The sequence below is a fragment of the Arcobacter sp. CECT 8989 genome (assembly GCF_004116715.1).
Classification (GTDB): Bacteria; Campylobacterota; Campylobacteria; order Campylobacterales; family Arcobacteraceae; genus Halarcobacter.
This window is the reverse complement of the sequence record NZ_PDKE01000003.1, coordinates 1-57,671: the sequence shown is the minus strand read 5'-3', so window position 1 is coordinate 57,671 and position 57,671 is coordinate 1. Positions and strand designations below refer to the sequence as shown.

At 28.6% G+C, this 57,671-nt stretch carries 63 protein-coding genes (1 of these 63 running past the window's edge); 24 read left to right on the top strand and 39 right to left on the bottom strand.

Annotated elements, in window-relative coordinates; all coding sequences use genetic code 11:
- The 18 genes from CRV02_RS03820 to CRV02_RS03735 all read right to left on the bottom strand — a co-directional run.
- On the bottom strand, positions 1-438 hold the 5' portion of the coding sequence (locus CRV02_RS03820) for a hypothetical protein (protein WP_129089236.1). Its footprint begins 561 nt before the window's first position; 438 of the gene's 999 nt are visible here — the first part of the coding sequence; its start codon is at positions 436-438; its stop codon lies off the left edge, out of view.
- A gap of 81 nt (positions 439-519) precedes the next feature.
- The gene (locus CRV02_RS03815) at positions 520-2,643 is read right to left on the bottom strand and encodes an ATP-binding protein (RefSeq protein WP_129089235.1); all 2,124 of its coding nucleotides are present in this window, start codon (positions 2,641-2,643) and stop codon (positions 520-522) included.
- Positions 2,640-3,101, bottom strand: coding sequence for an N-acetyltransferase (locus tag CRV02_RS03810; RefSeq protein WP_129083360.1), 462 nt, complete (start codon positions 3,099-3,101; stop codon positions 2,640-2,642). Before CRV02_RS03810 ends, CRV02_RS03815 begins: the two co-directional genes overlap by 4 nt.
- Positions 3,091-3,693 (bottom strand): ribosome biogenesis GTP-binding protein YihA/YsxC, encoded by a 603-nt coding sequence (gene yihA / locus CRV02_RS03805; RefSeq protein WP_129089234.1) that lies wholly within the window; start codon positions 3,691-3,693, stop codon positions 3,091-3,093. Before yihA ends, CRV02_RS03810 begins: the two co-directional genes overlap by 11 nt.
- Positions 3,693-4,184, bottom strand: a complete 492-nt coding sequence (locus tag CRV02_RS03800; RefSeq protein ID WP_129089233.1) for an LptA/OstA family protein — start codon at positions 4,182-4,184, stop codon at positions 3,693-3,695. The genes yihA and CRV02_RS03800 overlap by 1 nt, the downstream gene beginning before the upstream one ends.
- Positions 4,185-4,198: 14 nt before the next feature.
- Complete coding sequence (locus CRV02_RS03795; protein ID WP_129089232.1) at positions 4,199-4,729, bottom strand: hypothetical protein; 531 nt, start codon at positions 4,727-4,729, stop codon at positions 4,199-4,201.
- A complete protein-coding gene (locus CRV02_RS03790) occupies positions 4,720-5,217 on the bottom strand; it encodes an HAD family hydrolase (RefSeq protein WP_129083356.1) in 498 nt (165 codons plus the stop codon). The genes CRV02_RS03795 and CRV02_RS03790 overlap by 10 nt, the downstream gene beginning before the upstream one ends.
- Entirely contained in the window at positions 5,214-5,786 is a 573-nt protein-coding gene (gene hisB / locus CRV02_RS03785; protein WP_129089231.1) for an imidazoleglycerol-phosphate dehydratase HisB, read from the bottom strand. Before hisB ends, CRV02_RS03790 begins: the two co-directional genes overlap by 4 nt.
- Before the next feature lie 9 nt (positions 5,787-5,795).
- Positions 5,796-6,602, bottom strand: a complete 807-nt coding sequence (locus CRV02_RS03780; protein ID WP_309109246.1) for a septal ring lytic transglycosylase RlpA family protein — start codon at positions 6,600-6,602, stop codon at positions 5,796-5,798.
- Complete coding sequence (locus tag CRV02_RS03775) at positions 6,589-7,989, bottom strand: lytic transglycosylase domain-containing protein (RefSeq protein WP_129089230.1); 1,401 nt, start codon at positions 7,987-7,989, stop codon at positions 6,589-6,591. Before CRV02_RS03775 ends, CRV02_RS03780 begins: the two co-directional genes overlap by 14 nt.
- 37 nt (positions 7,990-8,026) lie before the next feature.
- On the bottom strand, positions 8,027-8,809 hold the full coding sequence (locus CRV02_RS03770; RefSeq protein WP_309109248.1) for a TatD family hydrolase: 783 nt from the start codon (positions 8,807-8,809) through the stop codon (positions 8,027-8,029).
- A gap of 2 nt (positions 8,810-8,811) precedes the next feature.
- Positions 8,812-9,117, bottom strand: coding sequence for a hypothetical protein (locus CRV02_RS03765; RefSeq protein WP_129083352.1), 306 nt, complete (start codon positions 9,115-9,117; stop codon positions 8,812-8,814).
- Between the two features lie 75 nt (positions 9,118-9,192).
- Positions 9,193-10,521 (bottom strand): HslU--HslV peptidase ATPase subunit, encoded by a 1,329-nt coding sequence (gene hslU / locus CRV02_RS03760; RefSeq protein ID WP_129089228.1) that lies wholly within the window; start codon positions 10,519-10,521, stop codon positions 9,193-9,195.
- Positions 10,522-10,527: 6 nt separating this feature from the next.
- Positions 10,528-11,064, bottom strand: a complete 537-nt coding sequence (gene hslV / locus CRV02_RS03755) for an ATP-dependent protease subunit HslV (protein WP_129083350.1) — start codon at positions 11,062-11,064, stop codon at positions 10,528-10,530.
- Positions 11,064-11,513, bottom strand: a complete 450-nt coding sequence (gene rplI, locus CRV02_RS03750) for a 50S ribosomal protein L9 (protein WP_129083349.1) — start codon at positions 11,511-11,513, stop codon at positions 11,064-11,066. The genes hslV and rplI overlap by 1 nt, the downstream gene beginning before the upstream one ends.
- Positions 11,514-11,596: 83 nt before the next feature.
- Entirely contained in the window at positions 11,597-12,196 is a 600-nt protein-coding gene (locus CRV02_RS03745) for a hypothetical protein (protein WP_129089227.1), read from the bottom strand.
- Between the two features lie 73 nt (positions 12,197-12,269).
- Positions 12,270-12,932 carry an HPP family protein gene (locus tag CRV02_RS03740; RefSeq protein WP_129089226.1) on the bottom strand — a complete coding sequence of 221 codons (663 nt, stop codon included), beginning with the start codon at positions 12,930-12,932 and terminating at the stop codon, positions 12,270-12,272.
- Positions 12,933-12,956: 24 nt separating this feature from the next.
- Entirely contained in the window at positions 12,957-13,598 is a 642-nt protein-coding gene (locus CRV02_RS03735) for a recombinase family protein (RefSeq protein WP_129089225.1), read from the bottom strand.
- Positions 13,599-13,823: 225 nt separating this feature from the next.
- Here CRV02_RS03735 and CRV02_RS03730 point away from each other — a divergent pair, with 225 nt between their 5' ends.
- From CRV02_RS03730 to CRV02_RS03700, 7 genes are all read left to right on the top strand, one after another.
- Positions 13,824-14,378 (top strand): UbiX family flavin prenyltransferase, encoded by a 555-nt coding sequence (locus tag CRV02_RS03730; RefSeq protein WP_129083345.1) that lies wholly within the window; start codon positions 13,824-13,826, stop codon positions 14,376-14,378.
- 2 nt (positions 14,379-14,380) lie between these two features.
- Entirely contained in the window at positions 14,381-14,875 is a 495-nt protein-coding gene (gene coaD, locus CRV02_RS03725; protein ID WP_129089224.1) for a pantetheine-phosphate adenylyltransferase, read from the top strand.
- Positions 14,866-15,432, top strand: a complete 567-nt coding sequence (gene tmk / locus CRV02_RS03720) for a dTMP kinase (protein ID WP_129089223.1) — start codon at positions 14,866-14,868, stop codon at positions 15,430-15,432. Before coaD ends, tmk begins: the two co-directional genes overlap by 10 nt.
- Positions 15,425-16,642, top strand: a complete 1,218-nt coding sequence (gene hisS, locus CRV02_RS03715) for a histidine--tRNA ligase (RefSeq protein ID WP_129089222.1) — start codon at positions 15,425-15,427, stop codon at positions 16,640-16,642. Before tmk ends, hisS begins: the two co-directional genes overlap by 8 nt.
- A 2-nt stretch (positions 16,643-16,644) precedes the next feature.
- On the top strand, positions 16,645-18,450 hold the full coding sequence (speA, locus tag CRV02_RS03710; protein ID WP_164968957.1) for a biosynthetic arginine decarboxylase: 1,806 nt from the start codon (positions 16,645-16,647) through the stop codon (positions 18,448-18,450).
- Between the two features lie 61 nt (positions 18,451-18,511).
- The gene (gene cysE / locus CRV02_RS03705) at positions 18,512-19,225 is read left to right on the top strand and encodes a serine O-acetyltransferase (protein ID WP_375137083.1); all 714 of its coding nucleotides are present in this window, start codon (positions 18,512-18,514) and stop codon (positions 19,223-19,225) included.
- 3 nt (positions 19,226-19,228) lie between these two features.
- The gene (locus tag CRV02_RS03700; RefSeq protein WP_129089220.1) at positions 19,229-19,963 is read left to right on the top strand and encodes a sulfite exporter TauE/SafE family protein; all 735 of its coding nucleotides are present in this window, start codon (positions 19,229-19,231) and stop codon (positions 19,961-19,963) included.
- Here the strand turns inward: CRV02_RS03700 and acnA are convergent.
- On the bottom strand, positions 19,956-22,496 hold the full coding sequence (gene acnA, locus CRV02_RS03695; RefSeq protein WP_164968956.1) for an aconitate hydratase AcnA: 2,541 nt from the start codon (positions 22,494-22,496) through the stop codon (positions 19,956-19,958). The genes CRV02_RS03700 and acnA overlap by 8 nt on opposite strands.
- 63 nt (positions 22,497-22,559) lie before the next feature.
- Positions 22,560-23,273, bottom strand: coding sequence for a metallophosphoesterase (locus tag CRV02_RS03690; RefSeq protein WP_129089218.1), 714 nt, complete (start codon positions 23,271-23,273; stop codon positions 22,560-22,562).
- Between the two features lie 149 nt (positions 23,274-23,422).
- On the opposite strand from CRV02_RS03690, the gene uvrA reads away from it, so the two are divergent.
- The gene (gene uvrA, locus CRV02_RS03685; protein WP_129089217.1) at positions 23,423-26,236 is read left to right on the top strand and encodes an excinuclease ABC subunit UvrA; all 2,814 of its coding nucleotides are present in this window, start codon (positions 23,423-23,425) and stop codon (positions 26,234-26,236) included.
- 32 nt (positions 26,237-26,268) lie between these two features.
- Here the strand turns inward: uvrA and CRV02_RS03680 are convergent, their stop codons facing one another.
- A complete protein-coding gene (locus tag CRV02_RS03680; RefSeq protein ID WP_129083335.1) occupies positions 26,269-26,631 on the bottom strand; it encodes a hypothetical protein in 363 nt (120 codons plus the stop codon).
- Positions 26,632-26,806: 175 nt separating this feature from the next.
- Here CRV02_RS03680 and CRV02_RS03675 point away from each other — a divergent pair, with 175 nt between their 5' ends.
- Complete coding sequence (locus tag CRV02_RS03675; RefSeq protein ID WP_129089216.1) at positions 26,807-27,856, top strand: hemolysin family protein; 1,050 nt, start codon at positions 26,807-26,809, stop codon at positions 27,854-27,856.
- A complete protein-coding gene (locus tag CRV02_RS03670; protein ID WP_129089215.1) occupies positions 27,805-28,326 on the top strand; it encodes a HugZ family protein in 522 nt (173 codons plus the stop codon). Before CRV02_RS03675 ends, CRV02_RS03670 begins: the two co-directional genes overlap by 52 nt.
- A gap of 3 nt (positions 28,327-28,329) precedes the next feature.
- On the opposite strand, the gene CRV02_RS03665 is transcribed toward CRV02_RS03670, so the two are convergent.
- From CRV02_RS03665 to proV, 4 genes are all read right to left on the bottom strand, one after another.
- Positions 28,330-28,668: a MerR family transcriptional regulator gene (locus CRV02_RS03665; protein ID WP_129089214.1), complete on the bottom strand. Its 339-nt coding sequence runs from the start codon at positions 28,666-28,668 to the stop codon at positions 28,330-28,332.
- 79 nt (positions 28,669-28,747) lie between these two features.
- On the bottom strand, positions 28,748-29,725 hold the full coding sequence (gene proX / locus CRV02_RS03660; RefSeq protein ID WP_129089213.1) for a glycine betaine/L-proline ABC transporter substrate-binding protein ProX: 978 nt from the start codon (positions 29,723-29,725) through the stop codon (positions 28,748-28,750).
- A 10-nt stretch (positions 29,726-29,735) separates the two neighbouring features.
- Positions 29,736-30,749: a glycine betaine/L-proline ABC transporter permease ProW gene (proW, locus tag CRV02_RS03655; RefSeq protein ID WP_129089212.1), complete on the bottom strand. Its 1,014-nt coding sequence runs from the start codon at positions 30,747-30,749 to the stop codon at positions 29,736-29,738.
- Positions 30,742-31,959: a glycine betaine/L-proline ABC transporter ATP-binding protein ProV gene (proV, locus tag CRV02_RS03650; RefSeq protein ID WP_129089211.1), complete on the bottom strand. Its 1,218-nt coding sequence runs from the start codon at positions 31,957-31,959 to the stop codon at positions 30,742-30,744. The genes proW and proV overlap by 8 nt, the downstream gene beginning before the upstream one ends.
- A gap of 109 nt (positions 31,960-32,068) precedes the next feature.
- Between proV and CRV02_RS03645 the strand changes: the two genes are divergently transcribed.
- Entirely contained in the window at positions 32,069-32,722 is a 654-nt protein-coding gene (locus tag CRV02_RS03645; RefSeq protein ID WP_129089210.1) for a tRNA-uridine aminocarboxypropyltransferase, read from the top strand.
- Here CRV02_RS03645 and CRV02_RS03640 read toward each other — a convergent pair.
- The gene (locus CRV02_RS03640; RefSeq protein WP_129089209.1) at positions 32,719-33,375 is read right to left on the bottom strand and encodes a hypothetical protein; all 657 of its coding nucleotides are present in this window, start codon (positions 33,373-33,375) and stop codon (positions 32,719-32,721) included. The two genes, CRV02_RS03645 and CRV02_RS03640, sit on opposite strands and share 4 nt — an antisense overlap.
- A 166-nt stretch (positions 33,376-33,541) precedes the next feature.
- On the opposite strand from CRV02_RS03640, the gene CRV02_RS03635 reads away from it, so the two are divergent.
- The gene (locus CRV02_RS03635; RefSeq protein WP_129089208.1) at positions 33,542-35,173 is read left to right on the top strand and encodes a murein L,D-transpeptidase; all 1,632 of its coding nucleotides are present in this window, start codon (positions 33,542-33,544) and stop codon (positions 35,171-35,173) included.
- On the opposite strand, the gene CRV02_RS03630 is transcribed toward CRV02_RS03635, so the two are convergent.
- Positions 35,150-36,307 (bottom strand): hypothetical protein, encoded by a 1,158-nt coding sequence (locus tag CRV02_RS03630; RefSeq protein ID WP_129083325.1) that lies wholly within the window; start codon positions 36,305-36,307, stop codon positions 35,150-35,152. The two genes, CRV02_RS03635 and CRV02_RS03630, sit on opposite strands and share 24 nt — an antisense overlap.
- A gap of 82 nt (positions 36,308-36,389) precedes the next feature.
- On the opposite strand from CRV02_RS03630, the gene CRV02_RS03625 reads away from it, so the two are divergent.
- From CRV02_RS03625 to CRV02_RS03615, 3 genes are all read left to right on the top strand, one after another.
- Entirely contained in the window at positions 36,390-36,899 is a 510-nt protein-coding gene (locus CRV02_RS03625; RefSeq protein ID WP_129089207.1) for a hypothetical protein, read from the top strand.
- Entirely contained in the window at positions 36,899-37,588 is a 690-nt protein-coding gene (locus CRV02_RS03620) for an SDR family NAD(P)-dependent oxidoreductase (RefSeq protein WP_164968955.1), read from the top strand. Before CRV02_RS03625 ends, CRV02_RS03620 begins: the two co-directional genes overlap by 1 nt.
- A 109-nt stretch (positions 37,589-37,697) precedes the next feature.
- Positions 37,698-40,259, top strand: a complete 2,562-nt coding sequence (locus CRV02_RS03615) for a bifunctional diguanylate cyclase/phosphodiesterase (RefSeq protein ID WP_129089205.1) — start codon at positions 37,698-37,700, stop codon at positions 40,257-40,259.
- A 14-nt stretch (positions 40,260-40,273) separates the two neighbouring features.
- Here CRV02_RS03615 and CRV02_RS03610 read toward each other — a convergent pair whose 3' ends face one another.
- The 5 genes from CRV02_RS03610 to CRV02_RS03590 form a co-directional block, all read right to left on the bottom strand.
- Positions 40,274-40,981: a ZIP family metal transporter gene (locus tag CRV02_RS03610; RefSeq protein WP_129089204.1), complete on the bottom strand. Its 708-nt coding sequence runs from the start codon at positions 40,979-40,981 to the stop codon at positions 40,274-40,276.
- A 64-nt stretch (positions 40,982-41,045) separates the two neighbouring features.
- Complete coding sequence (locus CRV02_RS03605; protein WP_129089203.1) at positions 41,046-42,287, bottom strand: OFA family MFS transporter; 1,242 nt, start codon at positions 42,285-42,287, stop codon at positions 41,046-41,048.
- A 46-nt stretch (positions 42,288-42,333) separates the two neighbouring features.
- A complete protein-coding gene (locus tag CRV02_RS03600; protein WP_129089202.1) occupies positions 42,334-43,245 on the bottom strand; it encodes a class I SAM-dependent methyltransferase in 912 nt (303 codons plus the stop codon).
- Positions 43,232-43,711, bottom strand: a complete 480-nt coding sequence (greA, locus tag CRV02_RS03595) for a transcription elongation factor GreA (RefSeq protein ID WP_129089201.1) — start codon at positions 43,709-43,711, stop codon at positions 43,232-43,234. The genes CRV02_RS03600 and greA overlap by 14 nt, the downstream gene beginning before the upstream one ends.
- Complete coding sequence (locus CRV02_RS03590) at positions 43,708-44,193, bottom strand: RNase H family protein (protein ID WP_129089200.1); 486 nt, start codon at positions 44,191-44,193, stop codon at positions 43,708-43,710. The genes greA and CRV02_RS03590 overlap by 4 nt, the downstream gene beginning before the upstream one ends.
- A gap of 88 nt (positions 44,194-44,281) precedes the next feature.
- Between CRV02_RS03590 and sfsA the strand changes: the two genes are divergently transcribed.
- A complete protein-coding gene (gene sfsA, locus CRV02_RS03585; protein ID WP_129089199.1) occupies positions 44,282-44,986 on the top strand; it encodes a DNA/RNA nuclease SfsA in 705 nt (234 codons plus the stop codon).
- A 21-nt stretch (positions 44,987-45,007) separates the two neighbouring features.
- Here sfsA and CRV02_RS03580 read toward each other — a convergent pair whose 3' ends face one another.
- Positions 45,008-45,295, bottom strand: coding sequence for a hypothetical protein (locus CRV02_RS03580; RefSeq protein ID WP_129089198.1), 288 nt, complete (start codon positions 45,293-45,295; stop codon positions 45,008-45,010).
- Between the two features lie 148 nt (positions 45,296-45,443).
- On the opposite strand from CRV02_RS03580, the gene CRV02_RS03575 reads away from it, so the two are divergent.
- The 3 genes from CRV02_RS03575 to CRV02_RS03565 all read left to right on the top strand — a co-directional run bounded on the left by CRV02_RS03575 (position 45,444) and on the right by CRV02_RS03565 (position 47,577).
- On the top strand, positions 45,444-45,644 hold the full coding sequence (locus CRV02_RS03575) for a DUF2892 domain-containing protein (RefSeq protein ID WP_129083315.1): 201 nt from the start codon (positions 45,444-45,446) through the stop codon (positions 45,642-45,644).
- A gap of 116 nt (positions 45,645-45,760) precedes the next feature.
- Positions 45,761-46,639, top strand: a complete 879-nt coding sequence (locus CRV02_RS03570) for a hypothetical protein (RefSeq protein WP_129089197.1) — start codon at positions 45,761-45,763, stop codon at positions 46,637-46,639.
- An 86-nt stretch (positions 46,640-46,725) separates the two neighbouring features.
- Positions 46,726-47,577 (top strand): YitT family protein, encoded by an 852-nt coding sequence (locus CRV02_RS03565; RefSeq protein ID WP_129089196.1) that lies wholly within the window; start codon positions 46,726-46,728, stop codon positions 47,575-47,577.
- A gap of 6 nt (positions 47,578-47,583) precedes the next feature.
- Here the strand turns inward: CRV02_RS03565 and CRV02_RS03560 are convergent, their stop codons facing one another.
- From CRV02_RS03560 to CRV02_RS03545, 4 genes are all read right to left on the bottom strand, one after another.
- Positions 47,584-48,318, bottom strand: coding sequence for an IclR family transcriptional regulator (locus CRV02_RS03560; RefSeq protein WP_129089195.1), 735 nt, complete (start codon positions 48,316-48,318; stop codon positions 47,584-47,586).
- 43 nt (positions 48,319-48,361) lie between these two features.
- Positions 48,362-48,922, bottom strand: a complete 561-nt coding sequence (locus CRV02_RS03555) for a DJ-1/PfpI family protein (protein ID WP_258238967.1) — start codon at positions 48,920-48,922, stop codon at positions 48,362-48,364.
- Positions 48,923-49,020: 98 nt separating this feature from the next.
- Positions 49,021-50,112: a PQQ-dependent sugar dehydrogenase gene (locus tag CRV02_RS03550; RefSeq protein ID WP_129089194.1), complete on the bottom strand. Its 1,092-nt coding sequence runs from the start codon at positions 50,110-50,112 to the stop codon at positions 49,021-49,023.
- Between the two features lie 33 nt (positions 50,113-50,145).
- Positions 50,146-50,559, bottom strand: a complete 414-nt coding sequence (locus CRV02_RS03545; RefSeq protein WP_129089193.1) for an Rrf2 family transcriptional regulator — start codon at positions 50,557-50,559, stop codon at positions 50,146-50,148.
- Positions 50,560-50,703: 144 nt separating this feature from the next.
- On the opposite strand from CRV02_RS03545, the gene CRV02_RS03540 reads away from it, so the two are divergent.
- The 5 genes from CRV02_RS03540 to CRV02_RS03520 are packed head-to-tail and all read left to right on the top strand — an operon-like array spanning position 50,704 to position 55,454.
- Entirely contained in the window at positions 50,704-51,150 is a 447-nt protein-coding gene (locus CRV02_RS03540; protein WP_129089192.1) for a cytochrome c, read from the top strand.
- Between the two features lie 5 nt (positions 51,151-51,155).
- Positions 51,156-52,541, top strand: coding sequence for a cbb3-type cytochrome c oxidase subunit I (locus tag CRV02_RS03535; protein WP_129083307.1), 1,386 nt, complete (start codon positions 51,156-51,158; stop codon positions 52,539-52,541).
- 9 nt (positions 52,542-52,550) lie between these two features.
- Positions 52,551-54,329, top strand: coding sequence for a nitric oxide reductase activation protein NorD (locus CRV02_RS03530; RefSeq protein ID WP_129089191.1), 1,779 nt, complete (start codon positions 52,551-52,553; stop codon positions 54,327-54,329).
- A gap of 1 nt (position 54,330) precedes the next feature.
- Positions 54,331-55,119 (top strand): CbbQ/NirQ/NorQ/GpvN family protein, encoded by a 789-nt coding sequence (locus CRV02_RS03525; RefSeq protein ID WP_129089190.1) that lies wholly within the window; start codon positions 54,331-54,333, stop codon positions 55,117-55,119.
- A 47-nt stretch (positions 55,120-55,166) separates the two neighbouring features.
- Positions 55,167-55,454 carry a peptidylprolyl isomerase gene (locus tag CRV02_RS03520; RefSeq protein WP_129083304.1) on the top strand — a complete coding sequence of 96 codons (288 nt, stop codon included), beginning with the start codon at positions 55,167-55,169 and terminating at the stop codon, positions 55,452-55,454.
- Positions 55,455-55,463: 9 nt separating this feature from the next.
- On the opposite strand, the gene CRV02_RS03515 is transcribed toward CRV02_RS03520, so the two are convergent.
- Both CRV02_RS03515 and CRV02_RS03510 read right to left on the bottom strand, forming a co-directional pair.
- The gene (locus tag CRV02_RS03515; RefSeq protein WP_129089189.1) at positions 55,464-56,702 is read right to left on the bottom strand and encodes a DEAD/DEAH box helicase; all 1,239 of its coding nucleotides are present in this window, start codon (positions 56,700-56,702) and stop codon (positions 55,464-55,466) included.
- Between the two features lie 13 nt (positions 56,703-56,715).
- Complete coding sequence (locus CRV02_RS03510) at positions 56,716-57,408, bottom strand: alpha/beta fold hydrolase (RefSeq protein WP_129089188.1); 693 nt, start codon at positions 57,406-57,408, stop codon at positions 56,716-56,718.
- Positions 57,409-57,671: the final 263 nt, after the last annotated feature.

The following is a 57,671-nucleotide window of genomic DNA, read 5'->3' as shown; positions in this document are numbered from 1 at the left end:
TTCAAAGTAGTTTTTAATAGAACCCAAAGAAGCAAACTCTTCTTTTACATTTTTAGGATGATTTCCAGGAACTATTTTTCCATTTTCATCTTCTACTAATCCACTAGAAAAAGAAGACCAAAGATTAACGTTTAACATCATAAATTCACGGTCATCCATTCCTGATAAATACTCTATAAAATCATTTCTTAGATTTTCATCTCTTTGCAAAACTGTACCATCAAAATAGTGTTCTTCACCATTTTTAAACCAAGTATTGTATCGTTGGATTCCAAGTGCATTTTTCTCTTCAAACTGTTTTTGTTCTTCTTCTGACATATTAGAAGAGATTTCTTGAGTAGTTTTTAAATATGAAGAAAAAGAGTCTTCAGAAGTAGTTTTCTCTTTCTTTGAATAAGTTGTTTGAGAAAACATTTGTGTATCAAGTGAGATTTCCACAGCTTAACCTTTATAATCAATTATATTTTTAATAATATTTTTTTTGATTATATATTCTTTTATATTAAAAGAAAATCACTTTTAAGACAATGGAATTTTAACTGTAAAAACAGCTCCTTCAGAATTGTTTTTTATAGATAGTTGACCTTTACAATGGTCATTGATGATTATCTTACTCATATAAAGACCTAAACCTGTTCCCTCTTTAGACTTTTTAGTAGAAAAGTATGGGTCAAATACTTTTTCCATAATATTAGCTGGAATTCCTCCACCATTATCACTAATCTCTATATAACAAAACTCATCTTCGCAAGAAGTTGATATCTTAATCTCTCCATTTGATATTTTGTTTTCTAAAATAGCATCTTCAGCATTTTTAATTAGGTTTAAAATAACTTGATTTACTTCAGAAGCAAAAACATTAATAGACTCATAACAATCAAAATCAACTGTAAGTTTAATATTATTTCCTTCTAAAGAGTTTCTAACTATATTAATAGAGTTTGAAACAATATTCTCTAAAGTTGTATTCGTCTTTTGTTTATCACTTTTAAAGAAGTTTCTAAAATCATCAATAGTATTTGATAAGTGTTGAGAATAATCAGAGATTAAAGAGATTTCTCTTTTTAGCTCATCATCATTTGGTCTATCTTTTATCATCATTCTAAGTAATAAGTTGTTTGTAGTTGCAGAAATAGCTGTTAAAGGCTGTCTCCATTGGTGGGCTATCATAGAAATCATTTCACCCATTTGAGCAAGTCTGCTTTGTTGTAATAGCTGCTTTGTTTTCTCTTCGTTTTTCTTAACTTCTTGTTTTACCTTATCTTCTAGATTATGAGTTAAAATATTTAACTCTTCTTCCATCTCTTTTCTTTTATCAATATCTCTTAAAACAACATGTATTAAGTTCTTATCATCAATTGTAATTGTTGTTAAAACAACTTCAAGCCAAATATTTTTATTTCTTTTATTTTTAAATACAAACTCAAAAGAGTTTGAACCCTTTTCAATAGCAGTATCAAGCATTTTATAGATATTAAAAACAGAAGATAAACCACTTGGCTGTTTTGTAGGAAATAAGTCTGCAATTCCTAAACCTAGAAACTCTTGTTTATTTTTATACTTTAAAACTTTTAATGTGGCATCATTACAATCAATAATCTCTTTTGTATCTAAAAGCATTAGAAAAATACCATCTGTAGACTCATGATATATCTTTTCAAAAAGCTCTTTTTGTTTTGCTAATTGATTTGTTTTAGATTCTAACTCTTTTGTTTTCTTTTCAATCTCTTCATTTGCCTCTTGAAGCTTTTTATTATGTCTATTTAAAATATATTGTCTATAAAATAAAATAACAAGAACTAAAAGACCAATAAAGCCTATTTCCCAGAATCTCGAAAAATCAACTACACTTTCAAGTCTAACAGAAAGCCATCTATTTTTAATCTCACTTGATTCTTTTTGAGTAATTGATTCTATTCCTTTATTTATGATAGGAATTAGCTTTTCATAATCACTTCTAACCATAAATCTAACATCAAAGTTAAACTCAGTTGTTCCACTTATCTTGATATTTTTAAACCCATAATCTGCAATAATAAGAGACAATACAGGTAAAATATCAACTACAGCATAAACTTCACCCCTTGATAAAAGTTTTAAGGCTTCGATATTATCATCTACTTCAACAAACTCTATCTTTGGATATTTACTTTTTAAGATTTGATAAGTACTATAAAATTTACCTACTGCTACTTTTTTGTTGTTTAAAGATTCAGTATTTGAAATATATTGTTTATCTAAAGTTGTAGCAATTGCAATTGGGTAAGAGACATAAGGCTTAGAAAACCTTCCATAATAGAGTTTATTTTCCGTTACAGCTGAAGACAAAGCTACATCTGCACTTTTGTCTTTTATAAGCTCCATAGCCTCTTGAAAGCTATTTACAGGCTTACATTTAGAGTCAATAAGTGTTTTATTCTTTATTAGTTGCCAAAAATCGTGTGAGATACCAATAAGCTGTCCATTTTCTTCAAAATTAAAAGGTGGCCAATTTTTAGTTGCAACACATCTAATCTCTTTTTCGATTAAGAAAAGTTTTTCTTCTTTTGTAAGCTTTACTAAATCAGTTTTATTTAGAACAGAAGTGTCTGCTTTTAATAAAATAACACTAAGGCCAAATATTAAAAACAGTATTTTTTTCATAGGTCATAAACCATTGCTATTTCATTACATACAGGGAAGTGTTTACATCTAATACAATCTGCCCAGATTTTATGTTCAGGAATATCTTCTTTTTCAATAGTTACAAAACCTAGACTTTTGAAAAAACCTTCTTCATAAGTTAAAGAAAGTATTTGTTGTAGCTTATATTTTCTACCCTCTTCTATACAGGCTTGAACAAGTTTTTGCCCTAGTTTTAAGCCTCTAAAATTTTTAGATACAACTAAACTTCTAACTTCTGCTAATCTTGCAGAGTGAATATGTAAAGCTGTAAATCCTGCCATTACTCCGTCTACTTCTACAACAGTATATGCTCTAATAGTATTAGCCATTTCATCTTCTGTTCGTAAAAGAATATTTCCATTTTCAACCTCTTCTTTTACAAGAGCTTGCATTGTGGCAATATGAGTAACATCAGGTTTAAAAAATTTAATTTCCAAATAGATATCCTGTAATTTTATTTTGAAGTTGCTCTAAACCTCTTTTTTTCAAGTTTGAAACAAAGATTCCATCAGGGTAAGCTCTTTTTAGCTTTTGTAAATCATTTTGCTTTAACTTATCAATTTTAGTAAAAGCATGAATAATAATTTGATCCCCTCTTTTAATTGTTCCTAAAAACTCATCAACATTTTTATCAATAGCTAAATCAGTATGTCTAGCATCAACTAAATGAACAAAAATTTGCAAACATGGTCTTTCTTCTAAGTATCCAGTTAAGTTTTTATTCCAGTCTCTTTTTAAACTTTTTGATACCTTTGCATAACCAAAACCTGGTAAGTCTACAAATCTTGCATAAAGATATGGCAACTCTTCATTACCTGTTTTAAATTTAATCTCAAAATAGTTAATAAGTTGAGTTTTTCCTGGTGTTGAAGAAGATTTTGCTAAACCTTTTCTGTTTGTTAAAGTATTTAATAATGAAGATTTACCAACATTAGATCTACCTAAAAAGGCAACCTCTGCTCTATCAGGAGCTGGAGAGTCTGTTATACTTTGTGCTGAAGTTAAAAATTGTGCATCTACTATTTTCATTATTTTTTACCACTATTATCTATATTTAAAATAAACCTAACTGGTTTATTATCTGTTCCGCTAACTTTAGCATTTCCTGTTTCTTGATTAATGAAAATTTTCTCACCATAAAGTTTTCTATCTTCTGTTACTTCATTTAAATAACCTTTTCCAAGAACTGTATACTCTAGTTTCTTTGGGTCATAGATAACTTTATTTCCTTTTCCTTTATAGTGCTTACCATTTGAAAAAATTGTAAAACTTACATTTCCTGTTGCAATATATTTTAAAGGCTCTAAATTTTGTCCTTGAGACTTTGGTTTCATATAAACTTCTAATTTATTTGCGTTTAGCCTATCTTTTGCCATCTTTAGTTTTACATTACCTGTAAAAATAGAGATACCCTTTTTATCATCTGTTTCAAAATTTTTAGCATCTATAATAAGTTTTTCTGTATTTGCATTTGCAAAAACTAAAGTTGAAGCAAGTGCTAGTTTTAATAATAGTTTCATTAAATCATATTCCTTTATTTATTCTTCATATCTATTTCAAAATGTGTATTATTTGATTTCATAAAATAACTCTTCATATCTAAATATAAATTGTCACCTTTAATAGTATTATTATAATAATTACCATCAAAAGGAAGAGTATTCGTTACAATCTCTTCTTTTGCATTATAAAAAAGTTCATCTGTATTTAAAGAGATAAAGTCTTCTCTTTTAAATCTCACATTTTTAAAGAACTTATAGATATCTCCTCTTTTCACAATAATATCAGAGTATAAAACATCTGTCACATAGTTGTTTTTACTATCGAAGTTTTTTAAAGTTAATGCACCTTCATGCATTACATCTCTTTTTTCAAATCTATAAACTTCTTTTGCATAAACAATTCTATTCATACTATCAGTTGTTAGTGTATACATTGTAGAATCATTAAATACTAATAAAGGAGTTTCTACTTCATTGTCTTTTTTAATTATATTTTCAACTGGTATAAAGTAGCTAGTTACTGATAAAACTAGAAGAATTAAAACAAATGCTCTTATAACCATGAGTTTACATATTCCTCTTCAATTCCATCTTCTTTAATGATATATTCAATCATCTCTTTTACAGCACCACTTCCACCATACGCTTCACATCTTATATTCACTACATCTTCAATATATTTTGAACCATTTGCAGGAGTAAATGAAAGACCAGCTTTTTTAAGCATTTTATAGTCATTTAAATCATCACCAATAGCTGCAACTTGATTCCAAGAAAGGTTTTCTTCTTTTAAAATATTTTCTAAAACTTCATCTTTATTGTGAATACCTTGATGAAGATGAGTAATATTTAAATCTTTTGCTCTAGTTTCAACTATTTTAGAGTTTCTTCCAGTAATAATTGCTGCTTTTTTACCAAGTTTTTTTGTCCACGTAGCAATTGCTAAACCATCTGCAACATCAAATGATTTAAGTTCATCACCACTATTAGTGTATGTTATTTGTCCATTTGTTAATGTTCCATCAACATCAAGAACAATTAACTCAATCATAAAACACCTTTTGTACTAGGAACTCCTAGTTTTTCATTTCTTGCCATTGCTCTTCTTAATGCAACTGCAAAGGCTTTGAAACTAGCTTCTAAAATGTGGTGTTTATTTCTTCCTCTTTCATTTATAATATGACATGTAAGACCTGAGTTCATAACTAAGGCATGGAAAAACTCTTCTGCAAGTTCTACATCAAACTCACCTACTTTTCCACTTAAATTAACTTCATAAACTAAAAAAGGTCTATTTGATAAATCTAAAGCACATGTAGTTGCAGCTTCATCCATAACTACAGTTGCATTTCCATATCTTTCTACATTTTCAATAGGGAAAATTTCTTCTTTAAGTGCTTTACCTAAAACAATACCACAATCCTCTACCGTATGGTGAGCATCAATATGTAAATCTCCATCACAAGATAAATCAATATCAATTCCACTGTGTTTGGATAAGGCTTCTAACATATGGTCAAAAAAACCTACGCCAGTATTTATATTTGATTTTCCATTACCTTTTGTATCTACTTTACATTTAATATCTGTTTCTTTTGTTTTTCTATTTATCTCTGTCATACTATATTCCTATTTTGCAATAATTGGTGCACCACTTAGACCATTTGCTTCTTTAAAGTCTTGTGCTTCTTGCTCTGATCTAAACCCACTAATCCAAACTCTATTTAAATCACTTTTTTTAATTATAACATTATATCCATCTTCAAGGATTAGCTCAAACTTTCTTTTTGTAATTTTTGCACCCTCTAATCTGCTGAAAGCTCCAACTTGAACATAATATCTTCCAACAGTTGCTGTTTCTTGTTTCTCTTCTTTAGTAGTTGCAATCTTTGCATTAAAACCTAATACTTCAATTTTAACACTTGCAGTACCTTTTCCTACCATATCAATTGCATGGGCCGCTTTATTTGAAAGGTCAATAATTCTTCCAGTAATAAAAGGTCCTCTATCATTGATTCTTACAACTACTGACTTTCCATTTTCTAAGTTGTCTACTTTTACCATAGAGTTCATTGGTAAAGTTTTATGTGCTGCTGTCATTGCATACATATCATACATCTCACCATTTGAAGTAAGTTTTGCATGGAAGTTTGGTCCATACCAAGATGCAATACCTCTTTGAGTATCTCCAACCTTTGCTAAAGTTGGGTAATACCATTTTCCATGAACTTTATAAGGTCTCATTGTTGCACGGTGCATTGCCTTAGAGTTTTTAATCTCTTGATCACCTAAAGGCTTAAATGTCTTCTTCTTTTCAGTCTTTCCATAATAAGGTATGTATGAACCTGATGTAGTTTTTGTTGAACACCCTGTTAAAAAAATAGATGCACAAGCTCCTAAAAATAGTGTTGTTTTTATTGACTTACCTGATAACAATTTTATCTCCAATTCTTAAAAGTGATGTTTTTAGATTATTATCTCTTTTTAATTTTTCTACTTTAATTTTATATCTTTTTGCAATAGAATATAAAGAGTCTCCACTCTTTACAGTATACTTTTTACCAGTTCTATATCTATCATTTGAAAATTTAATTTTTCCTAACATATCTTTAGGAATTGGCAAAATAATCTTTTGCTTTAAAGAAAGCATATTTGATTTTAAATTATTGTAGTCTTTAATAAGACTGTATGGAATTTTATATTTTCTTGAAAGACCATATAAAGTGTCTCCACTTCTTACAATGTGAACTAAAAACTTAGTGTCTTTAATACTGTCTTTTGCTTCATTGAATCTACTTAATCTACTATATGGAATATTTATCTCATATACTTTTTTAGTAGGTGGAATAATTGATTGTTTAATATGTTTATTTAGTTCTAATAACTCTTCATAACTCATTCCAATTGAGTTTGCAATATTTCTTAAATGCAATCCACCTTTTACTGGAACAGTTGCAACTGTAGTTGAAATCCCCATATTTAAAAGATGAGAGTTTTCTTCATCTCTAATAAAACTTTGAGATTTCATCATTGCTAAAGAGATAATTTTTCTAATATAGCTTCTACTCTCACTTGGAATATATTGTCTACTAATTTTATTTTGAACAGTTAGTAAGTCGTTAATATCAGGCTTTGTATCCCATTTTTTAACCACATTATAAATTTTTCTAATCTCTTTAAATCTAACTCTTTTTTCTTGATAAGCTCTAATAGTATTTCTATACTCTAATATTCTCTTATCATATTTCATTTTTGGGTTTTGTTCTACATAAAGGTCAATTGTAGCTCGTGTAATTGCCTCAATAACTCTACCTTCACCACAGTTATACGCAATTGCTGCTAAGTACCACTTATCAAATAATCTATGTAATCTATTTAAATAATCAGCTGCTGCTTTTGTAGACTTGATTAAATCCATTCTTTCATCTACATATAAGTCATTTTCTAAACCATATCTTCTTCCCGTTGCACTCATAAATTGCCATAAACCAGTTGCTCTTACTCTAGATTTTGCATCCATAGTAAAGTTTGATTCAGCCATTGCCATATAAATAAATACGTCAGGGATTCCCTCTTCTTTTAAAATTTCTTTGATTTTTGGTACAAATAAAGAGGCTTCATTTAATTTTTCTACATAACTGCTTGAGTTGTATTTACTTTGGTATTGAGAGTAAACTCTTTGAAGTTTGTAATCACTAATAAAAGAAGGTGTTATATCTAACTCTTCTAAGATTTGTAAATCTCTTTGAGAATAACTTGAACCAATTAATGATGCGTAAGAGTATAGTGAGAAAACTAATATAAGAGAGAAAACTTTATTCAAATATTATCCTATTTTTATGAAATAGGTAATATTTTATCTAAATTATTTTAGAAAACTGCTTAAATAATGCTTTAGTATTATCTACAGTAAGCTTCTCCACTTCTTCTAATGGCATATTTAAAAGCTCTGAAACTTTCTGTGCCACAAAAGTTGTATAATAAGGTTCATTTCTTTTTCCTCTATGAGGATGAGGAGTTAAGTATGGACAATCTGTCTCTAAAATAAGTTTTTCTAATGGAATCTTTGGTAAAACTTCAACTAGTTTTCTAGCATTTTTAAATGTTAAAACGCCACCTATTCCAAAATAGAAATTATGCTTAGCTAATGGCAATAAATGCTCACTTGCATTAAAGCAGTGTAATACTCCACCAACTTCTTTTGCATTATACTCTTCTAAAATCATTCTAGAGTCATTTGAAGCTTCTCTAATATGTACAATCAAAGGTTTATTTACTTTTTTTGCAAACTCAATTTGATCAATAAATACTTCTTTTTGTAGCTGTACATTTTCTTTTTTCTCAGTCTCATCTTCAGGAAGTCTAAAATAGTCTAAACCACACTCACCTACTGCTATGCATTTAGGGTGTGAGATATACTCTTCTAAAACCTTTCTATCATACTGTTCTATATCATAAGGGTGAACACCTGCTGAGAAAAAAACTTCATCATACTTTTCTGCTAATTTTTGAGCTCTTGGAAGGTCATTTAAGTCTGCACCTGGAATTAAAAAACCTTTAATTCCATTTTCTAGTGCACGAACTATTACTTCATCAATATCGTCGTAATACTGGCTATTGTCTAAGTGACAGTGAGAATCAATTATTATGAGAAATGCCTTTTTTCAATTAAGTTTAATAATGAGTTTAAATCTTGTAAGTCACTTCCTTTAATCCAAGAATCAATACCAAAGTTTTTAAAGGCATCAAAATCACCTTCATCATCAACAATAGCAATTGAGATAAACTCTTCACCACAAGCCTCATGTTTGTTTTCTTCAAAATCAAATATAGTATCTATATCCAAGATTGCCACTTGAGCATCACCACTACAACCACTTTGAAAATGCTCAACTGTATGTTTACTATCAATTAATGATTCTTCAATTTCTTTAAATGTTACGATTTTCATTGACTTACTCCAATTTACAATTTAATTCATTTTATCAAAAATAAAGTTAAACTTTTAAAATATATTTAATAAATTTTATAAAATATACCGCGCTGTATCTTCATTATCTACAATATCATCTAGTTTCTCTTCAACTAATTCTTTTGTAATAATAATTTTTTCACCTGCTTTTGTATCTGCTTCAAAAGAGATATCTTCTATAACTTTTTCAATTACAGTATGAAGTCTTCTTGCTCCAATATCCTCTGTTTTTTCATTTGCACTAACTGAATACTTAGCAAAGGCATGAATTGCTTCATCATCAAAGTCTAATTCAACATCTTCAACAGCAAGTAATGCTTTATATTGTCTAAGTAGTGAGTTTTTAGTATTTGTTAAAATCTGATAAAGTGCATCTTCATTTAAGTTTTCTAACTCAACTCTTAAAGGGAATCTTCCTTGTAACTCTGGTAATAAATCACTAGGTTTAGAAACATGAAATGCTCCAGCAGCTATAAACAAAATATGATCAGTTTTAATTTGACCAAATTTTGTATGAACTGAACTTCCTTCAACTATTGGAAGTAAGTCTCTTTGAACACCCTCTTTTGATGGGTCTTGATTTTGAGCTTTTGAACCTGTTGCAATCTTATCAATCTCATCTAAGAAAATAATACCACCATTTTCTGCTCTTTTAATTGCTTCAATTTTAATTGCTTCTTGGTCAAGTAAACTTTCACTTGCAACATCTTTTAATAAAACTTTAGCATCTTTGATAGTTACTTCTTTTTTGATTTTCTCTTTATTAAGTCCACCAAGCATTTTATTTAAGCTTTCTTGCATAGAACTCATATCCATAGGCATTGATGAATCAATAATTTCAACATGAGCTTTTTTAGGAACTTCTATTTCAATTTTTTTATCATCTAGTTCACCAGCAAGAAGTTTTTCTTCCATCTTATTGTATGTTTTAATAAATGATTCTCTTGCACTATCAGTTGCACTTTCAGGTAAAGGTGGAACTAATATTTCAATAATTTGTTTATTAATCTCTTGGTCTATTTTATCTTTGATTTTTTCTTCAAACTCTTTTGTAACTAAATTGATTGATTCAAAAACTAAATCTCTAACCATAGACTCAACATCTCTTCCTACAAAACCAACTTCTGTATATTTTGATGCTTCTACTTTAATAAATGGTAATCCCATCATTTTTGAAAGTCTTCTAGCAATTTCAGTTTTACCTACACCAGTACTTCCAATCATTAGAATATTTTTTGGCATAATCTCTTCTTGAAGTTCTGGTTCAACTTTCATTCTTCTATATCTGTTTCTTAATGCCAATGCGATTGTTTTTTTAGCATTGTTTTGACCAATTACATAATCATCTAAAAAATTTACAATCTCTTTAGGTGTCATATCCATTATATATTAATCCTCTATCTCTAATATTTTAATATTTTGATTTGTATATATACAAAGTTCCCCAGCAATCATTAATGACTCTTTTACTAAATCAACTGGTTTAAGCTCAGAGTGTTTTGCTAAAGCACGTGCTGCTGAAATTGCAAAGTTTCCACCACTTCCAATTGAAGCAATACTTCCATCTTCTGGTTCAACAACATCACCAGTTCCTGAAAGAATAAAAATATGGTCTTTATTTAAAACAATCATCATTGCTTCTAGTCTTCTTAAAACCTTATCTTTTCTCCACTCTTTTGAAAAAGCAACAACAGCTTTAAGTAAATCACCCTTTGTTGACTCTAAATGAGTTTCAAACATATCAAAAAGATTAAAAGCATCTGCAGTACTTCCTGCAAATCCTGCTAGTATTTGGTCTTTATATAGTCTTCTAATCTTTGTAGCATTACCTTTTAAAACTGTATTTCCAAAAGTAACTTGACCATCTCCACCAATTACAGCTTGTCCTTGTCCTTTATATGCAAGTATCGTAGTTGCGTCAAACACTATTGAACTCCTATAATATCCACTTTTAAAGTACCATGAATTCCATGACCTAATTTACAATCAACTTCAAAAATACCTTCTGCTTTGATTTTTGATTTAAGTGTTAATGCTTTTTTATCAAGTTCAATATCAAATTGAGTTTTTAACTCTTCACTAATCTCTTTATTAGTAACAGAACCAATTAAGTGTCCATTTGCACCAATTTTATGTTTAATAGTTAATTTTGTAGAGTTTAATTTCTCAGAAAGCTCTTTAGCTTCAGCAATCTCTTGTGCTTCAATCTCTGCTAACTTTCTTTGTTGAGCTTTGTATTTATTAAGAACTTCGTTTGTAGCAAGAAGAGCAAGACCTTTTCCAATTAAAAAATTCTTACCATATCCGTCTTTAACTTCAACTACATCACCTTCTTTTCCAGTTCCCTTAACGTCTTTTAATAATAATACTTTCATAATTTCTCCATTTTCAAAAAGTTGAATATTTTACTATAAGTTGTTTGAAGTGAGAATTAATCTAATAATTTTAAGAGTTTCTTCTATACATAAATAGAAAAAGAGTTGTAGTTGTTAGAGTCACTTAAAATATGACTTAATGAGTTTTGAACTATATTTTGTGTTTGAGTTTGTGTTAAAGAAGAACTTTGAGAACTTATATTCTCAATCATCTGTTTTACTGATTCTTTTGTGTCATCTTTTAAAGCTGCAATTTTACTTGCAAAATCTTCAACTTGTTCTTTAGAAAAAGATGGTGTTTCATTATTGTCATTGTTTTCTAAAAGTAAATCTTTTAATGCAATAGTTAAAGCCTCTTCCTCTTTTTTAAATTCATCTAAAGAGTTAGATGGATTTGAAGCTTGAACATTCTGAGGTAAAACACTTGCAAGTTGTCCTATTTGTTGAGCATCAAAACCTAAGCTATCCATAAAGTTAGACATTTGTCTTGAAGGTTGAATATTAGCTTCTTCAAAGGCTTGAGTTATTTCAAATGCATCTTCACTTGTAACATTTGAAGAATCATAGTTTGAAAGAACTGATCTAATAGTACTGTACTCATCAGAGCTTAATCCAGATATAACATCATTAACACCATATCCTGACATTGATACATCTGATACTGAAGAAACAGAACCAATCATCGTTTTCCTTTCATTTTTGTTTTATCTATTATAAGAAAAACTGCAAAATTTGTCAATCAAATAGATTGAAGACCTATCCCCAAATCTGTAATGGAGGAGTATTTGCAACAGCTTTTAAAATATTTGCCCTTGAAACAATTCCCTTGATATTGTCATTTTCATCTACAACTGGAATTGCAGTTAAAGAGAAGTCAACCATTACTTTTGCAACTCTCCTAATATCAGTTACAGGATGAGCTGTTATAACTTCTCTTAATTCTAAATTGTCTAATGTCTTTTGTGAGTTATGTTCTGCGTACTCTAAATCATCAAAAATATAATCTAAAAGTACTTTGTGAGTTACCATTCCAATGATTTTTTTTGTTTGTTCATCTAAAATAGGAATTTGTCTTATTTCATTTTCTTCCATAATTTCATATGCTTCACTTACTGTGTTGTTAGACTCTAATGTAATAACATCAGTTCTCATCAAATCACTGATATGAAAAATGGGTTCTTTTGTATCAATGTTTGCAATCTCTTTATAAGTATTTGTAGCATCTTTTTCTAAAAGCTGTTCAAAGGATTTTTTATTTTGCCCTTGCTCTTTATTCTTTTCTTTAACAGTATGGTCTTTAGGTAAACCCTCTTCTGTATTATTTCTTGCTTCTGCTAATGACTCAACATTTGACATAGAATAAAGATTATCTATAGTGCTTCTAAAGTTTAAGCCACCCTTATTGTAAATTGCAAACATATCACTCTTCTTTCACCTTCCTATTTAACTAGCGATGTCTAAAGTGTTAGGAAGATTATTTCTAATATTTCTTTTCTTTACATAGTTATTTAAACCTATGTGATTATTATATCCTAAAAGTTTTGCTATTTTTCTAACAGATAATCCAACAGCTAATAACTCTTCAATTTTATCTCTTTGTTTATCAAACTTAGATTTTTGAATTGTTCCTTTTGGTTTACCTAAATGTTCACCTTTTAATTTCTTTGCTGTTAATGCTTCTTTTGTTCTTAAACTCATTAACTCTTTTTCTAACCCAATTGTCATTGAGATAACACCAAGAATCATTTGAGTTAACATATCTTTATCATCAATTAAATCAAGATTTTGTTTAACAACAATTATTCTAATTTTATTTGATAAAAGAAATTTTACTACTTCTAAAATAGTTTCAATTGTTCTTCCAAAAACATTTAAATCATAAATTAAAAGAGTAGATGAAGACTCACAGTTTTTTAAAAAATCCAAAATATTTCTTTCTTGGTCAGGAGTATCGATTTCAATTTCCACATTTTCTGAAATAGAAATATTGTTTTTTTCTACATAATTTTCAATACCTTCTCTTTGCGATTTAGTATAAACTTCATTGTTGTTATTAACTCTTACAAAACTTAAAATTCTAGACATCTTATTTCCTTTAACAAAAAGTATTATTTTATATTTTTTAGCTAACATTCTGTAAAATAAAAGATATAAAATAGTTATACAAAATGATATATAAACAATGCTTAATATTAGATTAAATTTTATACACTTTTCAATAATTTTTTGATGTATTTTTATGGCTCTTTTTGAAAATAAAGTGAATTTTTGATAACATCTATTTCTTCTAAAAATCAAAAAAGGTTTTAAATGAAATTAGTTGTTGCTATAACTGGTGCTAGTGGTTCTAGACTAGGTTTAAAATTAATACAAAATCTTCCTAGCAATGTAGAAGTACATGCGGTTATTTCTAAGAGCGCAAAAAAAGCTTTAAAACTTGAAGAAAACATAAATATAAAAGATTTGATAAATGAAAGAGAAAACTCATTTATCTATAAAGAAACTCAAATAGAAGCCCCTATCTCATCGGGTTCGTTTAAAACAGACAAGATGATTATTCTTCCATGTTCTATGAATACTCTTGCAAAATGTGCTGTTGGAATTAGTGATAACTTAATCACTAGAGCATTTACAGTTATGCTAAAAGAGAATAGAGATATTATCTTAGCTCCTAGAGAAATGCCTTACTCTTCAATTGCTTTGGAGAATATGCTAAAACTTTCAAAACTAGGTGTAACTATTGCTCCTCCTACACTTGCATACTATTCTAAGCAGGATTCACTAGAAATGATGGAAGATTTTATGATAGGAAAATGGTTTGATTTATTAAAAATTGACCACAATTTATATAAAAGATGGGAATAACGATGGCAGAAAAAATTAAAAAACCTATTGACTCTTATAGAAAAGCTATTTATAGTGGGACTTTTGACCCAATTACAAATGGTCACATGGATATTATAAGAAGAGCTACAAATATCTTTGATGAAGTTGTTATTGCAGTTGCAAAAAGCGAAAGAAAAGGTCCAATGTTTTCCCATGAACAAAGGGTTGAGTTTGCAAAAGCTGCAACTAAAGATATGGAAACAGTTAGAGTTATTGGTTTTGATACTTTATTAGTTGATTTAGCAACAGAGCTTGAAGTACATACTATTATTAGAGGGCTTAGAGCCGTTTCAGATTTTGAATATGAATTACAAATGGGTTATGCAAACTCATCAATCAATAAAAAGCTAGAAACACTTTATCTAATGCCAACATTAGAAAATGCCTTTGTTTCTTCAACAATTGTAAGAGAAATCATTAGGTTTGATGGTAAGTTCTGTCATCTTGTTCCAGACGAGGTATTAAAATGTATGTAGTAATTGAAGGAGTTGATACAGCTGGTAAATCAACTCAACTTGATATTTTAAAAAAGAACCACAAAGAAGCGGTATTTACAAAAGAACCAGGTGGAACAGAAATAGGTTTAAAACTAAGAGCAATGGCTTTAAATGGTGAAGCGACAAGTAAAACTGCTGAAATGTTTTTATTTCTTGCAGATAGAGCTGAACATATAGAACAAGTTATTAAGCCTAACGAAGAAAAGATGGTTGTAAGTGATAGAAGTGTAATTAGTGGTATCTCTTATGCTAAAGAGTTGCCTTTAGAGGTTGTTACAAGCTTAAACCTTATAGCAACACAAAATACACTACCTAGTCATGTTATCTTACTTGAATTATCAAAAGAAGAATTAACAAAAAGATTAAGTGGAAAAACAAATGACTCTATAGAATCAAGGGGTATTGATTACTTACTTGACATTCAAGATAGAATGAAAAAAACAGTAGAGATGTTAAATTTAAATCATATTTATATTGATGCAAGCCTAAGCATCGAAGAAATTTCACAAAAGATAGAAGGATTTATTAATGGCTAATATTCAAAGTTTAAGAGGGATGAATGACATTTTAGGTGAAGACAGTAAGTACTTTACATACTTTATTGAAAATGCATCAAGAATTGCAAAGAACTATGGTTTTTCATATCTTGAGACTCCTATACTAGAAGAAACAGCCCTTTTTAAAAGATCTGTAGGAGAAAGCTCTGATATTGTAAATAAAGAAATGTATCAATTCATTGACAAAGGTGAAAATGACGTATGTTTAAGACCTGAGGGAACTGCTGGTGTTGTTAGAAGTTTTGTTCAAAATAAATTTGATAGAGCTGGGGGAACATATAAATGGTTCTACTATGGACCAATGTTTAGATATGAAAGACCTCAAAAAGGAAGACTAAGACAGTTCCACCAATTTGGTTGTGAAGTGTTTGGTCAAGCTTCTGTTTATGAGGATGCAAACATTATTATGATGTTAAAAGATATCCTTGATTTCTTTGAAATTAAGTTTACTTTACAACTTAATTCTCTTGGTTGTCCAACTTGTATGCCAACGTATAGAGAAAACCTAGTTAAGCATTTAACAAGTTTTAAAAATGAGCTTTGTGAAGACTGTAATAGAAGGATTGAGACAAATCCAATTAGAGTTTTAGACTGTAAAAATGAAAACTGCCAAAAACTATTATACAATGCTCCTAAAATCACTAATAATCTTTGTGAAAAATGCGATACTGATTTTGAAAAATTAAAAGAGATTTTAGACTTCAATGGCATTAAATATGAGATAGATACAAATCTAGTTAGAGGTTTAGATTATTACTCTCAAACTGCATTTGAGTTTACTTCAAATGAGATTGGAGCACAAAGTGCAATTGCAGGAGGAGGAAGATATGACAAACTTGTTGAATTCCTTGGTGGAAGAGAAACTCCTGGTATTGGATTTGCAATTGGTATTGAAAGATTACTAGAACTTGTAAAAATGAAAGAACAAAAAGAGGATATAGTTTATGTAGGTGCAATGGATAATAAAGCATTAAACTTAGTATCTAAAGTTGTAAATAAAAAAAGGAAAACTACAAAAACTATTATGGAATATACATCAAGAGGTTTTGGAAAGCACTTTAAACTTGCAGAAAAGCAAGGAGCAAATATTGTTGCTTTAATTGGTGAAAATGAACTAAATGATAACACTATTTATGTAAAAAATATCGAAACACAAGAAGAAAAAACTATTAAGATTGAGGACTTTTAATATTGGAAAATTATGGTATAGATGTTTGGGCTGATGATAACTTTTTTATTGAAGATGGTTTAGCAAAAATAAATCATGCATCAAAGCCTGCACTTGTAGATATAGTAAGAGACATTAGAGCACAAGACTTCAAAGGTCCTTTACTACTTAGATTTCCACATCTAACTAAAAAACAGATTACAAAACTGTTTACATTATATAATAATGCTATAAAAGAGTATGACTATAAAGGAAAATTCAACGCAGTTTTTCCTTTAAAAGTAAACCAATTACCAAACTTTTTGCTACCTCTTATAAAATCAGGAGAAGAGTTTGGTTATGGTTTAGAAGCTGGAAGTAAAGCTGAGCTTATCTTAGCCATGACTTATAATAAACATGGTGCACCTATTACTATAAATGGATTTAAAGATAAAGAGATGATTCATATTGCATTTATTGCTAAAAAAATGGGTCATAATATCACTATTATCATTGAAGGTTTAACTGAACTTGAAATGATGTTAGAAGTAGAAAAAGAGACATCTTTACCAACACCAAATGTAGGAATTAGAGTTAGGCTATTTAATAGTGGTGATGGAGCATGGGCAAAATCAGGAGGAATTGACTCAAAGTTTGGACTTAGTTCTACAGAGATTTTAGAAGCCTATGAACTACTAAAAGCAAATAACTTACTTCATTGTTTAACAATGATTCATTTCCATATTGGTTCTGCAATGACAACTATTAAGCCACTAAAAAAAGCTTTAAAAGAGTCAGGTCATATATATGCTGAACTTAAAAACATGGGTGCTGAAAACCTAAGTGCTATTAATATTGGTGGAGGCTTAGCTGTTGAATACTCTCAATACCATAGAACAACAGAGTATCATTTACAAGAGTTTGCAAATGATGTAATCTTTACACTTAAAAATATTGCTAAACAAAAAGGTGTAGAAGAACCAAATATTTTCACAGAATCAGGAAGATTTATTTCTGCAAATAGTACGGTTTTAATAACACCTGTTTTAGAACTATTCTCAGCAGAATATGAAGAAAATAACTTAAGATTAAAAGAAGTTAACCCTCCTTTAATTGAAGAGTTAAATGCATTATATGAAGATATTAATAGAAGAACTGCTTTAGAGTATATGCATGATAGTATGGATCACTTAGAATCTTTATTAAAACTTTTTGATTTAGGGTATATAGATTTACAAGATAGAAGTAATGCAGAAATACTAGCACAACTAATTATTAAAAAATCTATTTGCTTACTAGAAGTTGAGGATTATGAAGAGTTAAAAAGAATTGATAATAAAATTCAAGAAAAATATCTATTAAACTTCTCTATTTTCCAATCACTTCCTGATTTTTGGGGAATAGACCAAGAGTTTCCTATTATGCCAATTACTCATTTAGATAAAAAGCCTACAAGAAGTGCTTCTTTATGGGATATTACTTGTGATAGTGATGGAGAAATAGAGTTTGATGCAAACAAACCTTTATATTTACATAATGTTGATTTAGAAAAAGAAGAGTATTACCTTGCATTTTTTAATGTTGGTGCTTATCAAGATACACTAGGAATGAGACATAACCTATTCTCTCATCCAACTGAAGTAAATGTTGTTTTTGAAAACAACGAATTAAAACTAGAAAAGATTATTGAATCACAAAAGATTATTGATATCCTAGAAGATATTGATTATGACACTAATGATATCAAGAATATTTTAGAAAAGAATTTAGATAAAAACACTTATAAAATTTTAGAAAAATATTTACATGAAAATAGCTATCTAAAAACTGCATGGAGTTATAATGACTGAAAAAAATGAACAAAATATACATGAAAAAATAAAAACACATATTTTAAATGAACAAAAGAAAATATCGTTATGGAAACAAATCAAAGAGGATTTTTCTGTTCCTAAACAAAATGACCCTGCTTTAAACTCTAGCTTTGAACTATTTTTCAACTACCCTGGAGTTTGGGCTATAGTTAATCATAGAATTGCAAATAGACTTTATAATAAAGGTTGGACAAAAACAGCTAGAGCTTTAGTTGGATTAGGTTCTCTTCTAACTAAAACAGATATTCACCCAGCTGCTACTATTGGAAGAAGAGTATTTATTGACCATGCTATTGGAGTTGTTATTGGTGCTACTACTGTTATAGAAGAAGATGTTCTTATTTATCAAGGTGTAACATTAGGTGGAGTTAGTCTTGATAAAGGAAAACGTCACCCTACTATTAGGGCTAATGCAGTTATTGGAAGTGGAGCTAAAGTATTAGGAAATATCATCATTGATAAAAACTCTAAAGTTGGTGCAAACTCAGTTGTAGTTTGCGATGTTCCTAAAAACTCTACAGCAGTTGGAGTTCCAGCTAAGATTATCAAAAAAGATAAAAAGAATTGCAAGCTTGCCCATGATGATTTACCAGATATCAATAAAGAGATGTTTAAATATCTTATTGAAAGAATTCATATTTTAGAAGAAGCTCTAAAAGAAGAAGATGGTATTGATGTAAGTGATAAAGATAAAAAACTAGAAGAAGATTATAATAGATTTATTAACGCAATGAACTCAATAAAGAAGTAAAAAATGTATGAACTTTTAGCATTTGGAGCCATGACAGGATTTATCTCAGGATTTTTCGGTGTTGGGGGAGGAATGGTTCTTGTTCCTATGCTTCTATTTGCTGGTTTTATTATGAAAGAAGCTGTTGCTATTTCTATTATGCAAATGGTTTTCTCTTCAATTTATGGTTCATTTCTAAACTCTAAAAAAGCTAAAAATGTTTTAAAAGATGGTTTAATTATCGGTATTGGAGGCTTTTTTGGAGGTTTACAAAGTGGTTTTATTATCACAAACTTTTCAAATGAAACTTTACAATATGTTTTCATAGCTATTTTACTTTACTCTATAATCTCAATTTTTAAGTCTCCTGCTGAAATCAATGAAGAAGAAAAGAAAAGCAGTAACAAATTCTTTTTATTTATTATTGGAGCCTTAATTGGAGCTATTGCTATGAGTATAGGAGTTGGTGGTTCAATTCTTTTAACTCCCCTACTTGTAAGGTTTTTAAATTATGATTTAAAAAAAGCTACATCATTGGGACTATTTTTTGTTATCTTCTCATCAGTTGCAGGTTTTACATCACTAACTGTAAATAATCAAATGCTATTTCAAGAAGGTGCAACTGTTGGTATAGCTTCACTTATTGGTGTATACTTTGGAATAAAACTAAAAAATAGTATAAAATCAACATCATATAAGAAGTATATTCTACTTTTATATATTGTGATTTTTATATCTATGGTTTATAAAACTATCTAAAACTATTAAACAAAAATGGAAAAACTCCTCCATTTTTGTAATACTTCAACTCTAAACTAGTATCAATTTTTATTTTTAAAGTAATTTGTACCTCATCAAATCCTCTATTTATATAAGCTTTTAGTTTTCCCTCTACTTTTAAAATATCCATTTCAAAAGAGAAGTTCTCATCACCTTTTAGTTTTAAAGACTCTATATCATCATCTATAAACTCTAAAGGTAATACTCCATAAGAGATTAAATCCTTTCTATACTTCTCATCAAAGGATTTTGCAATAACTGCTTTTACTCCAAGAAGATTCATTCCTTTACTTGCCCACTCTTTTTGTTCACCCTTACCAAAGTTTTCTCCTGCAATAACAATAAGTGGCTTTTTTATCTCTTTAAACTTTTGCGACTTTTCATATATAGAGACAATTTCATTATTCTCATAATCAAAGGTATAAGCACCCTCCTTTGATACCATTTTATTTTTTAGCTTTGGATGCTCAAATAGTCCTCTTGTTATAAGCTCTGCATTTGCCTTTCTACTTCCAAAGGTATTATATTCAAAAGACTTAACTGCTTTTTGCTCTAAATACTTTGAGGATGTAGAGTATAAAGGAATTTGTCCCATAGGAGAAATCTGTTCAGTACTTATTTCATCATCAAACATTGCTAGTATTCTAGCTCCTTGTATATTTAAGCTATCCTCTTCTTTTTCTTCATAAAATAAAGAACCTTGTATATATGTAGAGTTTTCATTCCATTTATAGTTTTTACTATCTTCTACTTCTAAGCTTTGCCAAAACTCATTTCCTTTAAAGATGTCTTTGTATATATCCTTATATAAAGTGTAATCTAACTCACTCATGTAATCCCCTACTTCTTTAGAACTAGGCCACAAGTCTTTAAGATATATATCTTTATCATCTATAGTACTTATTACATCCTCAAATAAATCAAACTTTGTAGAACCAACTATAGAGTAAATAACTACTAAAGAAGGTGATGATAGATAATTATAGTTAATTAAAGGATGAAGTCTCTTTTCAAAATTCTTATTTCCTGAAGTTAAAGAGCATACATCTAGTTTATTATCTTTAATATCAAACTCATACTTATCTTCTAAATTTCCAAAGTTCTCACAAGCATAACCTGAAATATAAAAACCTAGATGCTCTAAATATTTAAGTAAGTCTAGCTTTTTCAAAAACTCTTTGATTGCTAAAGACCCAGGAGAAAAAGATGTCTTTACATGCTCTTTTGTATGTAGCCCAAACTCATAAGCTTTTTTTGCTACTAGTGCTGCATGTAATATTAGATATGGATTAGATGTTGTAGTACAAGAGGTAATAGATGCAACAACCACATCTAAATCTTTTAAATAAGAACCACTTTTATTAATCTGTTGTTCTTTTAGTTCATCTACTTTTATATGTGAATGAGCTTTATTTGGTCCAGCAATTGCAGGTTCTAACTCTTCTAAGTCAAAATCTATGATTTCATCAAACTCTAATACCTCATCACTATAAAAAAGCTCTTGTCTTTGTAAGTACTCTTTTAACAAATAAGCATAGTCTTCATTATCTCTTGTTTTATTAAAGTAGTCTACTGTTTTATCATCTATAGTAAAAAATGAACAAATAGCCTCATACTCTGGTGCCATATTTGCTATAGTAGATCTATCCTCTAAAGTTAGATGTCTTAATCCCTCACCATGAAACTCTACAAGCTTTCCTTTTATATCATACTCTTTAAGTTTACTTGTTAATGTTAATACTAAATCAGAAGAAGTAACTCCTTCTTTTAACTTACCATGTATATTCACTCCTACTACTTGTGGTAAAATTAAAGATACAGGCATTCCAAGTATTGATGTTTTTGCTTGGGTTTCATTTACTTTCCAACCTAATACTCCTAAAGAGTTAATCATAGGAGCATGGGAGTCTGTCCCTATTAAGGTCTCTGGATATATAAAGTTTTTATCTTCGATTCTTTTTAAGTGTAAAATAGTAGATAGGTATTCTAAGTTTACTTGATGACATATACCAGACCCTGGTGGAACCACCCTTAACTTATCAAAACTATTTTGTGCCCATTTTATAAACTGATATTTCTCTTTATTTAATTCATACTCTTTTTCTATATTACTATCAAAGCTATATTCTTCTTTATCTGTATATATATCTAAAGAGTGGTCAACAACTAAATCAACCATTATTTTAGGATTTACTTCTTCTACATTTTTTCCTAGGTTTTTAAAAGAGTCTCTTATTGAAGCTAGGTCAACAAGTACAGATACTCCTGTATAATCTTGCATTATGACCCGTGAAGGATATAAACTAATCTCTTTTCTTTCTTTCTTTTCAAAGATTTTGATTATTTCTAAAAATTCATTTTCACTATTTGCATTTCTTAAATTTGCTTCTAAAAGTATTTTTAGAACAACTGGTAGTTTTTTTAAACTTTTATTCTCTTCTATTACAGCTTTTATATCATAGTAATAAAATGTCTCATTTTGTATTTCGAAACTATTTATATATTTATCCAACTCTTTTTTCCCTAATATAACAATAATATATTACTATTATAATCAAAAGTATTAAAAAACTAGTTAGACAGATATAACTTCATTTGTTTCTATACAATATGCACTTAACTTACCTAAATCTTCTTCTTTTTTGTAACAACATCCAGTATCTACATTTATATAGTGTTTACTTGTATCTACTTTAGAAATAGGAGTGTGTCCATATATATTAAAAATAGTACAATCTTCTTTGGGAGGTTTTCTATTCCATAAAGCATATTGTTCTACTATCTCTTGGTTCATATCAAACTCTGCTAAATGCCAAACATCTGCAAAAGAAGCATGGGATATAACTATTGGCTTATTATTTTTATTTTCATTTAGTTTTATATATAAAGGTAAAGTCTTTAACCATTTAATGTCTTCTTTGTATTGATTAAAGCCTTCATCATTTTTATTACAAATTAGTTTTCCATCATATTTGTCTACTGCTATTAAGTTATATGACTCTAAAGTCTCTTTTCCTCCATTTTTTATCCAAGTATCTACAAAACCTGTAAATGGAATATTAGGATACTCTTTTATAAAGTATTTACTATAATCAATCATCATCTTTTCATGATTTCCTAATGCACATTTATATTTATTATCTCGTATAAACTTTATTACTTCATTTGATTTTACACCCCTATCAACAATATCACCTACAAACATAAGTTCACTATCTATAGGAAGCTTTTTAGCCAATAGTATTAAATCATCAAACTCACCGTGAACATCACCAATTATATATGTCATAATAACTTCCTAAGAGAGAAATAATCTATATAATAATTACTTTAACCTAAAGAAGAGAGAAATTTTATTAACTAACATTTTATCTATATCTAGTTTCATTTTTATTTGGTATAATGCCCACTTAAAAATTTAACGGATATTGGAATACTATGCAAGATAAAATCAAAATATTTAATGCCAAAGAAAATAATTTAAAAAATATAAATTTAGAGATTCCGAAAAATAAATTAGTAGTTTTCACTGGACTTTCAGGTTCTGGTAAATCTACTTTAGCTTTTGATACTTTATATGCTGAAGGTCAAAGAAGATATATTGAATCACTTTCTGCTTATGCAAGACAATTCTTAGATAAAGTAGGGAAACCTGATGTTGAAAGAATTGAAGGTTTAACACCTGCTATTGCAATTGATCAAAAGACAACTTCTAAAAACCCAAGGTCAACAGTTGGTACTATTACTGAAGTATATGACTATTTTAGACTTTTATATGCAAGAGTAGGAAAACAACACTGTCATAAATGTGGAGAACCTATTTCTCAAATGAGTGCTAGTGATGTTATTGAACAAGTATTAAAACTTCCAGATAACTCAAAGATTGTTATCTTAGCTCCATTAATCAATAGAAAAAAAGGAACCTTTGCAGACTTACTTGAATCTTTAAGAGGTAAAGGTTATGTAAGAGCTATGATTGATGGTGTTATGGCTAGACTTGATGAAGATATTGAGCTAGAAAAAAACAAAATGCACACAATCAAAGTTGTAATTGATAGAGTTGTAGTAAAAGAAGAAAACAAAGATAGAATCGCTCAAGATGTTGAGAAAGGTTTAAAAGAGTCTTTTGGAGAGCTTGAAGTTGAAGTTATGAACCATGAGCAAGTTGGAGTTGATAAACACATTCACTACTCTGAACATATGGCTTGTTTTGATTGTAAAATATCTTTTGAACCATTAGAGCCTTTATCATTCTCTTTTAACTCACCAAAAGGTGCTTGTTCTTCTTGTGATGGTTTAGGTATTAGATATGCTTTAGATATGAAAAAAGTAGTAAACGATGAGCTATCACTAGAAGATGGAGCTATTAAAATCATCTATGGGTTTAACAAGGGTTACTACTTTAAGATGCTTATGGCTTATTGTGAAGGTGCAGGTATTGATATAACAATCCCATTTAGAGAGTTACCAGAACATCAACAAAAATCAATTTTACATGGTGGAGTTGAAGAGGCTAAGTTCACTTGGAAAAGACATAGTCTTACAAGAAAATGGGAAGGTATTGTAAAAATTGCCTATGACATGATTAAAGATGAAAAAGAGATGGCTGAATTTATGACTGAAAAAGTTTGTTCAGACTGTGGAGGAAATAGACTTAAGCCTTCATCTCAAAGTGTTTTTGTAGCAAATAAAACTATTGCAGATGTTATAAATAAACCAATAGAAGAAGCACACAAGTTTTTCCAAGATGAAAAAAACTTTGAATACTTCTCTGACCAAGAAAAGATGATTTCAGCTCCTATCTTAAAAGAGATAAAAGAAAGAATCTTCTTCTTATATGACGTAGGACTAGGATATATTACTCTTGGACGTGATGCAAGAACAATTTCAGGTGGAGAAGCTCAAAGAATTAGAGTTGCCTCACAAATTGGTTCAGGACTTACAGGAGTTATGTATGTACTTGATGAGCCATCAATTGGTTTACATGAAAGAGATACAAGTAAACTTATCAAAACACTAAAAGCCTTACAAGAAAAAGGTAATACTGTAATTGTAGTTGAACATGATAAAGAGACTATTGAAGCTGCTGATTATATTGTAGATATTGGTCCAAATGCAGGTAAATTTGGTGGAGAAATTGTTTTTGCTGGAACATTAAAACAGATGAACAAAGCTAAAACTTTAACTGCTCAATATGTAAGTGGTAAAAAGAAAATTGATTATCTACACAATAGAGCACAAGAAGAGTTTATTAAAATTCATAATGTAAATATCAATAATATTGAAAACCTAAGTGTTGAACTTCCACTTAAAAACCTTGTATCAATTACAGGTGTTTCCGGTTCTGGTAAATCTTCACTTATTTTACAAACCCTACTTCCTGTTGCAAAAGAACTTTTAAATCATGCAAAAAAAGTTAAGAAAATTGATGGAGTAGAAATTGAAGGATTAGAAAAGCTTGATAAAGTTATCTATCTTGACCAATCACCTATTGGAAGAACTCCAAGAAGTAATCCAGCGACATATACAGGTTTAATGGATGAGATTAGAACACTATTTTCTAAAACAAAAGAAGCAAGTCTTAGAGGATATAAAATTGGTAGATTCTCATTTAACGTAAAAGGTGGAAGATGTGAGAAGTGTCAAGGTGAAGGTGAAATCAAAATTGAAATGCACTTCTTACCAGATATCATGGTTAAATGTGATGATTGCCAAGGTAGAAGATATAATGCACAAACTTTAGAGATTTTATACAAGGGCAAAAATATCTCTGATGTACTTAATATGAGTGTTGATGAAGCTTTAGAATTCTTTGTAAAAGTGCCTAAAATAAAAGCAAAATTACAAACACTTTCAGATGTTGGTTTAGGATATATTACTTTAGGACAAAATGCAGTTACACTTTCAGGTGGAGAAGCTCAAAGAATCAAACTATCAAAAGAGTTAAGTAAAAAAGACACTGGAAATACTCTTTATGTACTAGATGAACCAACTACTGGTTTACACTTTGCAGATGTTGATAGACTGACAAAAGTTTTACACCACTTAGTTGAAGTAGGAAATTCTGTATTAGTTATTGAGCACAACCTTGATATTATCAAAAACTCTGACTGGGTTATTGATATGGGTCCTGAAGGTGGAAGTAAAGGTGGACAAATTGTTGCAGAAGGTACACCAGAACAACTTGCAGCAAACTATAAAAAAACAAAATCATATACAGGGTATTATTTAGATAAAGAGATAAACTCTTAATATAAGAAACAGCTTGGAGCTTATACAGCTTCTTAAGCTGTTTCTTCTTTGGCTTGAGAAATCAAGTAGGCTTTTAATCTCATCATCTCATCAGTAGGATACTGATTTTCAGCCTCACCTCTTATAGCCTTTACATAAAAGTCTTTTGATTGGTTATTAAAACCAAAGTTTAAATTTGTAAGGACAACTTCTTGATATGGTACAGAGTTAACTTTTACATCTGTAGAAGAAGTTTCTTCACTCTCTTTTGCTTTTAAGAACTCTTCACGAATAACCTCTTTAGGTTCGTTTCCTTCTTTAAGTTTTGCAATTTCATTAGAAGGTTGAACCTGCTGAACTAATAATTGATTATTCTGAGCAGCTTGGTCAATTTTTGGGATTAATCCATATTCCATGATTGCCTCCTCATTGCATATAACTAATTATACAAAAATTTTTGAATTTTTGTCAAAAAAGAATACTTTAAAGATATATTTTGGTATTATATGCTGTTAATTTTAATCAAACAAAGGAGTAATTATTGGAAGATAGTTCCCAGAGGCGTAGCTTACTACAGTTTAAAGGTTCAAAATGGAACTTTTAATTATCCTCTTTATAGCCGTAATTGGCGTTTCTTTTTTATGTTCAGTTTTAGAGTCTGTGATTCTTTCAACTAACTTTTCGTATATTTCTGTTTTAGAAGAAAAAAATCCTGACGCAGGTAAACTTCTTAAAACTTTAAAAACAGATATTGACAGTTCAATTGCTTCAATTTTAATTCTTAACACTATTGCAAACACTTTAGGTGCTACTGCGATTGGTGTACAAGCACAAAATGTATTCAGCGGTGACAAAACATTAGTAATGATTGTATCAGTGGTACTAACATTTGCAATTTTATTCTTTGCAGAAATTATTCCTAAAACAATTGGTGCAGTTTATTGGAAACAATTAGCTCCTGTTGCTGCAAGAATTATTAAGTTCTTTGTAATTATTACTTATCCTATTATTGTAGCAACTCAGTTTGTTACTAAGAAAATAAAAGGAAAAGACAACAGCGATTCAATTTCTAGAGAAGAGTTAATTCACACGACTTTATTAAGTGAAGAAGAAGGTGTTATTGGAGATTTAGAGTCAGATATTATAGAAAATACTCTAACATTAAATGACATTAAAATCAAAGATATTTTAACACCTAGATCAGTTATGTATGCAATTAATAAAGACTCTATTATAAAAGATATTTTAGAAGATAAAAGAACTTATAAGTTTTCAAGAGTTCCAGTATATGATGAAACAATTGACAACATTGTAGGGGTAGTTCTTACTAAAAAGCTTTTCAAACAAGCTATTAGAGACAAAAATGCAACAATGGAATCTATTATGAAACCTGTTTTTGCATTAAATGAGAATATTCCTGTAGGAAAAGCACTTAGCAAGTTCATTCAGAAAAAAGAACATATGTTTATTGTTCTTGATAACTATGACCAAACAGAAGGTATTATTACTTTAGAAGATTGTATTGAAACTCTTCTTGGTTTAGAAATCATGGATGAGCTTGATACAACTGCAGATATGAGAAGACTTGCATTAAACAAAATGAAAGCAAAAAGAAAGGAAAGAGCATCGAAAGAAGCATAAAAGAGTTCCTTTCTGAATTCAAAAGTTTAGTAATCTCTTCATTAGATGAGCATAACTTACCCTTTACAAGTTATGCTCCATTTATACTAAAAAACAATAGATTTTACGTTTACCTTAGTACTATGGCTAAACACTCGCATAATCTAACAAAAAATAAAAATAGCTCAATCTTTTTTATTGAAGATGAACAAAGTTGTGAAAATATTTTTGCTAGAAAAAGAGTTGTTTATCAATGTTCTACAAAAAAGCTATCTCGAGACACAGATGAATTTAATGAATTAATCTCTTTATTTGAGGATAAACATGGAAGTACTGTTTCTATGTTAAAAGATATGAAAGATTTTAGTTTTTTTGAATTTGAAGTTGTTTCAGGGGAAGCTATTTTAGGTTTTGGAAAAGCTTATAATCTTGAGAAAAAAGATATATTTGAACTAGTGAATAGAAAAAGTTCAAAAGGACATCAAAAGTAGAAGTTATATAACTTCTACGTCTGTTACATCTACTCCAGAAAGTTTTTCTAGTCTTTGTTCTATTAACTCTAAGAAGTCAGCTCTATTTTTTTCATCCATGTTATTCTCTAACATTTCAGTAATATACTTAATTCCATTTGCATTTATTTTTTTAACACTTGCTAAATAGTGAACAAACGCAATAATTTTCACATCACTAATTGAATATAATTTTTTATTAGTTTTTTTAGGAGGTAAAAGACCTTTATCTTCATACATCTTAAGTGTTCTAACTTTTGCAGTTAGTAACTCAGCAATACTACTTAAAGGTAAAACATCTTTAGCATTATCAAGTAAAGCCAATTAATATCCTTTTTTAAACGAATTATAAATCTTTTTATTTAAAAAGAAATTAATAGGGCTTATAAGCCCTATTAATCAGTTATTTAGCTGCTTTCGCTTCTTTAATCCAAGAATTGATTTTTGCTTGATTTTTCTCTAACCAAACCTTAGCATGTCTTTTAATATCTTTTTCTTTGTTTTGACCATTTGCCATAAGCATATTTTGTCCAGAGATATCATTTACATCTATTTTAATTGTATTAAATAGTTTTGCAATATCTTTGTGGTTTGTTTTTACACTAGCATTTGCAACAATTCTTTGGTGGTTAATATTAAACCCATAATCTGCACCATTTGGTAACTTAGTAGAATCTGTATTTGGATTTGCACTATGAGTTACTTGTAAGAAAACAACATCTTTACCAGGAACTAGCTTACCAGAAACCCAGTATGGAGTCCACGTATAATAAAGAATTGATTTACCAGTTTTATAGTTTGCAATTGTATCAGCAATAAGAGCAGAATACTCACCTTGATTATGTTCAACAGTATCTCTTAAACCATAAGCATCTAATTGATGTTCAATAACTTTCTCACATCCCCAACCTGCATTACATCCACTTAAATCTGCTTTTCCATCATTATCGTGGTCAAAAAGTTTTGCTATTTTAGGGTCTTTTAAATCATTTACATATTTGATATTATGTTTTTGAGCTGTTTTTTTGTCTATTAAATACCCTTGAGCACAGTTTAGAATAAACTTATTATATTTTGTAATTTTAGAGTCTCCACCAACTGCTTCTAACTTTGAGTTATGTAAAGGATCCCACATTGAAGCTAAAAAATATACATCTTCACTATTTGCATTGTTTGCAATAGTTTGAAAAGCAATATCATAATTAACTTCATTTACATCTACTACTTCATGTCCCATCTTTTTTAAAACTTCAGTTACAACAAGTGTTTGAAAAACCTCTTCTGCAATTGTTGATTTTAAAACATGAACTTTTGCACCAAATAAAGAAGTAGCTACCGCAAGTGAAGCTAATCCTGTAATAATTAATTTTTTACCAAACATATAATTCTCCTTATTTTTTTAGTAATTTATAAAAAAAGCCTACTGGACCTTTTTCAAACCATTTTGTTTTATCAGTTTTATCTTTTTGTCCCATTGCCTGAGTTAATCTATCTAAAATAACTGCAAGTAAAACGATACCTAAACCACCTACTGCAGCAAGTCCAACATCAAGTCTTCCAATTCCTCTTAAAACCATCTGTCCTAAACCTCCAACTGCAATCATAGATGCAATAACAACCATTGATAAAGCTAACATTAGAGTTTGATTGATTCCTGCCATAATTGTAGGCATAGCAACAGGAATCTGAACTTTAAATAACATTTGCATAGAACTAGCTCCAAAAGACCTAGATGCTTCAATTAAATCCTCTGGTACTTGTTTAATACCTAAGTTTGTAAGTCTTATTAATGGTGGTAATGCAAAGATAATAGTTACAATAACTCCTGGTACATTACCAATTCCAAATAGCATTACAATAGGAATTAAATATACAAAGGCAGGAGTTGTCTGCATTGCATCAAGAATTGGACGTACTATTTTATTTGCAGTGTCACTTTTTGCACTCCAAATTCCAAGAGGAATTCCTATAATTAAAGAGAAGACTACAGCCGTTATAACTAATGCAAGAGTAACCATTGCTTCTTCCCAAGCCCCAATAAAACCAATTATAAAAAATGATACTAAAGTACCAAGAGCCATCTTTTTAGAAGAGAACTGCAATGCAAGTAATACAAAAAATAAAATTACTACATATGGATTTAAAAATAGTAAAAAAGATTCTATTGATTTTAAAACAATATCAATTGGCACCTTTGTAGCAAGAAAAAACTCTCTAAAGTTTTCTACTGTCCAATCAATTGCATCATTTGTCCAAGTATCAAAAGGAATTAAAGCCTCTTCAAAAGGATTTAAAAAATCAAAACTTTTTGTCTCTTCTTCTACTGTTGTTGTTTGAGACCAATCAACTGATGACTCTTTATTTTCTTGAGCAGTTGAAGCATTACCCCATGGATCATTACTCATTGTCAACTCCTTCATCTAAAACTCTTAAAAGCATCGCTTTTGAGATACTTCCTTTATATCTGTTATTATCATCAACTATTGCAACAGGGAAAGAAGCTTCCGCAATATCACTAATAAAATCACTAATTGCTGTTTCGCAGTTTATAGTTTTTTGTTCAACTATCGCTGTCTCAAGAGTTCCACCTTTTGAGTTTTGCTCTTTTAAAGACTCAACAGTAACTAACCCTACATATGAATTGTTTTTCTCAATAATGTATCCAAAATCTTTATCCATATCAGATAGATATTGAAGTGCAGTTTTTACTCCTGTTCCTTCTCTTCTAATAATAGTTGGATTATTTTTCTTTGCAATATGAGTTGCTGTTAAAACAGAAGTAACATCAACACCTTTAAAAAATGATTTAATATAGTCATTTACAGGGTTGTTAACAATCTCTTCAGGTGTACCTATTTGTGAAATCTCACCATTTTGCATAATTGCAATTCTATCGCCAATCCTAATTGCCTCATCTAAATCATGGGAAATAAATACAATTGTTCTTTGCTCATTACTTTGTAACTCAATAAGCTCATCTTGCATCTCAGTTCTAATAAGTGGGTCAAGGGCAGAAAAAGCTTCATCCATAAGCATGATATCTGGGTTGTTTGCTAGTGCTCTTGCAAGCCCTACTCTTTGTTGCATACCACCACTTAATTCATCAGGATAAGAAAGTTCATGTTGTCCTAAGCCAACTTGCTCTAAAGCTTTTCTTGCTTTTTCATATCTTTCGTTTTTAGTAACACCACTTAATTCTAGTCCAAAAGAAACATTATCTATAATATTCATGTGAGGCATCAAAGCAAATGATTGAAATACCATTGATATTTTTTCTCTTCTAATATCAATTAGTTCTTTATCATTTAAATTTGTTACATCAGTTTCATCAATATAAATGTTTCCCGAAGTTGGTTCAATTAGTCTATTAAGAAGTCTTACTAAAGTAGATTTACCAGAGCCTGAAAGTCCCATAATTACGAATATCTCACCTTCATAAATTTCGAAACTCGCATCTTGGACACCAATTGTCATACCAGTTTTATCAAAAATTTCTTCTTTTGATAAACCATCATCTAACATTTTTAAAGCTTTTTTTGGTTCAGCTCCAAAGACTTTAAAAACATTTTTTACGATTAATTTTTTCTTTTTCTCAGAATTAATATTAAACTCCATTTCATAATTATTACATTTAACATGTAATTTTATAGCACTTATTATGTATAAAATTCTCTTAAAACACCATAAAGCAATAAACTTAGTAATATTTTTGTAAAATTACATAATGAATAAGATTGAAATAGATATTAACCAAAGAGACTTCTGCTATACATGTTATAGACCTAGCGTTTCATGCATGTGTGAATATATAAATAAAATAGAAACAAAAACAAAATTTATAATTTTGATGCATCCTAAAGAGTTTAAAAAAACAAAAAATGGAACAGGACAGTTTACAAAAAATACATTGAGTAATTCTGAGTTATTTATTGGTATAGACTTTACAAATCATACTAAAATAAATGAATTATTGGAAGATTCTAGCAATGATTGCTATTTGTTATATCCGAATGAAACAAGTTTAAATTTAAGTAAGGAAAAGATTCCTTCAGAGAAAAATATTGTGATTTTTATTATTGACTCAACTTGGCCTTGTTCAAAAAAAATGATTAAAAGTAGTAAGAATCTACAAAAACTAAAGATGCTTAGTTTTGATGCAGATAAGTTATCAGAGTTTAAAATAAAAAAACAACCAAATGAGTATTGTTTATCAACAATAGAATCGACTCAATATATTATTGAATTATTAAATAAGCAAAATATAGAAAATATTGCAAAAGAGGAATTATCTAATATGACTAAACCTTTTGAAAAAATGGTTGAATATCAATTAGAGTGTTTAAAGAGAAGAAAAGACCCTAGGTATAAAGCCTATTAATCTTCTTCTTTAGATGTATTTCCCTCTTCTAGTTCTTTTTGAGCATCTGTTTTAAGCAGTTCCTCTATTTTTTTATCAATAATATCTAATGTTTTTTCTTGTGTCTCGTAAGATATTTCAGGAAGTTCTCCTCCCCACATCTTCTCAGCTTCTTCAAATCCTTGAACAATACCTTTTCTAGCTTCTTTTAGTGCTTCTACATCATCACCTGCAAGATTAACAACAAAAGAACTAACTCTCTCAGAAGTTTTACTTACACCAAAAAAACCTTCATCTGATACTAATTCTTTTGCTTCATCTGGTGATAATTCAGTAATTGGCTTACCTTCATACCCTATTGAAGCAAGACTAAATCCACCATCAATCTCTTTTCCAGAAAGAAAATCATAAATCTCAGTATTGTTAATAATATTCATCAACGAATTTTGAGCATTTGTATTAGCCTGAGAAAGCTCAACACTTTTAATATTCAAAAATACTTTCATACTCTCCATTGAGATTGAAACATTTACAGCTGAGTTATGTATAGAACTATTTTTTTGTTCCATATTAGTATTAGAAGATTCTTCTGCACCCTTAACAGTCTGTTTTTTATTAGAGATATTATCTACATAATTCTCTAATTTTTGCATATTTAAATCTACAGCTTCCATAATAAGCTCCTTATAATACTAAATTATATTAACACAATTCTTAAAATTAGTTTAAAGATAACAGAATGTATCATTAAATTTTTAAATTAATTTTTATTTTTTTATTTTTATTTATATATTTAGTTAAAATAACCTATAATGAAAAAAACTAAATTGGTTATTTAATATGAAAACACCTTTTTTTATCTTTATTATTTTTACTTTTATGCTTAATTCATTTCTATGTAGTACAACTTTAGAACTTATTACTAGCAATGATAAAAGAATCAATAAGTATTATTATTATTTTAATAATCAAGCAATTTGGATTGATAAAAATAATCAAATTAAAGATATTGCTTTTGACTTAATTGAAGAGATAAAAGATGACAAAATACTTAAGCCTTTTGTAAATAAAATATTTAATATTAAAAAAATCGAGAATTTATTAGAACATAGAGACCATTTAGAAAAAACTAAAATAATTGAACTTGATACTCTTTTGACTAAAACTTATGATGAATATATGAACTACCTTGCAAGAGGTTTTATAAACTGGAAAAATTTTATTGAAGAATTAGAAAAGATAGAAGAAGAGAGTGAAATAAAAGCAAAGTGGTCAAAATATGAAGTAAGAAAAAACAATATAAAACTACTAAAAACATCAATTGAAAAAGATGATATAAACTATGCCTTAAAGCAAGTAAACTATACTTTTCCCTATGCCAATGATTTAGAAGAAGAGATTACAAGACTAGAGAAAATCAAAGAAACAGGAGGATATACAATAACTCCTGAAATTTTACAGCCTCTAAAAGTAGGAAATTTTTACCCACAAATAGAATTTATAAGACAAAGACTATATGAAAGCAAAGATATAGACTCCTTAGAGTGTGCAAAAATAGTAAAAAACTGTCAATACTATTTTGATGAAAAACTTTTCAAAGCTGTAATAAATTTTCAAAAAAGATATGGTCTTATTACTGATGGAGTAATAGGGAAAAATACTATTGATAAATTAAACACACCTATTGAAGAGAAAATAAAAGTTCTTAGAGTTAATCTTGAAAGAATGAGATGGCTTCCAAGAAACCTTGGTGAGAGATATATTTTAATAAATATTCCAGCATATAAATTAAAACTATATGAAGAAAAGAAAGTTCAACTTAAGATGGATGTTATAGTAGGAAAAAAGAAGTTCCCTACTCCTATTTTTAGTCATAAAATGTCAGAAGTAATAGTCAATCCATATTGGAAAATTCCTCAAACAATTGTTAAAAATGAGATAATTCCAAAACTTACAAAAGACTCAGAGTATCTAGCAAAAGAGAATATCAAAGTATTTGAAAACTGGGATGTAAACTCTTTAGAGTTTGATGTTAGTAAAGTTGATTGGAATATGTATGTAAACAATGATTTAATAGGAACACCCAAAGAAGCTCCTATGAGATTTATACAAACCCCTGGTGGCTCAAACCCACTTGGAAGAGTTAAGTTTTTATTTCCAAATCAATACTCTGTTTATTTACATGATACACCTGAAAAACAATATTTTAAAATGAGAGAAAAAACTCTTTCACATGGATGTATAAGACTAGAAAAACCCTTTGAACTATTTGAAAATATTCTTACTATAAACAAAGATGATATTAAAATTGTAAAGAAACTTGAAGAGAGTGATTATAAGTTAAATAAAAAGATTCCTATTCATATAGTATATTTAACTGCTTGGGTAGAGAATGATAAACTACAGTTTAGAGATGATATTTATAACTACGATAAAATACAATCTAAACTATTGTTTGAGTCCACTTTTTAGTTTTGGCTTTAAAGTTTGGATTTCATCAAGACTTAAAAAATATTTATCTTCAACAATATATTTCATAAATCTTACTTCTGCATTTGTAAAACCATCAAGCTCTTTTTCTTTTATTGAAGTATCTCTTTTTGTAATCCTTACTCGTCTTAATTTACCATTTTTATTTTTTACATAATAAACAATATCAAAGTCACTACTATTTATTTTTTCAATAGTTACAAAAATATTTAAAATCTCTGCCTCATAACTGGGAACTAGTTTTTTAAAGTCTTCTATACTTAAAAACCCTACATAAAGCTTTGTATAAATATCAAAGAAATTCATAAGCCTTTTTGATTTTAAAAAGTTTAAATCAACTATTTGCTCACCGTTTTGTCTTGATTTTTTTAATATCCACTCTAATGTTTGAAAGTAAATAAATTTTTTGTGTTTTATTGTATAAGCTTCAATAAACTTTTCATCAGTAAACTTAGTTTTAAAACCCTTTTTCTTTCTATTAAATACTATTTTTTTAAGAAAATCAATATCTTCTAAATCTTTTGTAATCCAAATTGTACAATAAGCAGGAAATCTTTTTAATCCTACAGTTCCTTCTGTTAAAATAATTAAGGCTCGTACATGTAAATGAGGGAAAAGAAGTTTTAGTAAAGCATACTTTTTATCAAGTCTTTTATTTAAACTAACTGTTTTTTTAGAGGTACTCATCTCAACAAAATATAAAGCATCATCAGTAAAAAAGAGCGCATCAAACTCTGAGATATCTTTGTAGTTTGATTTATAAACAATTTGAAGACTTCTATCAATCATCAAACCAGTTTTATACTCACTATCAATTCTATTTTGATGTGGACCTTTTAATATGAACTGCTTAATAAATTTATTATTTGAAGCATACTCTAAAAGTAGCTCATAAATAATATTTTCATAAACTTCACCCTTAAAACTATTAAAGGTTGCAATATTTTCAATTGATACATCTTGTTCATTTGATTTTAGCAGTGGCTTAATATTTCGTAGATCATATTTGTAGAAGAATAGATTTTCTTCAATTTTTGAAAAGTTTAAATTTTTTATATCTTGACTTATTTTTAAATGACGCACTCTGTATAAGAAGATTTTATCTTCTTTCTCCATATTTTATTAGTTTTGGGACGATTATAGCCAAAGAAACACCATTTGTAAAGTCTGTTTAATAAAATAAAATTATAATAGAGAGATGAAAAAAATTATATTTTATGTATCAATTATTCTACTTTTTACAGCTTGTTCAAATAAAAATATTTTAGTAAAAAAAGAGTTTACAAATAATTCTAAAAAATTATCAACTCTTATAAGTAAATCCTCTAAACATATAGATAAACAAGAGGCTGAAGAGTTTTCTAAAAATGTTATTTTATACTCTTCATTCCTTGCTAAAAGCTATGAAGTTAACACTCATCCACTAATTCATAACACCTTAATAAACCTTAATCTAAAGGAAAAAGGTTTGTGCTATCATTACGCAAATGATTTACTAAAATACATAAAATATAAAAACTTTAAAAGTTTCAAATTTAAAAAAATTGTTTCAAATCGAAATGATTATTTTGAACATACTGCATTAATTCTAACAAGAGATGATATTTCTTTTGAAAATAGTATTGTTTTAGATGCATGGAGAGATGCAGGGAATCTATATTTTTCAAGAGTTAAAAATGATAAAAAATATATATGGGAGTTAAAATAATGATTAAAAATATACTAATAACAGGTTGTAGCTCGGGGCTTGGCTTAGCCCTTACAAAATTATATTTAGAAAAAGGCTACAAAGTATTTGGAATAAGTAGAAGAAAACCTGATATAGAGAATGAAAACTTTACCTTTAAGGAGTTTGATTTATCAAGACTTGAAACTATAAAAGAGGAGCTTACTACTTTTATAAGTGATATTAAAGAGCTTGATACTGTATTTTTAAATGCGGGAATGTTAGGTGAAATAAAAGAGATTACAAAACTATCAACAAAAGAGATACAAGAAGTTCTAAACCTAAATGTTTTTGCAAACAAAGAGTTACTAGATATTTTAGCCGAAATAAAAACAGATACTGTAGTTGGTATCTCTTCAGGAGCTTCTAAAAATGGTTCTAAAGGATGGGGTTCATACTCTTTATCAAAGTCATCTTTAAATATGTTATTAAACTTATATTCAAAAGAGATGGTAAATACAAAACTTCTTGCAATTGCTCCTGGTGTAATTGAAACACCTATGACTGATTATATTAGATTTGATATTGATGATGAAGTATTTACTTCTGCAAAAACCTTAAAAAATGGAGAGATTCAAAAGCCAGAGGATGCTGCAAAAAGATTATTTGAAACACTAAAAAGAAAAGATGAGTTTGAAAGTGGCAGTTTTCTTGATGTAAGAAAGATATAAATTCTTTAAACTATATAATTAACTTCAACTATAAATAAGCTTTATATAATGGTTATTTTGATATTTTATAATTTTTAAAAATATTATTCAACCATTTATAAGGCTCCCAATGAACACAAAGACATTTAAAAATTATATTTTCTCTAGTAAAATTATTTTAGTAGCAATAATTTTTCTAATATGCTTTTCCTTTAGTACCTATTTACATACCTCATTAACAAAAAAAGAGTCAATTGAACACTCAACTACAATCTCAAATCAAATTTTTTCATCTATGTATCAAATTATGAGAAAGGGTTGGAGTAGAGAAGATTTAAAAATGTTTACTGACTCTTTAGAAAAGAACTTTGAGGGAACAAACTATGAAATCAATATTTATAGAGCAGATATTGTAAAAGAACTTTTTGGAGATATCAAAGAGAAACAAAAAGATACTACTTTAGTTGATGTTTTAAAAGGAGATATCAAAGAGTATAAATCTTTTGAAGATAATGTTACTAGAAATATCATTCCTCTGCAAGCTTCAAATGAGTGTCTTATGTGTCATGCAAATGCTAAAGTAGGAGATGTTTTAGGAGCAGTTGAAGTAAAACAAGATTTAAATACAATTTTTGATGAATCTAAATTTCAATTTATTATCTTCTTCTTAATTATTACTCCTATATTTTTTATCTCTGCTTTTATTTCTTCTAGGTATACAAGTAAAAAAATCACTAAAAACCTTGATTTATTTAAAGAAAAAGTAGAAAGAATCAACTCAGTAGATGATTTCAAACAGTTTGACTCAAAAAATATTGACCTATATTTTAAAGAGTTTAATGAAATCATTCAAAATGTAGATACTATGGCTGAAAAGCTTAAAAATGTAGCTGTAGACAAAGAGTTATTAGAATTTGAGATTAAACTTCTTGATAAGTTTATTATTACTTCAGATGTTGTAAAAGACTGGAGAGAGTATATTTGTGACCTACTTTTAGAAATTAATAAGATTATGGAAACATATACTTTAATGACTATGTTCAGAGTAGATGATGACCAGTTTGAAGTAGATATCTTCTGGCTAGGAGTTCCTAGAGAAGAAGTAAAAGTTGTTTTTGAGGATTATATAAATAATGTAATCAAAAATTCTGAATACTTTGAAGGAATGACTGACTTTAAAATTAAACACATTATCGCTAATAGAGATAAAAAGCTTGATAATCTAAGAAGAGAAGATATTGAATATAGATCTAAATCATTATTCTTAGATACTCCAAAGATTGGGGGAATTGTAGGTATTGGTTTACAATCAGTTTTATCAACTGACCCTATTAGATATATTGTTGTTGACTCTATTTTAACAACTATGGCTAACTTAGTTGGTTCAGTTAAAGCTATTAACAAATATACGCAAGACTTAGAATACTATGCAGCAAGAGATCCATTAACAGACCTTTTCAATCAAAGAGTATTTAATGATATGATGATTTATGAAATCAAAAGAGCAAAAAAACATGACTACTCTTTTGCATTAATGATTATTGATTGTGATAACTTTAAACCTATAAATGATAACTTTGGACATGCATTTGGAGATAAATTTCTTCAAACAATTGCTGATATTTTAGAAGAAGAAAAAAGAGATGAAGATATTGTTGCAAGGTATGGTGGAGATGAATTTACTATTATCTTACCAGAGTGTGATGCAAATGGTGCACACACAGTTGCCCAAAGAATCTCACAAAGAATTGAAAATGAAAAACTTCTTGCTCCAGATGATACATATGTAGGAATTACAATTTCTATTGGTATTTCAGTATATCCAGAGCATACAACATCTCAAAAAGAGATGTTTATTATAGCTGACCATATGATGTATGAAGCAAAAGATGAGGGTAAAAACTCAATCAAACTTCCTACAAAACAAAATGTATCTGAGATTTTAAAAATGAATCAAGAGAAATCAGCTCTACTTATTTCTGCCATTGAAAACAATGAAATCTATCCATATTTCCAGCCTATTAAACCAGGACTAAGTAATGATAATAACCTTGTTATTCATGAACTTCTTATGAGAATTAAACATGATGATAAAGTATTCTCTGCCTTTGAGTTTATTGAGATTGCTGAAGCTAGAGGGTTAATCAATAAAATGGACTTAATGGTTATAGAAAAAGCCTTTGAAAAAATACAAACAACTAAGTATGAAGGTGTTTTATTTATCAATCTTTCACCTAAATCTTTAATAGTAAATGACTTTATAAATCAAATTAATAGTTTAGTAAACAAATATAATATTGATAAAGAAAAAATCGTATTTGAAATTACAGAGAGAGAAACAGTTAAAAACTTCTCATTACTTGAAAAATTTGTACATAACCTAAAACTAGAAGGTTTCAAGTTTGCTATTGATGATTTTGGTTCTGGGTTCTCATCATTCCACTATATTAAAAAATTCCCTATTGATTATTTAAAAATTGATGGTGATTTTATTATCAATATTAATAAAGATGAAAAAGATAAAGCCTTTGTTAACTCTATTGTTACCCTAGCAAAAGAGTTAAATGTACAAACAATTGCAGAGTTTGTAGAAAGTCAAGAGATAGTTGAAACTTTAGATGAATTAGATATAGATTACTGTCAAGGTTATCATATTGGAAAACCTTCTGAAGAGTTCATTTCACTTAGATAAAACAATTTGAAGCACTATAAAAGTGCTTCACCTAACATACCCACTAAAAAGCCTAAATTCACTCCAAAAGCTATAAATCTACTATTTTTTAACTTCATTGATGGAGCTATATCTTCAAAGATTAAATATAAGATTCCACCTGCTGCAAATAACATCAAAGAAGAAGTAAGTTCTGTATTGTCCTTTAAAAGATAAAAACCAACTAAAGAAAATACTACACCAGTAAAACTTAGTACAAATAACATAGTTAAAGCCTTAGACTTTGAAAAAGCAGAAGACCTTAATTCTATGTAAGAAGTAAAAGCTTCAGGTAGATTTTGACAAGCAATAAATATAGCTAATAAGATACCTGTATTATAATCATAAATAAACACTGCTCCTAAGGCAATTGATTCAGGAATAAAATCTAAAAGCATAGAAAGGAACTGAGGAATTGAAGTTTTATTTTTGTGAATATAATCATCTAAAAAATAAAAAACAATAGCTCCAAGTAAAAAGATTAAAATACTAAAACCTATACTTAAACTATGCATTCCTTTAGGAACCAATACAAAAGCAACAGCAGCGAGCATAATTCCTGTTGCAAAAGCTGTAGCAAAATGAACTATTTCAATTTTTATTTTTCTATTTAAAACAGTTTTTTCAAAGAAGTAAGAAAGGATTCCACCAATAAAAACAGTAGAACCTGCAAGAAAAGCGAATATTATTATTTCATAAGGCATAAAAAAAGACTCCATAAATATAATATTTGATTATATCATAGAGTCTATTTTTAATCTATTTAGTTTATTGTTTTTGTTTTTTTTGAATTGATTTGATATTTATTAACATTGCAATTGATACAAATAAGGCAATTACAAAGAACCCTGCAAATACATATAGTGTTTGAGAATAACTTCCTGTCATATCTTTTACAATAGAGATAATAAGTGGTCCAACTAAACCTGCTGCTGCCCATGCAGTTAAAATATACCCATGAATAGCTCCAAGCTCTTTTGTTCCAAAGATATCACCAATATAAGCTGGAATAGAAGCAAAACCACCACCATAACAAGTCATGATAAAGTATAAAACAACTTGGAAAATCATAATCTCAGTAATTGATGGTAATACATAAAAAGCAATAGCTTGTGTTAAAAAGAAAATAATATAAACAACTGGTCTTGTTAAATAATCACTTAATGAAGCCCAGAAGATTCTTCCTGCACCATTAAAGATACCCATTAAACCAACTGCTGCTGCAGCTGCTATTGCTGAGATTCCTATAACTTCTTGTAAAAGTGGTGAAGCAACACCAATAATTGCAATACCACAAGTAACATTGATAAATAGCATTACCCAAAGACCATAAAATCTAGGTGTTTTAACAGCTTCATTTAAACCTAAAGTTTGTAAGTCTTTTTTTAATTTCTTTTTACCCTCTTTTAGTTTCTTTTTAAACTTCTTAGGTAAATAGTCTTCTTCTGGTTTTTCTAAATATAATGCTGATGAGAACATAACAACAAAGTATGTAGCACCTAAAATAAAGAATGTTGAAGCAATTCCAACTTTTTCAATTAGGATTTCAATTGTTGGTCCCCAAACTGCTGAAGCGAAACCAAATCCCATAATTGCAAGTCCAGTTGCCATTCCTCTTTTGTCAGGAAACCATTTAACTAGTGTTGAAACAGGAGCAATATACCCTATTCCTAAACCACATCCACCTAATACTCCATAAAAGAAGTATAATAAAGCTTTTGATTCCATCAAAATTGCTAAACCAGACCCAGCTGTTCCTAAAGCAAATAAAGATGCAGAAATGATTGCAGAAACTCTAGGTCCATTTTTCTCAACAAATTTTCCCATAAGTGCTGCACTTAATCCTAAGAAGAAAATAGCAATACTAAATGCTATTGTTACATCTGTCAAAGTCCAGTTCATTTGTGTTTGAATTGGGTTTACATATACACTCCAAGCATATACAGACCCAATACAAATATGAACACCCACTGCCGCTAAAGCCATTAACCAACGATTTTTTTCAACCATGCGATTTCCCTGTTCTTAAAGTAGGCAGATTTTATCTAAAAAAATATTAAGCTTTTTCAAAAACCAAATTTTTTAAACTTCTTTCTTCATTGTCTGTAGGAAATGTACTCAGATTATCAATTTTTCTTATAAATCTAAAACTTAAAGCTTCTTCTTTAAACAACTCTTTTATAAAGTTTGAGTCTAGTTCTGGAGCATTTAAACATGATAAAACAACACATTTTTCAGATGCTAATTCATCAAGTTTTCTTATTATTTTTCTATAATCTTTTGTTGCCGCAAAACTTCCTTTTTGAAAAGAAGGTGGGTCTATAATTATAATATCATAGGGTGCAAATTTTCTTATTTTACTCCATGATTTTAAAATATTAAAAGGTAAAAATTTGACCTTATTTAAATCCAAAGCATTTATTGTATGATTCTCACGTCCAGTATTTAAAGCATTTTTAGCCATATCTACATTTACTACTTGCTTTGCTCCTGCATTTATAGAAGCTACAGAAAAAGCACAGGTATATGAAAATAGATTTAAGACATTTTTACCTTCACAAATTGAAGAGATAAACTCTCGTCCTTTTTTCATATCTGCAAAGTACCCAATATTTTTATTTGAAAAGTTTAATTGATATTTTAAACCATGCTCAATAGCTTGTGTCACTTTTGGCAAAATACCTTTTAATACTTCATTTTCTCCACCATTTAAATATCTTCGTTGAAGGATTAAACACTCAAAGTCATACTCTTTATAAATTAACTCTAAAAGTTTTATAAGCTCTTCTTCTACTTCTTTTTCTATCTCTTCAAAAAAGACAGTAAATAGTATTTTATCTATGCTATCAATTGTTAAAAAAGAGAATTTTTCATAGAAATTTCCCCTACCATGAAAAACTCTTTTAAACTCTTTTGTTTTATTTTTTAAATTCTCTTTTAGAATATTTTCTAAATCATTTATATTCATATTTTTTTATCTCTATTACTTCATATTCATATGTTTCATTATTTATTGTAAACTCAAACTCTTCATTTAACTCTTTTGCTAAAAGTGCTCTACCAAGGGGAGATTTATTTGAGATTAGGTTTTCATTTGGATTAGTTTCATATGTTCCAACTATACAAAAAGTTTTTTCTTCTTCTGTTTCTAAATCTAAAAGCTTTACACAAGAGCCAAAGTTCACTTTTTCATGGGGAATTTTATTTATATCAATTACATCGCTATTTTTAATAATTCTATCTAAAAACCTAAGTCTTTTATCAATATTTCTAATCATCTCTTTTGCAGAAATATACTCAGCATTTTCACTTCTATCACCAAATTGAGCTGCTATTTCTTTCTCTTTTACCCAATGAGGTTTTTCTACTTTTAAAAGCTTATTAAATTCACTTACAAACTTTTGGTAGCCTTGTTCTGTTATTAATTCTTTCATTTTGAAATTGTATCTAAAGTTATATTTCTAAGCTCTTTTCTTGCTTTTTTATCTACTTTTGAAAAGATTAAATCAATCTCATCTTTTAATGAGCTTTTTTTATGACCTTTTACTTTTATAAACTCTAAATCATATTTTTCATTTAGATAAAAAAACTCTTCATATAGTAGATGATTTTTGATTTTTTTATTTGTGGAAGTAAAATAGTTATTCTTTTTTAATTTTTCTTCTCTATTTAAAAGAGAAAAGATATTTTGACAATCAGTATAAATAAGAAGTTTATCTTTACTATCAATAGTTTTCAAAGCCCAAAGTAAACACTCTAGTTCTAATTTTGTTGAAGATGTATCCTCAAACTTTTTTATCTTGATTTCATTTTCATCAAAATTTTCTATCTCATCACAAAGATAAAAAGCACCAATACCCACTTTACTCTTTGGATTAACACTTCCATCTACAAAAACTTTTTTTATTTTTTCCATGGGAAATTATAGCTACTTTTTCTATATTGTAGATTTTATAAAAAAATAAGCCAAGTTATATAAAATACAAAAAACAAAAAGGCCTTTTATGAAATTTGAAGAATTAATACATGGAAAACTTATAAAAAGATATAAAAGATTTTTAGCTGACATTACTCTTGATAACGGTGAAGAGATAACAGCCCACGTGCCAAATAGTGGAGCTATGACTTCCTGTATTGAAGACAACTGTGATGTTTGGGTTACTTTTCATGATAATCCAAAAAGAAAACTAAAATATACTTTAGAACTAACAAAGATGGGTGAAAACCTCATTTGTACAAATACAGGTGTTGCAAATAAAATTGCCATTGAAGCTATTGAAAATGGAACTATAAAAGAACTTCAAGGCTATGATAACCTAAAGCCAGAACAAAAGTATGGAAATCAAAATAGTAGAATCGATATTTTGCTTTGGAATAATGACAGCAATAAAAAATGCTTTGTTGAAATCAAAAGTGTAAGTCTAAATCTAGGTGAGACTCTTGCTTTTCCTGATGCAAAAACAACTAGAGGTCAAAAACATTTAGAAGAATTAAGAGATATGGTAAAAGAAGGTCATAGAGCTGTTATGCTTTATGTTATTCAAAGAACAGACAACTTACCTTTTAGAATAGCCCATGAAATAGATAAAAAATATAATGAGATTTTTGAAGAAGTAACTTCAAATGGAGTTGAAGTATTAGTTTATCAATCAGATATAAATCTTGAAGAAATAAATATCAAGGGTGTAAATAAAGGAATTAAAAACTAAAGACATAAAGGCTTAAAGCCTTTATGAAAGTTCAGTCCCACAACTTTGGCACTCTTTTCTAAACCATCCTCGACCTGGGAACTTTTTACACTTTGGACACTTCCATAAGAATATTGTAAAGCCCATATATATTACAAAACCAGCAATCCCTGCACGGAACCAAAAATCTTGACCTTGTCCAAATACCTGGTCAACACCTTTTATAATCATTACTATACTTGGAGTTAATAGTATAAAAAAAATCGCAGCTGCTATTTTTGCATTTCTAATAACTTGCGCAAACTCTTTTTTTACTTGTTCCTTATTCATAAAAATCCTCTTTTAAATTAATTAAAATATTATATCTACAAAACGTAGCATTAAAAAATCATTAATCTTGACCAACCTAATTATTATAAGTAAAATTTATTTAAGTTTAATAAGTTAAAATTATAAAAAAAGATAAAAGGAACTTATAATGAACAAGTTTGATAAGTTTAGAAATTTTTGTAGAAAGTTTAGAATTCTAATTGGTATAGTACTAATTGCAGTTGGATATTTTACAGGTATTGCATGGTTTTACTTAGGAATCATTCCTTTAGTAGCAGGACTTGTTGATTTTTGTCCACTTTGTATTATCTCAAAAAAATGTACACCTAAAAATCTACAAAGCCATTAAAAAAGTAGACTTAGGTCTACTTTTTATTTTATCTTCTAATTTTTCTTAATATTTTTCATTTATTTAAAAAACTAATGTATAATACGCTTTTAAAATAATTTAATGGAAATATATAAATGAACATGCTTAAAAATCTATTTACTGATTTAGAAAATCTACTTAGTTTACTAAATGACTTCGACTATAGTAGACTTATATTATTAACAATTACAATGTTAATAGTTTATATTATTAATATCATTGCTTTAAATCGATATCATAAAAGTAAAATCAATAAAACACAAATAGAATTAAAAAGAATAAATCTTGAAGCAAACCTAAATATAAAAAGACAAAACCTTTCAAAGCTCTACATTGCAATATTTTTGTTTATTTCATTTTTAATTATTTCAAATAATAATCTTGCAGTTGTAATTCCTGTTTTATCAGCACTAATATTAATACTTCTATTTTCAATAAAAGAACAGCTAAATAATATCTTTTTAGGTTTAGCCTATAAGTCTTCTATTTTAACAACTATTTACGAAGGAATGGAGTTTTACTTTAAAGAAAAACCAAATGAGGTTTGTAAAATATCAAAGGTAAATCTATTTAAAACAATTTACAAAAATGAGATGACTGGACAGCTTTTATCACTAGAGAACAAAGTATTAAATGAAAAAGAGATTATTCATAAAGCAATCCCTGATTTAGACTATGTTGAGTTTAAATATAAAGTAAATAATAATTATGATGTGGAAAAATATATAGAAAAAACAAAGCAAGAGCTTGTTGAATATATAAATACTATAGAAGATGTAGATTTTAAAACACTAAGAGAAACTGTATTATCTTTAAAATCAAAGTATAATACAACACCTTTTTTAAAACCTTCATATACTATCGATGTTATTTTTAATACCCATGAAGAGTTAATTATAAAAATAAACCTAACTACTTATCAATATAATTATGAAAACCATTTAGAGGATTTACTTAAATTTAGACCTAGATAGTTACTAAAAAATTATATATTAATTGCACTAATAAACTTTTTATTACTAAAAAGTTGCTATTCTTCCATTAAAAAATTAGGATACTAATGAAAGAATTCAATTTTAGTCAAGAGTTAAAAAACTATGCATATATTTTTATTGCATCTATTATTCTAGCTATTGGAATAGTAGGCTTCTTCTCTCCAAATAAGATAATTACAGGTGGAACAGCAGGTCTTGCCCTACTTTTACACTATATAACACCACTTACAATAGGTACACTTATAGCTGCTGTTAACCTTCCTTTAGTACTTATAGGATGGAAATACCTTGGTAAAATGTTTGCTGTTAGAACTATCATCACTATTTTAATAATCTCCCTTGCAATTGATTTTTTTGATAAAGTTATTATGTTAAAACCTTTTGTTTTAGAGATGCCTCTTGCTTCTATTTTTGGTGGTATCTTTATTGGAGTTGGACTTGCCCTTGTTATCAAAGGAAACTCTAGTGCTGGAGGTTCAACTATTATTGCTAGAATAGTTGCTTCAAAAAGTGAAATCAAGCCAGGAACAGTAATACTTGTAATTGATTCACTTATTATTCTTTCTTCTTTATTTATTTTTGATGATGTAGCAAGAGTTTTATACAGTATTGTAAGTATCTATGTAACAACGAGAATAATAGACACTATCTTAACAGGTAGATTAAACAAAAAAGTTGTTTATCTAGTAAGTAAAAAAACAGATGAATTAAAAAAACAAATCACTGAACAACTGGGACCTGAAGGAACAATTATAAAAGGTGATGGACTTTTTGAAGGACAAGATAAAAGAATGATTCTTTTAATTGTAGAGGTAAACAAACTTCAAGTTTTAAGACAAATGCTTAAAGAAACAGACCCAGAAGAAGGATTTTTAATCATTACAGAAGCTACTGAGATGTTAGGTCGAGGACACTAACACTCTTTAGCAAACAACTTTATAACTTTCAACTAACCTTGAAATATCTTTTCCTAAAGAGTTAAGTTTTTCGATAGATAATCTTTCTTTTGTTCCAGAAATACCAACCGCGCCTATTAATATATTTTCATGATTAAATAAAGGAACTGCTACGCAAGACATATTGTCTTGATATTCACTATTATCAATTGAGTAGCCATTCTCTTTTACTTCTTCAATTGCCTGTTCTAAAAAGCTCATATCAGTAATTGTATTGTGAGTATATTGATTTAGTTTTATAAGTTCTAAATCATAGTTTCCAAAGGCTAAGATTGATTTACCTAAAGCATTTGTATGCAAAGGAGCTTGAAGACCTATGTTATTTCTTGTTTTTATTTTCCTATTAGATTTATCAATTTGATTTACATATAAAACCTTATAATCATCAAAAACCCCAAAATAAGCACACTCTTTTGTGAGTTCATAAACATTTTCTAAAATAGGTTTTGTTTTCTCTACTAAGATTTGTATCTTTGTTTTTTGAGTAGTTTTATTCTCTAAAGACTTTGGAATAATATCATTTGAATTATCTAAATAGGTAATATAATTTTCATCTTTTAAGGTTTGTAAAATCCTAGACATAGTACTTTTATTTATATCTAATCTATCACAAAGAGTTGAAGCTAAAATAGGTTTTCCATAGTTTACTATCTCTTTATAAACTTGTAAACCTTTTGTTAAAGATTGTAGCTGTGTTGACATTTGAGTCCTTATGCAAAACTAATTTAATAGTTTTGCACAAGTTTTATAAAAGTTCATTAAATTTTGCAAGCCAAGCTGGATGTGCAGGCCAAGCAGCAGCAGTAACTAGATTTCCATCTACATGTGCAGCTTCAAAACCAATATCAATCCACGTACCACCTTTCATATTTAAATCAGGTGCACAAGCTGGATAACAAGAACAAGTTTTGTCTTTAACTACATCAGCAGCAACTAAAACTTGAATACCATGGCAAATAGAAGCTATTGGTTTATTTTTGTTATTAAAATCTTTTACAATCTCTAATACTCTTTGATTAAGTCTAATATACTCAGGAGCTCTACCACCTGGAACTACAAGTGCATCATAACTTGTCTCATCAATTTCATCAAATGTTGCATTTAATGTAAAATTATGTCCTGGCTTTTCTGTATATGTTTGATCACCTTCAAAATCATGAATAGCAGTTTTAATCTGCTCTCCTGCTTTTTTATCTGGACAAACTACATCAACAGTATGACCTAACATTAATAGTGCTTGAAAAGGAACCATTAATTCATAATCTTCTACAAAATCACCTGCTAATACTAAAATTCTTTTTGACATCATCTACTCCTTGATTAAGTTTAGAAAATATTAATACAACTAGAGTTAATAATATATATGTAAAATATATTAATCTGAAGTAGTTTCACTATATGAAACTACTTAGTCAAAATATAAAATTTACCACTGTCTGTTGAAAGAAGAAGTTCCCCTTTAGGAGACTCTATAACATTTCTTATTCTTTGATGATACTCGTTTAAAACTCTTTTTTCTTCTACAAACTCATTGTTTTCATTCATAGTTATAATATTTAGATGAGTAAGTTTAAGTGCTCCAGATAAAAGTTTTCCTTCTAAGCTTTTAAACAGTTTTCCAGAATAAACTATTAAAGAACTAGGTGCAATAGAAGGTATAAAATACTTTTTTGCTTGTTCCATACCTGCTTTATGAGTTCCTTCCCCTACAGAAATAGGAGCCCAATACTCTTTTCCAAAAGAGATAACAGGCCAACCATAGTTTTTACCCTTTTCTATTAAATTAATCTCATCTCCACCTCTAGGACCATGTTCTATTGCCCATAGATTTTTATTTTTTTTATCATAAAAAATTCCTTGAATATTTCTATGTCCATAAGAGTATATTTCATCTAAAGCATTTGAATTTTTTATAAAAGGGTTATCTTTGGGAATAGTACCATCTAAGTTTAGTCTTATTACTGTTCCTGCATGAGTTGTTAAATCTTGTCCATTTGGTCTAACTCCCCTATCACCAACAGTAAAATATAAATGTCCTTCTTCATCAAAGGTTATTCTACTTCCAAAGTGCCTTGAAGTATTACTTTCAGATTTAGTTATAAGTAAATCTTTCCAGTCTTGAAGTTCATTATTTATAAATTTTGCTTTTGCTAAAGTTGTTACACCTTTTTTGTTTACTTCTTTTACATAAGTAAAATAAAGTGTTCTGTCTTTATTAAAATTTGGACTTTTTTGTACGTCTAATAAACCACCTTGTCCTTTATGATAAACAGTCGGTGTATTTAATAAATATTTAATGTCTTTTTTCTCTAAATTTAATATTCCTATCTCACCATTTGTTTGAGTAAATAAAACCTCTTTTTCATTTAGATAAGTCATACCCCATACCTTGCCAAGGTTAGAAACAACTGTTTCTAATTTATATTCAAAATTATTAGTATTTGAAAACAAAATACCTGCTAATAAAAAAACCATTAAAACAAAAATTCTTATCATAGTAAACTCCTGTTTAATTAATAATACTTTATATTATAACTTAAAATCTTTATCTTTGATATCTTCTAAGGTAGTATTTTCATACATTTTTCTAATTAAAGCTCTAGGTTCAACCCATTTATCATGTAATGCACACTTGTTATTACAATCACAATGACCTATCCCTAAGATACAAGTAGTGTCTTCTTCTAAGTCCTTAAATGTCTCCAAAATATCTTTAATGCTAGTTTTAGAAGGTTCTGCTATTAGTTCATATCCCCCTTCTCTACCTTTTATCGACTTAACAAACTTTGCATTTACTAGTTCAATCATTATTTTTGTTAAAAACTTATAAGGAATACCTAATATCTCTGATAACTCTTTTGCACTATATAGTTTTTCATTTCCATTATCAGCGATATAGCATAATATTCTTATTGCATATTTTGTTGTGTTGTGTAGTTGCATTTATTCCCTTTACTTTTCTCATTTTACATAATTTTCTATTAAACCATAAAAAACATTTTAAATTCTACTTTAAGGTAGAATTTAAATATTCAATGATAATATTCCAAAATACTACCTCAAGGTAGAATTTAAAAAGGAGTTAGAATGAATGAAAAAATTACGAAAAACATGGCTCGTAATATTTACTTTGGTGGAAGTTTGTTTTTTATATTACTCTTTGTAGGACTTACAGTTGATACAGTAAAGAAGTTTCCTGAACTTACAAATGAAGATAAACTTACACAATCAGTAGCTGATGGTAAACATGTATGGGAAAAATACAACTGTGTTGGTTGCCATACAATTATGGGAGAAGGTGCTTATTATGCTCCTGAACTTGCAAATGTATTTGATAGAAGAGGATTAAAAGATGAAAAAACTTTTAAAACATACCTTAGCTCATGGATGGCTTCACAACCTTTAGATATAGAAAATAGAAGAAAAATGCCTCAATTTAATCTTACTGATAAAGAAGTTGAAGATTTAGCAAATTTTCTAATTTGGACATCAAGGATTGATGATAATGAATGGCCACCAAACATTGAAGGATAATACAGATGAAATATAGTTCACAAATGGTTGCAAAACCATATTTTATTTTTGCACTACTTCTATTAGCAGGAGAGATGCTTTTTGGTTTAGTTTTAGGATTACAGTATATAAATGGAGATTTTTTATTTCCTCTAATTCCTTTTAATGTTGCAAGAATGGTACATACAAACCTACTAATTGTATTGATTCTTTTTGCTTTTATGGGAGCTGCATACTATTTAGTCCCAGAAGAATCAGAAAGAGAATTATGGAGTCCAAAACTTGCAATAATTACCTTTTGGGTATTTGCAGTTGCAGGTGTAATTACAATACTTGGATATTTACTAGTTCCCTATGCAACATTAACAGAGATTACATATAATCACCTATTTCCTACTATGGGAAGAGAGTTTTTAGAACAACCTACTATTATAAAAATAGGAATAGTAATTGTTGCTATTTCTTTTGTTTTTAATATTGCAATGACAGTATTAAAAGGTAGAAAAACAGTTATTACTGTAGTTTTATTAACAGGTCTTTTAGGTTTAGCAGGTTTATTTTTATTTGCATTTTATCTTCCTGCAAATCTTGCTGAAGATAAGTTCTTCTGGTGGTTTGTTGTTCACTTATGGGTTGAAGGTGTTTGGGAGTTAATCCTTGGTGCTATTTTATCTTTTGTTCTAATTAAAGTAACAGGTGTAGATAGAGAACATATTGATAAATGGTTATATCTAATTATTGCAATGACTTTAGTATCAGGAATCATAGGTACGGGACATCACTTCTTCTATATTGGTACACCTGATTATTGGTTATGGTTAGGTTCTATTGCTTCAGCTGTTGAACCATTACCCTTTTTCTTAATGGTTTTATATGCCTTTGCAATGGAAAGACAAAGAAGAGTTTTCCATGAAAATAAAATAGCTCTTACATGGGCAAAAGGAACTGCTGTAATTGCCTTCTTAGGTGCTGGAGTTTGGGGGTTTATTCATACATTAGCTCCTGTAAACTACTACACACATGGTACTCAATTAACAGCAGCTCACGGTCACTTAGCATTTTTTGGTGCTTATATAATGATTGCATTTACAATAATCTCTTATTCAATGCCTATAATGAGAGGTAGGTTAAAAGGTAATTCTTTAAAAGCACAAAAAGTTGAAAGAGTATCTTTTTGGCTAATGGTTATAGGAATGTTAGGTTTAACTCTTGCTTTAACAGTTGCTGGAGTTTGGCAAATTGTTCTTCAAAGATGGCCCCAATCAGGAGAAGCTCTAAACTTTATGTCAACACAGGAGCATCTAATCCCTGTGTATAAAGTAAGAGTTTTATTTGGAGTTATGACTGTAATTGGGCTTTTAACTTATCTATATAGTTTCTTTATAAAAGAACCAAAAGAATCAATAGCCTAAAGAAGAAAAATGGAAGAGTATATCGGAAAAGTTTGGGATAAATATATTACTAAAAAAGCAAGAAAAAACTTTGAAGAACAAACGGTTTTCTTTGAAGACAATAAAAAAGTATTAAGAATATTTTATCACCTTTTAGGAGGTGATAAAACAAAAGAACTTTATATAACTGATAAACGTTCCATTTTAAAAAAAAGAAGAACTCTAAGTGAAAAAGTTTCTGGAGTGGGAAAAGAGTTTTATCTTCCATGGCAAGATGAAGAGGGTCTTTATCTCCCTCCTTCTATTTCTTACTTTAAAGATGAAAAATCAAATCAACTTCTATATTTTTGGATTATTGCAATGATGAGTAATATTGATGTAAATAAAAAAAACATCATCTCTAGTAATATTAAAACAACAAAATATCTATTATCTAAATATGAAGGTTTTCAAGATTTTTATCACAACAGTTCAAATGAAATCTTTGAACAATATGAAGAACTAGAGTTTATAAAAGAGTTAGATGAAAATAGTACTAAAAATATTTTAGAAATACAACCTTTTTATATGTGGGTTTATCCATCTTTAAAAATGAAAAAAACTATTGAAAAATTTGAAGAAGATGAACCTTATAGAAATAAAGAACAAAAAGATAAGACAGAAACCTTACTTATGAAAAAAAAGGTTGAGAAAATTGATGATAAATCAAAAACTGATGGACTTTTAGTATTTTTACCTGAAGGACTAATGAGTATTTTAGAAAGAGTAAATGTTGATAGAAGTGAAGATGATAGTTTTGATGAAAATGCCCTATTTAATGCACAGGATTTAGATGAAATAACAATCGGAAGAAAAAAAGCAAATCTAAACGCAAGAATAAAAATGGATTTAGATATTGAAAATGATGTAATTGAAGAGTATCCTATAAAATCGAACTTTTCATTAAATGAATGGGATTATAAAAAACAAAAATATTTAGAGAATTTTGTTAATATAAATCCAATATTTACAAAAAATATAAAAGCTATAAAACTTCCTACAAGATTGAAAAAAATAACAAATCAAGTTCAACATGAACTAGATTTAATGCAACTAGATAAGATAAAAAGAAGTAATCTTGATTGTGGTGATGAAATAAATCTAAATACATGGATTGATTACAAAAGTTCAAAAAATAAAAACCTAGATAAACAAAACTTTTTTGAAAGCTTTCAAAAAAATACAAGAGATATGAGTACCCTGATTCTTGCTGATACTTCATTATCAACAGAAGCTGGTATTAATTCCGAACTTAGAGTAATAGATATGATAAAAGATGGACTTATTGTATTTTCTGAAGCATTAGAAAGACTGCAAGATAACTTTAGTATATATGCCTTTTCATCATTAAAAAACAAAGATGTTAAGTTTCATTTAATCAAAAACTTCCAAGAAAAGTACAACGATACTATAAGAGGAAGAATTGATTACATAAAACCAGGATACTACACAAGACTAGGTGCAGCAATAAGACAGTCAATTAAAATACTAGAAACTCAAAAAACAAAAAATAGATTACTTCTAATAATAAGTGATGGTAAACCAAATGATGTAGATAAATATGATGGAAGATATGGTATAGAAGATACCAAAAAAGCTATCAATGAAGTAAAGGCAAAAGGAATTGTACCATTTTGCATAACTATTGATTTGGAAGCTAAAAGTTACCTGGCTTATCTTTTTGGGAAAAATGGTTTCACTGTAATTAGAAATGTAAAAAAACTTCCAAAAATTTTACCAGAAATATATATGAATTTAACAAAGGATTGAAATGTCTAATGATATTTACTATTTAGAACAAAATAATGAAACGCAACTTTTTTTAGCTGCTGAAAAGATGAACTTACCCGTACTAATAAAAGGTCCAACTGGTTGTGGGAAAACAAGATTTATTGAAGCAATGGGAGAGAAACTAAATAGAAAAGTTTATACTGTTGTTTGTCATGATGATTTAACTTCTTCTGATTTATTAGGAAGACATCTGATTTCTGAAAATGGTACATATTGGCAGGATGGTCCTCTTACAAAAGCAGTTAGATATGGAGGAATTTGTTACCTTGATGAAATAATTGAAGCAAGAAAAGATACAACTGTTATCTTACACTCTCTTGCAGATTACAGAAGAGTACTTCCTTTAGATAGAACAGGTGAAACAATAGAAGCTCATCCTGATTTTATGTTAGTTGTCTCTTATAATCCTGGTTATCAAAATATCTTAAAAGGAATGAAGCCAAGTACAAAACAAAGATTTATCTCTTTAAGTTTTGATTATCCTAAAAAAGAAGAAGAGAAGCAAATTATTATAAAAGAGAGTAGTATTGATGAGAAAATAGCTACAAAACTTGTAAATATTGCAAATGAAATAAGAGAGTTAACTGATACAGATATACAAGAAGCAGTATCCACAAGACTTTTAGTATATGCAGCTAAACTTATAAAAAAAGGCTTTGATGAATACCAAGCTTGTATTCATTGTATAGTTGAATCATTAAGTGATGATAAAGAAGTTATTGATGTTTTAGAACGATTAATATCTTTGCACTTTATAAAAAAGGATTAGACATAAGCTCTTTATGTTAAAATTCCATAAAACAAAGGAGTACTTATATGGCATCAGCAACAGCTAGACATATATTAGTTAGAAATAAAAAACTTGCACAAAAAATAAAAGAAGAACTAATAGAAGGTGATATTATATTTGAAAAAGCCGCAAAAAAGTACTCTAAATGTCCAACAGGTAAAAGGAAAGGTTTTTTAGGAAGTTTCTTTAAAGGTGATATGGTAAAAGAGTTTGATGAAGTGGTTTTCACTAAAAAAACTCCACTTAATAAAGTAGTGGGTCCTGTTAAAACAGAGTTTGGATATCACCTAATAGAAGTACTTGCTAGAAACTAAGAGAGAACCTTATAAATTCTCTTTCTTAGCTCTAGCTTCTCTTAATTTATCTTTTTTACTTTTTCTTTTTCCTTTTACAGGAGCTTCACCCTTTTTTTTCTTTTGTGGGGTACCTTTTAACTCAAACCCTTCTATCTCTTCTTTTTCAAGATTGATATTTGAACGCTTTTCTATAAGTTTAAAGTGCTCATAGTTTTCTAAAGTTAAAAAAGATATTGCATTTCCACTTTTACCAGCTCTTGCTGTTCTTCCTATTCTATGAACATAATCAGCAGGAGACCTAGGTAAATCATAGTTTACAACACAAGTAATATTGTCAATATGTAAACCTCTTGCAGCAATATCAGAAGAGAAAAGTATATCTATCTCTTTGTTTTTAAAATCCTCTAATGTATAGTTTCTCTCTTCTTGGTCTAAATGCCCATGAAAAGACTCTGCATTAAAGCCATATTTTCTAAATTTTGCTGCTAAATTATCTGCTGCTCTATTTGTAGCCATAAAAACTAATACTTTTTCAAACTTCTCTTTTTTAAGTAAATGCCTTAAAAGAGCTGATCTATTTTCACTATTTACTTTTATTGCTCTTTGATTTATAAGTTCAACAGTTTCTTTCTCTTCTAGAAAAACTTCTTTTGCTTCTTTTGTAATCTTTGAAGCGATTTCTAATACTTTTTCAGGGTAAGTTGCAGAGAAAAGTAAGTTTTGTCTTTTTGAAGGAATTTGCTCTAATAATAAATCTAACTCTTCTTGAAAACCAAAATCAAGCATTTTATCAGCTTCATCAAGAACTAAATACTCTACAAAAGATAAATTAATCTGCTTCTTAGAGATAATATCAAGTAATCTTCCAGGAGTAGCAACAACGATATCTCTTCCTTGTTGTACATCTAGAAGTTGTTGAGAAATATCATCTCCACCAATAAGAGTTACAACCTTGGGTCTTTTTTTAATATATTTACTTAAATCTTCAAAAGTCTTTGATACTTGAAGTGCTAGTTCTCTTGTAGGAGCAAGAACTAAAACTCTTACTTTAGCTTTACCTTCATATGAATTATTTAAAAAGTTTTCTAAAATAGGAAGAACAAAACTTGCTGTTTTTCCACTTCCCGTTTGTGCTTTAGCCATAACATCAAGTTTTTCTAAAACTAAAGGAATTACTTTTTCTTGAATTTGAGTTGGTTTCTCTAAACCTATATTTTCAAGGGCTTTGTTTATTGGTTCTTTTAAACCAAAATCACTAAATGTCATCTATTATTTCCTTTTAAATTTTCATCCAGTTTTCTATATGAAAACTTAACTCCCTTGGAACTTCCAATGAGATATTATGACTTGTCCCAACTCTATAGTTAATTTTAAAATCATGTTCAACACCTTCTAAAGCTTTAACTGAAGTATGATTTAGCAATCTATCATCTAAACTATAAAAAAGATATGTTGGAATATCAAGTTCATTTAACTTTTCAAATAACTCTTCTCTTTTTAGGGTAAGGGCTAGTTGAGGAGTAAAAGCTTCATTTCCAAGCTTGTTAAACATATCACATACAATATCAACTAACTCTTCATCATCTTTTACTTCTAAAAGATCAATTGCTTTTCTCTCATCTAAAGAAGTAAACTTACCTTCTCTTGCTTCTTGTAGTTTCTTCTCTCTTCGTGGAATATCTTTTTGCTCTGTTGAACTAGGAGTTGAGCTTAATAAAAATAGTCTTTTTACTTTTTTAGGATTTGTAACTGCATAATATGAAGCTATATAACCACCTAAAGAAAAACCTAATAAGTTGATTTTTTCATCTTCTATTTGTTCATCTAATATTTTATTAATTTCATCAAAATCTTCACTATAAGGTATTGGTAAATGTATTAATTCATATTTTTCATCTAAATAAGGTGTTAACTTACTCCATAGTCTTTCATCTGTCATAAGACCAGGAATTAAATATATCTTCTCTTTCATATAATATTGTCCTTCATAAATAAAAAGGATATATTAGCATAATAAGGTTTTTTAAATTTTAATTTTTAAATTAATTAAAAAAAATAGTAATTATAGTTATAAAACAAGACTTTTTTATTTTATTATTTAAGTATGTAAATAAAACTAAAGAAATTATTTGATTATAAACTTCATTTGACTTTCATTTGACTTTCACTTGTTAGAATATTTAAATATTCAATTAACAAGGGAAAGAATAATGAAAAGACTAGTTGATTTTAGCT

Excerpts from the sequence above, each read along its gene's own strand:
- CRV02_RS03815 (WP_129089235.1), bottom strand. The coding sequence starts at position 2,643 with ATGAAAAAAATACTGTTTTTAATATTTGGCCTTAGTGTTATTTTATTA.
- yihA (WP_129089234.1), bottom strand. The coding sequence starts at position 3,693 with ATGAAAATAGTAGATGCACAATTTTTAACTTCAGCACAAAGTATAACA.
- CRV02_RS03800 (WP_129089233.1), bottom strand. The coding sequence starts at position 4,184 with ATGAAACTATTATTAAAACTAGCACTTGCTTCAACTTTAGTTTTTGCA.
- CRV02_RS03795 (WP_129089232.1), bottom strand. The coding sequence starts at position 4,729 with ATGGTTATAAGAGCATTTGTTTTAATTCTTCTAGTTTTATCAGTAACT.
- CRV02_RS03790 (WP_129083356.1), bottom strand. The coding sequence starts at position 5,217 with ATGATTGAGTTAATTGTTCTTGATGTTGATGGAACATTAACAAATGGA.
- hisB (WP_129089231.1), bottom strand. The coding sequence starts at position 5,786 with ATGACAGAGATAAATAGAAAAACAAAAGAAACAGATATTAAATGTAAA.
- CRV02_RS03765 (WP_129083352.1), bottom strand. The coding sequence starts at position 9,117 with ATGAAAATCGTAACATTTAAAGAAATTGAAGAATCATTAATTGATAGT.
- hslU (WP_129089228.1), bottom strand. The coding sequence starts at position 10,521 with ATGGATATGACACCTAAAGAGATTGTAAATTTTTTAGATGATTATGTA.
- rplI (WP_129083349.1), bottom strand. The coding sequence starts at position 11,513 with ATGAAAGTATTATTATTAAAAGACGTTAAGGGAACTGGAAAAGAAGGT.
- CRV02_RS03745 (WP_129089227.1), bottom strand. The coding sequence starts at position 12,196 with ATGATTGGTTCTGTTTCTTCAGTATCAGATGTATCAATGTCAGGATAT.
- CRV02_RS03740 (WP_129089226.1), bottom strand. The coding sequence starts at position 12,932 with ATGTTTGCAATTTACAATAAGGGTGGCTTAAACTTTAGAAGCACTATA.
- CRV02_RS03735 (WP_129089225.1), bottom strand. The coding sequence starts at position 13,598 with ATGTCTAGAATTTTAAGTTTTGTAAGAGTTAATAACAACAATGAAGTT.
- CRV02_RS03730 (WP_129083345.1), top strand. The coding sequence starts at position 13,824 with ATGAAATTAGTTGTTGCTATAACTGGTGCTAGTGGTTCTAGACTAGGT.
- coaD (WP_129089224.1), top strand. The coding sequence starts at position 14,381 with ATGGCAGAAAAAATTAAAAAACCTATTGACTCTTATAGAAAAGCTATT.
- tmk (WP_129089223.1), top strand. The coding sequence starts at position 14,866 with ATGTATGTAGTAATTGAAGGAGTTGATACAGCTGGTAAATCAACTCAA.
- hisS (WP_129089222.1), top strand. The coding sequence starts at position 15,425 with ATGGCTAATATTCAAAGTTTAAGAGGGATGAATGACATTTTAGGTGAA.
- CRV02_RS03700 (WP_129089220.1), top strand. The coding sequence starts at position 19,229 with ATGTATGAACTTTTAGCATTTGGAGCCATGACAGGATTTATCTCAGGA.
- CRV02_RS03690 (WP_129089218.1), bottom strand. The coding sequence starts at position 23,273 with ATGACATATATAATTGGTGATGTTCACGGTGAGTTTGATGATTTAATA.
- uvrA (WP_129089217.1), top strand. The coding sequence starts at position 23,423 with ATGCAAGATAAAATCAAAATATTTAATGCCAAAGAAAATAATTTAAAA.
- CRV02_RS03680 (WP_129083335.1), bottom strand. The coding sequence starts at position 26,631 with ATGGAATATGGATTAATCCCAAAAATTGACCAAGCTGCTCAGAATAAT.
- CRV02_RS03675 (WP_129089216.1), top strand. The coding sequence starts at position 26,807 with ATGGAACTTTTAATTATCCTCTTTATAGCCGTAATTGGCGTTTCTTTT.
- proX (WP_129089213.1), bottom strand. The coding sequence starts at position 29,725 with ATGTTTGGTAAAAAATTAATTATTACAGGATTAGCTTCACTTGCGGTA.
- proW (WP_129089212.1), bottom strand. The coding sequence starts at position 30,749 with ATGAGTAATGATCCATGGGGTAATGCTTCAACTGCTCAAGAAAATAAA.
- proV (WP_129089211.1), bottom strand. The coding sequence starts at position 31,959 with ATGGAGTTTAATATTAATTCTGAGAAAAAGAAAAAATTAATCGTAAAA.
- CRV02_RS03645 (WP_129089210.1), top strand. The coding sequence starts at position 32,069 with ATGAATAAGATTGAAATAGATATTAACCAAAGAGACTTCTGCTATACA.
- CRV02_RS03640 (WP_129089209.1), bottom strand. The coding sequence starts at position 33,375 with ATGGAAGCTGTAGATTTAAATATGCAAAAATTAGAGAATTATGTAGAT.
- CRV02_RS03635 (WP_129089208.1), top strand. The coding sequence starts at position 33,542 with ATGAAAACACCTTTTTTTATCTTTATTATTTTTACTTTTATGCTTAAT.
- CRV02_RS03630 (WP_129083325.1), bottom strand. The coding sequence starts at position 36,307 with ATGGAGAAAGAAGATAAAATCTTCTTATACAGAGTGCGTCATTTAAAA.
- CRV02_RS03625 (WP_129089207.1), top strand. The coding sequence starts at position 36,390 with ATGAAAAAAATTATATTTTATGTATCAATTATTCTACTTTTTACAGCT.
- CRV02_RS03620 (WP_164968955.1), top strand. The coding sequence starts at position 36,899 with ATGATTAAAAATATACTAATAACAGGTTGTAGCTCGGGGCTTGGCTTA.
- CRV02_RS03615 (WP_129089205.1), top strand. The coding sequence starts at position 37,698 with ATGAACACAAAGACATTTAAAAATTATATTTTCTCTAGTAAAATTATT.
- CRV02_RS03610 (WP_129089204.1), bottom strand. The coding sequence starts at position 40,981 with ATGCCTTATGAAATAATAATATTCGCTTTTCTTGCAGGTTCTACTGTT.
- CRV02_RS03605 (WP_129089203.1), bottom strand. The coding sequence starts at position 42,287 with ATGGTTGAAAAAAATCGTTGGTTAATGGCTTTAGCGGCAGTGGGTGTT.
- CRV02_RS03600 (WP_129089202.1), bottom strand. The coding sequence starts at position 43,245 with ATGAATATAAATGATTTAGAAAATATTCTAAAAGAGAATTTAAAAAAT.
- greA (WP_129089201.1), bottom strand. The coding sequence starts at position 43,711 with ATGAAAGAATTAATAACAGAACAAGGCTACCAAAAGTTTGTAAGTGAA.
- CRV02_RS03590 (WP_129089200.1), bottom strand. The coding sequence starts at position 44,193 with ATGGAAAAAATAAAAAAAGTTTTTGTAGATGGAAGTGTTAATCCAAAG.
- sfsA (WP_129089199.1), top strand. The coding sequence starts at position 44,282 with ATGAAATTTGAAGAATTAATACATGGAAAACTTATAAAAAGATATAAA.
- CRV02_RS03580 (WP_129089198.1), bottom strand. The coding sequence starts at position 45,295 with ATGAATAAGGAACAAGTAAAAAAAGAGTTTGCGCAAGTTATTAGAAAT.
- CRV02_RS03575 (WP_129083315.1), top strand. The coding sequence starts at position 45,444 with ATGAACAAGTTTGATAAGTTTAGAAATTTTTGTAGAAAGTTTAGAATT.
- CRV02_RS03570 (WP_129089197.1), top strand. The coding sequence starts at position 45,761 with ATGAACATGCTTAAAAATCTATTTACTGATTTAGAAAATCTACTTAGT.
- CRV02_RS03565 (WP_129089196.1), top strand. The coding sequence starts at position 46,726 with ATGAAAGAATTCAATTTTAGTCAAGAGTTAAAAAACTATGCATATATT.
- CRV02_RS03560 (WP_129089195.1), bottom strand. The coding sequence starts at position 48,318 with ATGTCAACACAGCTACAATCTTTAACAAAAGGTTTACAAGTTTATAAA.
- CRV02_RS03555 (WP_258238967.1), bottom strand. The coding sequence starts at position 48,922 with ATGTCAAAAAGAATTTTAGTATTAGCAGGTGATTTTGTAGAAGATTAT.
- CRV02_RS03550 (WP_129089194.1), bottom strand. The coding sequence starts at position 50,112 with ATGATAAGAATTTTTGTTTTAATGGTTTTTTTATTAGCAGGTATTTTG.
- CRV02_RS03545 (WP_129089193.1), bottom strand. The coding sequence starts at position 50,559 with ATGCAACTACACAACACAACAAAATATGCAATAAGAATATTATGCTAT.
- CRV02_RS03540 (WP_129089192.1), top strand. The coding sequence starts at position 50,704 with ATGAATGAAAAAATTACGAAAAACATGGCTCGTAATATTTACTTTGGT.
- CRV02_RS03535 (WP_129083307.1), top strand. The coding sequence starts at position 51,156 with ATGAAATATAGTTCACAAATGGTTGCAAAACCATATTTTATTTTTGCA.
- CRV02_RS03530 (WP_129089191.1), top strand. The coding sequence starts at position 52,551 with ATGGAAGAGTATATCGGAAAAGTTTGGGATAAATATATTACTAAAAAA.
- CRV02_RS03525 (WP_129089190.1), top strand. The coding sequence starts at position 54,331 with ATGTCTAATGATATTTACTATTTAGAACAAAATAATGAAACGCAACTT.
- CRV02_RS03520 (WP_129083304.1), top strand. The coding sequence starts at position 55,167 with ATGGCATCAGCAACAGCTAGACATATATTAGTTAGAAATAAAAAACTT.
- CRV02_RS03515 (WP_129089189.1), bottom strand. The coding sequence starts at position 56,702 with ATGACATTTAGTGATTTTGGTTTAAAAGAACCAATAAACAAAGCCCTT.
- CRV02_RS03510 (WP_129089188.1), bottom strand. The coding sequence starts at position 57,408 with ATGAAAGAGAAGATATATTTAATTCCTGGTCTTATGACAGATGAAAGA.